General features: G+C 71.9%; 49 protein-coding genes and 1 tRNA gene (1 of these 50 cut by a window edge). 25 read left to right on the forward strand and 25 right to left on the reverse strand.

The window, feature by feature from the left end; all coding sequences use genetic code 11:
• Nucleotides 1-158: 158 nt before the first annotated feature.
• Nucleotides 159-1,394, reverse strand: a complete 1,236-nt coding sequence (locus tag AB0I82_RS19420; protein WP_363258527.1) for a S8 family peptidase — start codon at nt 1,392-1,394, stop codon at nt 159-161.
• Between the two features lie 302 nt (nt 1,395-1,696).
• Here AB0I82_RS19420 and AB0I82_RS19425 point away from each other — a divergent pair, with 302 nt between their 5' ends.
• Complete coding sequence (locus AB0I82_RS19425) at nt 1,697-2,503, forward strand: SGNH/GDSL hydrolase family protein (RefSeq protein WP_363258528.1); 807 nt, start codon at nt 1,697-1,699, stop codon at nt 2,501-2,503.
• 3 nt (nt 2,504-2,506) lie between these two features.
• On the opposite strand, the gene AB0I82_RS19430 is transcribed toward AB0I82_RS19425, so the two are convergent.
• On the reverse strand, nt 2,507-4,297 hold the full coding sequence (locus AB0I82_RS19430) for a serine/threonine-protein kinase (protein ID WP_363258529.1): 1,791 nt from the start codon (nt 4,295-4,297) through the stop codon (nt 2,507-2,509).
• A gap of 344 nt (nt 4,298-4,641) precedes the next feature.
• On the opposite strand from AB0I82_RS19430, the gene AB0I82_RS19435 reads away from it, so the two are divergent.
• A complete protein-coding gene (locus AB0I82_RS19435) occupies nt 4,642-4,902 on the forward strand; it encodes a hypothetical protein (RefSeq protein ID WP_030252229.1) in 261 nt (86 codons plus the stop codon).
• A gap of 358 nt (nt 4,903-5,260) precedes the next feature.
• Nucleotides 5,261-7,006, forward strand: a complete 1,746-nt coding sequence (locus AB0I82_RS19440; RefSeq protein ID WP_363258530.1) for an amidohydrolase — start codon at nt 5,261-5,263, stop codon at nt 7,004-7,006.
• Nucleotides 7,007-7,027: 21 nt separating this feature from the next.
• Here AB0I82_RS19440 and AB0I82_RS19445 read toward each other — a convergent pair whose 3' ends face one another.
• From AB0I82_RS19445 to hmgA, 3 genes are all read right to left on the reverse strand, one after another.
• Nucleotides 7,028-8,245 carry a type ISP restriction/modification enzyme gene (locus AB0I82_RS19445; RefSeq protein WP_363258531.1) on the reverse strand — a complete coding sequence of 406 codons (1,218 nt, stop codon included), beginning with the start codon at nt 8,243-8,245 and terminating at the stop codon, nt 7,028-7,030.
• Nucleotides 8,246-8,309: 64 nt separating this feature from the next.
• A complete protein-coding gene (locus tag AB0I82_RS19450) occupies nt 8,310-9,059 on the reverse strand; it encodes a GntR family transcriptional regulator (protein WP_363258532.1) in 750 nt (249 codons plus the stop codon).
• Between the two features lie 12 nt (nt 9,060-9,071).
• A complete protein-coding gene (gene hmgA / locus AB0I82_RS19455; RefSeq protein WP_363258533.1) occupies nt 9,072-10,397 on the reverse strand; it encodes a homogentisate 1,2-dioxygenase in 1,326 nt (441 codons plus the stop codon).
• A 120-nt stretch (nt 10,398-10,517) separates the two neighbouring features.
• Here hmgA and AB0I82_RS19460 point away from each other — a divergent pair, with 120 nt between their 5' ends.
• The 3 genes from AB0I82_RS19460 to AB0I82_RS19470 all read left to right on the forward strand — a co-directional run bounded on the left by AB0I82_RS19460 (nt 10,518) and on the right by AB0I82_RS19470 (nt 14,015).
• Entirely contained in the window at nt 10,518-11,132 is a 615-nt protein-coding gene (locus AB0I82_RS19460) for a TetR/AcrR family transcriptional regulator (RefSeq protein ID WP_363258535.1), read from the forward strand.
• Nucleotides 11,133-11,279: 147 nt separating this feature from the next.
• Nucleotides 11,280-12,722 (forward strand): citrate:proton symporter, encoded by a 1,443-nt coding sequence (locus AB0I82_RS19465; RefSeq protein WP_363258536.1) that lies wholly within the window; start codon nt 11,280-11,282, stop codon nt 12,720-12,722.
• A 3-nt stretch (nt 12,723-12,725) separates the two neighbouring features.
• Entirely contained in the window at nt 12,726-14,015 is a 1,290-nt protein-coding gene (locus AB0I82_RS19470) for an MFS transporter (protein ID WP_363258538.1), read from the forward strand.
• On the opposite strand, the gene AB0I82_RS19475 is transcribed toward AB0I82_RS19470, so the two are convergent.
• The gene (locus AB0I82_RS19475) at nt 13,954-16,305 is read right to left on the reverse strand and encodes a LuxR C-terminal-related transcriptional regulator (protein ID WP_363258539.1); all 2,352 of its coding nucleotides are present in this window, start codon (nt 16,303-16,305) and stop codon (nt 13,954-13,956) included. The two genes, AB0I82_RS19470 and AB0I82_RS19475, sit on opposite strands and share 62 nt — an antisense overlap.
• Before the next feature lie 267 nt (nt 16,306-16,572).
• On the opposite strand from AB0I82_RS19475, the gene AB0I82_RS19480 reads away from it, so the two are divergent.
• The 3 genes from AB0I82_RS19480 (at nt 16,573) to AB0I82_RS19490 (ending at nt 20,802) form a co-directional block, all read left to right on the forward strand.
• Nucleotides 16,573-17,991: an aldehyde dehydrogenase family protein gene (locus AB0I82_RS19480; protein WP_363258540.1), complete on the forward strand. Its 1,419-nt coding sequence runs from the start codon at nt 16,573-16,575 to the stop codon at nt 17,989-17,991.
• A gap of 86 nt (nt 17,992-18,077) precedes the next feature.
• Entirely contained in the window at nt 18,078-19,157 is a 1,080-nt protein-coding gene (locus AB0I82_RS19485; protein ID WP_363258541.1) for a zinc-binding dehydrogenase, read from the forward strand.
• A gap of 259 nt (nt 19,158-19,416) precedes the next feature.
• Nucleotides 19,417-20,802: an MFS transporter gene (locus AB0I82_RS19490; protein WP_363258542.1), complete on the forward strand. Its 1,386-nt coding sequence runs from the start codon at nt 19,417-19,419 to the stop codon at nt 20,800-20,802.
• Here AB0I82_RS19490 and AB0I82_RS19495 read toward each other — a convergent pair.
• Nucleotides 20,777-21,793 carry an urea transporter gene (locus AB0I82_RS19495; protein WP_363258543.1) on the reverse strand — a complete coding sequence of 339 codons (1,017 nt, stop codon included), beginning with the start codon at nt 21,791-21,793 and terminating at the stop codon, nt 20,777-20,779. The genes AB0I82_RS19490 and AB0I82_RS19495 overlap by 26 nt on opposite strands.
• 103 nt (nt 21,794-21,896) lie before the next feature.
• Nucleotides 21,897-22,529, reverse strand: a complete 633-nt coding sequence (locus AB0I82_RS19500) for a TetR/AcrR family transcriptional regulator C-terminal domain-containing protein (protein WP_363258544.1) — start codon at nt 22,527-22,529, stop codon at nt 21,897-21,899.
• A gap of 67 nt (nt 22,530-22,596) precedes the next feature.
• On the opposite strand from AB0I82_RS19500, the gene AB0I82_RS19505 reads away from it, so the two are divergent.
• A complete protein-coding gene (locus AB0I82_RS19505) occupies nt 22,597-23,748 on the forward strand; it encodes an acyl-CoA dehydrogenase family protein (RefSeq protein WP_363258545.1) in 1,152 nt (383 codons plus the stop codon).
• Nucleotides 23,749-23,885: 137 nt separating this feature from the next.
• A complete protein-coding gene (locus AB0I82_RS19510; protein WP_363258546.1) occupies nt 23,886-24,509 on the forward strand; it encodes a TetR/AcrR family transcriptional regulator in 624 nt (207 codons plus the stop codon).
• A 21-nt stretch (nt 24,510-24,530) separates the two neighbouring features.
• On the opposite strand, the gene AB0I82_RS19515 is transcribed toward AB0I82_RS19510, so the two are convergent.
• The gene (locus AB0I82_RS19515; RefSeq protein WP_363258547.1) at nt 24,531-24,992 is read right to left on the reverse strand and encodes a MaoC family dehydratase; all 462 of its coding nucleotides are present in this window, start codon (nt 24,990-24,992) and stop codon (nt 24,531-24,533) included.
• A gap of 108 nt (nt 24,993-25,100) precedes the next feature.
• Here AB0I82_RS19515 and soxR point away from each other — a divergent pair, with 108 nt between their 5' ends.
• On the forward strand, nt 25,101-25,571 hold the full coding sequence (soxR, locus tag AB0I82_RS19520; protein ID WP_363258548.1) for a redox-sensitive transcriptional activator SoxR: 471 nt from the start codon (nt 25,101-25,103) through the stop codon (nt 25,569-25,571).
• Nucleotides 25,572-25,687: 116 nt separating this feature from the next.
• On the opposite strand, the gene AB0I82_RS19525 is transcribed toward soxR, so the two are convergent.
• Nucleotides 25,688-27,046 (reverse strand): OFA family MFS transporter, encoded by a 1,359-nt coding sequence (locus AB0I82_RS19525; RefSeq protein ID WP_363258549.1) that lies wholly within the window; start codon nt 27,044-27,046, stop codon nt 25,688-25,690.
• A gap of 208 nt (nt 27,047-27,254) precedes the next feature.
• Nucleotides 27,255-27,866, reverse strand: a complete 612-nt coding sequence (locus AB0I82_RS19530) for a hypothetical protein (RefSeq protein ID WP_363258550.1) — start codon at nt 27,864-27,866, stop codon at nt 27,255-27,257.
• 222 nt (nt 27,867-28,088) lie between these two features.
• Here AB0I82_RS19530 and AB0I82_RS19535 point away from each other — a divergent pair, with 222 nt between their 5' ends.
• Nucleotides 28,089-30,911, forward strand: coding sequence for a penicillin acylase family protein (locus tag AB0I82_RS19535; protein ID WP_363258551.1), 2,823 nt, complete (start codon nt 28,089-28,091; stop codon nt 30,909-30,911).
• An 82-nt stretch (nt 30,912-30,993) separates the two neighbouring features.
• On the opposite strand, the gene AB0I82_RS19540 is transcribed toward AB0I82_RS19535, so the two are convergent.
• From AB0I82_RS19540 to AB0I82_RS19550, 3 genes are all read right to left on the reverse strand, one after another.
• Nucleotides 30,994-32,325 carry a serine-threonine protein kinase gene (locus AB0I82_RS19540; protein WP_363258552.1) on the reverse strand — a complete coding sequence of 444 codons (1,332 nt, stop codon included), beginning with the start codon at nt 32,323-32,325 and terminating at the stop codon, nt 30,994-30,996.
• Between the two features lie 98 nt (nt 32,326-32,423).
• Entirely contained in the window at nt 32,424-33,746 is a 1,323-nt protein-coding gene (locus AB0I82_RS19545; protein WP_363258553.1) for an MFS transporter, read from the reverse strand.
• Between the two features lie 78 nt (nt 33,747-33,824).
• A complete protein-coding gene (locus tag AB0I82_RS19550; RefSeq protein WP_363258554.1) occupies nt 33,825-35,090 on the reverse strand; it encodes a DUF1343 domain-containing protein in 1,266 nt (421 codons plus the stop codon).
• Nucleotides 35,091-35,274: 184 nt separating this feature from the next.
• On the opposite strand from AB0I82_RS19550, the gene AB0I82_RS19555 reads away from it, so the two are divergent.
• The 3 genes from AB0I82_RS19555 to AB0I82_RS19565 all read left to right on the forward strand — a co-directional run bounded on the left by AB0I82_RS19555 (nt 35,275) and on the right by AB0I82_RS19565 (nt 38,453).
• Entirely contained in the window at nt 35,275-36,048 is a 774-nt protein-coding gene (locus AB0I82_RS19555) for an SDR family oxidoreductase (protein ID WP_363258555.1), read from the forward strand.
• A gap of 102 nt (nt 36,049-36,150) precedes the next feature.
• Nucleotides 36,151-37,812 (forward strand): AMP-binding protein, encoded by a 1,662-nt coding sequence (locus tag AB0I82_RS19560; RefSeq protein ID WP_363258556.1) that lies wholly within the window; start codon nt 36,151-36,153, stop codon nt 37,810-37,812.
• A gap of 47 nt (nt 37,813-37,859) precedes the next feature.
• A complete protein-coding gene (locus AB0I82_RS19565; protein WP_363258557.1) occupies nt 37,860-38,453 on the forward strand; it encodes a TetR/AcrR family transcriptional regulator in 594 nt (197 codons plus the stop codon).
• 50 nt (nt 38,454-38,503) lie between these two features.
• On the opposite strand, the gene AB0I82_RS19570 is transcribed toward AB0I82_RS19565, so the two are convergent.
• The gene (locus tag AB0I82_RS19570) at nt 38,504-39,718 is read right to left on the reverse strand and encodes an acyl-CoA dehydrogenase family protein (protein ID WP_363258558.1); all 1,215 of its coding nucleotides are present in this window, start codon (nt 39,716-39,718) and stop codon (nt 38,504-38,506) included.
• Between the two features lie 8 nt (nt 39,719-39,726).
• Nucleotides 39,727-40,767: a phosphotransferase family protein gene (locus tag AB0I82_RS19575; RefSeq protein ID WP_363258559.1), complete on the reverse strand. Its 1,041-nt coding sequence runs from the start codon at nt 40,765-40,767 to the stop codon at nt 39,727-39,729.
• Between the two features lie 183 nt (nt 40,768-40,950).
• On the opposite strand from AB0I82_RS19575, the gene AB0I82_RS19580 reads away from it, so the two are divergent.
• Nucleotides 40,951-41,766: an alpha/beta hydrolase gene (locus AB0I82_RS19580; protein WP_363258560.1), complete on the forward strand. Its 816-nt coding sequence runs from the start codon at nt 40,951-40,953 to the stop codon at nt 41,764-41,766.
• 31 nt (nt 41,767-41,797) lie between these two features.
• Here the strand turns inward: AB0I82_RS19580 and AB0I82_RS19585 are convergent, their stop codons facing one another.
• The 5 genes from AB0I82_RS19585 to AB0I82_RS19605 all read right to left on the reverse strand — a co-directional run bounded on the left by AB0I82_RS19585 (nt 41,798) and on the right by AB0I82_RS19605 (nt 44,661).
• Entirely contained in the window at nt 41,798-42,139 is a 342-nt protein-coding gene (locus AB0I82_RS19585) for a DUF202 domain-containing protein (protein WP_363258561.1), read from the reverse strand.
• A 67-nt stretch (nt 42,140-42,206) separates the two neighbouring features.
• Nucleotides 42,207-42,617 carry a DUF202 domain-containing protein gene (locus AB0I82_RS19590; RefSeq protein WP_363258562.1) on the reverse strand — a complete coding sequence of 137 codons (411 nt, stop codon included), beginning with the start codon at nt 42,615-42,617 and terminating at the stop codon, nt 42,207-42,209.
• Nucleotides 42,618-42,627: 10 nt separating this feature from the next.
• On the reverse strand, nt 42,628-43,194 hold the full coding sequence (locus AB0I82_RS19595; protein ID WP_363258563.1) for an NUDIX domain-containing protein: 567 nt from the start codon (nt 43,192-43,194) through the stop codon (nt 42,628-42,630).
• Nucleotides 43,195-43,237: 43 nt separating this feature from the next.
• Nucleotides 43,238-44,002 carry a glucose 1-dehydrogenase gene (locus AB0I82_RS19600; RefSeq protein WP_363258564.1) on the reverse strand — a complete coding sequence of 255 codons (765 nt, stop codon included), beginning with the start codon at nt 44,000-44,002 and terminating at the stop codon, nt 43,238-43,240.
• Nucleotides 43,999-44,661 carry a TetR family transcriptional regulator gene (locus AB0I82_RS19605; RefSeq protein WP_363258565.1) on the reverse strand — a complete coding sequence of 221 codons (663 nt, stop codon included), beginning with the start codon at nt 44,659-44,661 and terminating at the stop codon, nt 43,999-44,001. The genes AB0I82_RS19600 and AB0I82_RS19605 overlap by 4 nt, the downstream gene beginning before the upstream one ends.
• Before the next feature lie 322 nt (nt 44,662-44,983).
• Between AB0I82_RS19605 and AB0I82_RS19610 the strand changes: the two genes are divergently transcribed.
• Both AB0I82_RS19610 and AB0I82_RS19615 read left to right on the forward strand, forming a co-directional pair.
• Complete coding sequence (locus AB0I82_RS19610) at nt 44,984-45,973, forward strand: hypothetical protein (protein ID WP_363258566.1); 990 nt, start codon at nt 44,984-44,986, stop codon at nt 45,971-45,973.
• Between the two features lie 30 nt (nt 45,974-46,003).
• Complete coding sequence (locus AB0I82_RS19615) at nt 46,004-47,584, forward strand: APC family permease (protein ID WP_363258567.1); 1,581 nt, start codon at nt 46,004-46,006, stop codon at nt 47,582-47,584.
• On the opposite strand, the gene AB0I82_RS19620 is transcribed toward AB0I82_RS19615, so the two are convergent.
• On the reverse strand, nt 47,562-47,963 hold the full coding sequence (locus AB0I82_RS19620; protein ID WP_031063603.1) for a hypothetical protein: 402 nt from the start codon (nt 47,961-47,963) through the stop codon (nt 47,562-47,564). The two genes, AB0I82_RS19615 and AB0I82_RS19620, sit on opposite strands and share 23 nt — an antisense overlap.
• 102 nt (nt 47,964-48,065) lie before the next feature.
• Here AB0I82_RS19620 and AB0I82_RS19625 point away from each other — a divergent pair, with 102 nt between their 5' ends.
• Both AB0I82_RS19625 and AB0I82_RS19630 read left to right on the forward strand, forming a co-directional pair.
• Nucleotides 48,066-49,466: a cytochrome P450 gene (locus AB0I82_RS19625; RefSeq protein ID WP_363258568.1), complete on the forward strand. Its 1,401-nt coding sequence runs from the start codon at nt 48,066-48,068 to the stop codon at nt 49,464-49,466.
• Between the two features lie 407 nt (nt 49,467-49,873).
• Nucleotides 49,874-51,514 carry an ABC-F family ATP-binding cassette domain-containing protein gene (locus AB0I82_RS19630; protein WP_363258569.1) on the forward strand — a complete coding sequence of 547 codons (1,641 nt, stop codon included), beginning with the start codon at nt 49,874-49,876 and terminating at the stop codon, nt 51,512-51,514.
• A gap of 71 nt (nt 51,515-51,585) precedes the next feature.
• On the opposite strand, the gene AB0I82_RS19635 is transcribed toward AB0I82_RS19630, so the two are convergent.
• Nucleotides 51,586-52,290, reverse strand: a complete 705-nt coding sequence (locus tag AB0I82_RS19635) for an HAD family hydrolase (RefSeq protein ID WP_363258570.1) — start codon at nt 52,288-52,290, stop codon at nt 51,586-51,588.
• A gap of 163 nt (nt 52,291-52,453) precedes the next feature.
• A tRNA-Leu gene (locus AB0I82_RS19640) sits at nt 52,454-52,538 on the reverse strand.
• Nucleotides 52,539-52,788: 250 nt separating this feature from the next.
• Here AB0I82_RS19640 and AB0I82_RS19645 point away from each other — a divergent pair.
• The 3 genes from AB0I82_RS19645 (at nt 52,789) to AB0I82_RS19655 (ending at nt 55,575) form a co-directional block, all read left to right on the forward strand.
• Nucleotides 52,789-54,135, forward strand: a complete 1,347-nt coding sequence (locus AB0I82_RS19645; protein WP_363258571.1) for a M20/M25/M40 family metallo-hydrolase — start codon at nt 52,789-52,791, stop codon at nt 54,133-54,135.
• A gap of 198 nt (nt 54,136-54,333) precedes the next feature.
• Nucleotides 54,334-54,567 carry a chaplin ChpH gene (gene chpH, locus AB0I82_RS19650; RefSeq protein ID WP_031063609.1) on the forward strand — a complete coding sequence of 78 codons (234 nt, stop codon included), beginning with the start codon at nt 54,334-54,336 and terminating at the stop codon, nt 54,565-54,567.
• A gap of 171 nt (nt 54,568-54,738) precedes the next feature.
• Nucleotides 54,739-55,575, forward strand: coding sequence for a chaplin (locus AB0I82_RS19655; RefSeq protein WP_363258572.1), 837 nt, complete (start codon nt 54,739-54,741; stop codon nt 55,573-55,575).
• A gap of 238 nt (nt 55,576-55,813) precedes the next feature.
• On the opposite strand, the gene AB0I82_RS19660 is transcribed toward AB0I82_RS19655, so the two are convergent.
• Nucleotides 55,814-56,002, reverse strand: coding sequence for a DUF5703 family protein (locus AB0I82_RS19660; protein WP_030252120.1), 189 nt, complete (start codon nt 56,000-56,002; stop codon nt 55,814-55,816).
• 47 nt (nt 56,003-56,049) lie between these two features.
• Between AB0I82_RS19660 and AB0I82_RS19665 the strand changes: the two genes are divergently transcribed.
• Nucleotides 56,050-56,619, forward strand: partial view of a hypothetical protein gene (locus AB0I82_RS19665; protein WP_363258573.1) — the 5' portion only. Its footprint extends 300 nt past the window's final position; only the first 570 of its 870 coding nucleotides appear in the window; the start codon lies at nt 56,050-56,052; its stop codon lies beyond the right edge, outside the window.

A 56,619-nucleotide genomic window follows, 5' to 3' on the forward strand; every position in this document is an offset into this window, starting at 1 on the left:
TGCTCGTCAAGGTGCGAAGGAGACGTGAACGAGCCACGTCCGCCGCACTGGACGCGGTGGACGTGGCTCGCCTGCAAACTGTGGTACGAGCTATGGAACGGTTGGTTCCGGTCGTGTCCGAAACGTGGTGGGAACCGGCGTGCGCGGGCGCCCGGAGGCTACGGAACGATCTTCAGGAGCTTGTTCGGCGAACCGCTGCCCGGGCTGGTCACGACGCCGGACGTGGCCCCGGCGACCAGGGCGCTCGACACCGCGGCGGGCGAGGCCGACGGGTGCCCGGCGAGGTAGACGGCGGCCGCACCGGCTACGTGCGGGGTGGCCATGGACGTACCGGAGATGGTGTTGGTGGCGGTGTCGGAGGTCCGCCAGGCGCTGGTGATGCTGCTGCCGGGCGCGAACAGGTCGAGGCGGGAGCCGTAGTTGGAGTAGCTGGCACGGGCATCGGTGCTGGTGGTGGCGCCGACGGTGATCGCTTCGGGGACACGGGCCGGCGAGGAGGTGTTCGCGTCCGCGTTGGAATTACCGGCCGCGATCGCATACGTCACGCCGCTCGCGATGGAGTTCTTCACGGCGGTGTCCAGCGCGGTGCTCACCCCGCCACCCAGCGACATGTTCGCCACTGAGGGGCCGCTGTGGTTCTTGGTGACCCAGTCGATGCCCGCGACGACCTGGGCGGTGGTGCCGGAACCGGAGTTGTTGAGCACCCGCACGGCGACGACCTTGGCCTTCTTGGCGACGCCGTAGCTGGTGCCGGCCGCGGTGGCCGCGACATGGGTGCCGTGGCCGTTGCCGTCCTCTGCGACGTTGTCGTTGCTCACCGCGTCGTAGCCGTTCACGGCGCGGCCGCCGAAGTCCTGGTGGCTGATCCGGACACCGGTGTCGATGACGTACACGGTGGTACCGCTTCCGGCGCTGTCCGGATACGTGTAACTCCGGTCCAGCGGGAGGTTCGTCTGGTCGATGCGGTCCAGGCCCCAGGACGGCGGGTTGGTCTGGGTGCCGGTGGCGTGCACCGTCGTGTCCTGGATCACCTGGTCCACGGCCGGGTCGGCGGCCAGGCGTCTCGCCTCGGCCGCGGAGAGGTGGGCCGCGTAGCCGTTGAGGGCTGCGGTGTACGTCCGCTGCACGGTGCCGCCGTGCTCGGATATCACGCGTCTGCCGTCGGCGGACGCGGCCTTGAGGCCCGCGGCCTTCTTCAGGGTCACGATGTAGCTGCCCTGGACGGCGTTCTCGGCGCCCGCGCCGATGACCGTGCCCTCGGCGGGCGCGGCCTGGGCCGGGAGCGCGGTGACGCCGAGGGTGACGGCGGCCGACGCGGCGGTGATCGCGGTGGCGATCCGGAGCCTGGCCGGAATCCGGCCGGAAACCTTGGTGGTGGTACGCATCACTGCCATGCGAGGGGGTCCTCCTCGTGAGGTGCGCGTGGTGCGTGCGCATGGGGGGTGGCGCACGGATTCGTGCGCTACGAGCGGCTGTTGAGGGTGCGACAGTCCGTTCGGACGAAAGATTCGCGAGAGTCGGCGGAATATTCAAGAGGGCCTGCCTTGATCGTCATATGCGCGACATAGTGCGGCAATCCACCGGGGCACATGGCCCGTAATCCTCTACGCGGGTAGCAAAGTTGGCATGAACACTTCCGTGGCGCGTGTCGTACTGCTACCACGGTTGCGGCAGAGATCCTGCTATTGGAGGTTCCATGAGAGTTTCCAGATGTGCGGGCTTCTTGTCCGCCTTCCTCGTCGCCTCGTCCCTGGCACTCTTCGGTACCGCTCCCGCTTCCGCCGCCCAACTCGACGGCGCCGCACGGTATGTGGCGCTCGGCGATTCCTACTCCTCCGGCCTCGGAGCCGGCAGCTACGACAGTGGCAGCGGCTCCTGCAAGCGCAGCAGCAAGGCGTACCCCGCCCTCTGGGCCGCCGCGAACTCACCCGCCGCCTTCACCTTTGCGGCCTGCTCGGGGGCCCGTACGGGTGATGTCATCAACAGTCAATTGACGTCGGTGAACGGTGAGACGACCCTCGTCTCCCTGACCGTCGGCGGCAACGACGCCGGCTTCGCCGACACCATGACCACCTGCGTGTTCAACTCCGAGAGCGCCTGCCTGTCCCGGGTCGAGCAGGCGCGCACGTACATCAACAACACCCTCCCCGGGAAGCTGGACCAGGTGTACAGCGCCATCTCCGGCAAGGCGCCCAACGCCCATGTGGCCGTCCTGGGCTACCCCCGCTTCTACAAGCTGAGCGGCACCTGCATCGCCGGCCTCACGGAGAAGGAGCGCGCCGCCATAAACGCCGCCGCGGACGACCTCAACGCCGTCACCGCCAAGCGTGCCGCCGACCACGGCTTCGCCTTCGGTGACGCCAACACCACCTTCGCCGGCCACGAGATCTGCTCGGGCAGCTCCTGGCTGCACAGCGTCCGCTATCCCGTCGAGGAGTCCTACCACCCGACCGCCACCGGCCAGTCCAGCGGCTACCTTCCGGTGTTCCGCGCCGCCATGTGATCCCTACCAGGACGAACTCTCGTCATACGAAGGCGAGCCCTCGCCCCCCGAAGGCGTGCTCTCGCCCTCTGAAGGTGAGCTCTCGTCTCCCGTGGGCGAGCTCCCGCCGTCCGTAGGGGAGGCCCCTGTGTCCGTAGGCGACGCTCCTGTGTCCGTAGGGGACGTCTCCGCGGGCGGCGGTTCCGGAGGTGTGTCCGTGTCTGTGGGGGACGCCTCCGGGTAGGAAGGAGCAGGGGAGGCCCCGCCGCCCGGGGCCTCCCTCTCGCACGTCAGGGAGAAGGCGGCGCGGTTCGAGGCGACCGCCTCCGGGCTCCGCACCTTCAGCCCCGCCCGGCCCGTCAGCGTGCCGCCCGGCTCGTACGTCGTCACCGTGAGCCCCACCGTCACCCGCTGCGCTCCGCCGCCCGGGAAGCGGACCGTCCGCCACGGCCCGTCGGGGGAACCGCCGCCGTCGACGTCCCAGCGGTAGACCACCTCGGCCGGACCGCGGCTGACCGTGATGACCCCGGAGAACGCCGGGGCCGTGGCGGCCGGCGGCGGACAGCGGCCCCGATAGGCGCCGCGCACGGTCGAGACGGCGACCGTGACGGCGACCTCGGGCCCCGAAGCACGCGCCCCGCCCTCGGGTCCGCCGCCCCGGTCCGTGTCCGCTCCGGAGGACGCCCCCGGTCGCGTGCTCGCGGGCGCCGTGTGGTCGGCCGGCTCCGGGGTGCCGTCGCCGCCCAGCAGCGCCCAGGCAGCGCCGCCCGCCGCCAGCACGACGGCCAGGGCGGTCGCGACCAGGCGGCGGACCGGGGGCCGCCGGCGGCCCGGCGCGGCGGGCGAGCCGTGCGTGACGTACGGCTCCGGGGGAGGCGGCGGGACGCCCAGCCCGGAGGCCGGGCCGTCGCCCGGTGGCGGGCCCGGTGCCGCGATCGTCGGGGAGTACGGGGGCGGCGGCGCGGCGGCCGTCACCGTGGCCGGCTGCCCGCCGCTGGCGACCGCCGCCAGCATCCCCGCGGCCTCGTCCGCCGGCAGCCGCTCGCGCGGGTCCTTGCGCAGCAGCCCCGCCAGTACGGGCGCCAGCGGGCCCGCCCGGCGCGGCCGCGGCAGCTCCTCGTCGACCAGCGCGCGCATCGTGCCCAGCGGCGTCTCCTCATGGAAGGGCGGCGCGCCCTCTACTGCCGTGTACAGCGTCACGCCCAGCGACCACAGGTCCGACTCCGGGCCGGCCGTCCGCCCGAGCGCCCGCTCCGGCGCGAGGAATTCGGGCGAGCCGATCAGCTCGCCGGTCAGGGTCAGCGCGGAGGACCCCTCGACCGTCGCGATCCCGAAGTCGGTGAGCACCACCCGGCCGTCGTTCGCGAGCAGGACGTTGCCCGGCTTGACGTCGCGGTGCAGTACGCCCGCCGCGTGCGCCACTTGCAGCGCGGCCAGTACCTCGACGCCGATGCGGGCGGCGCGCACGGGGGAGAGCGGCCCGTCGGCCGCCAGCGTCTCGGCGAGCGAGAGGCCGCGGACCAGCTCCATCACGACCCACGGGCGGCCGCCCTCGGTGACCACGTCGAAGACGGTCACGACGTTGCGGTGCGCGATCCGGGCCGCGGCCCGGCCCTCCCGCTCCAGCCGCGCGTACATCAACCGTTCCTCGTGCGCGGGCAGTTCGCGCGGCGCCCGCACCTCCTTGACGGCCACCTCGCGGCCCAGCAGCTCGTCCCGGGCCCGCCACACCGCGCCCATGCCGCCGCGGCCCAGCTCGGCCAGCAGGCGGTAGCGGCCCGCCAGTACCCGTTCGTTCCCCGCACCTGTGTCCATGGCACGAGCCCCCTCGACTCCGCAAAAGGAGCGATGTGGGGAAAACGTACCTCCGTACGCCGCCGTTGCCGCCCCCTCGGGGGCAATCCGGAGCGGGACAAGGAGGGGCGCACGGCACCCAGTGGTGACGCTCCGTCATGGGGGGCGCACGCTCGGGGCCACCGTGTGCCTCCGTACGCCGTCAACTCGGTCTGGAGTAGGTGCGGTAGGCGCACGTTCCGTATGGTGTTGGTCAACGCCCTTGCGGGGCAGGTGAATACTGATACCGGGCTGCGCGAAGAGCGTGCGGGAGAGATAGGGTTACCCTGCCCGGGCCGGGTGCCCTCGTACGGGTGGGGAGTGTCATGGAACAGATTGCAGTACGCAGCAGGCCGCGAGTGCCTGCCATCACATGCGGCGGCGCGTCCAGTGCGCGTCTGGACCGCCATCTCGCGGTGCTCGGCGGACCGGCGATACCGCAGCGGGAGACCGAGGGCGCCACGTCGCTGATGCAGGAGATCACCAAGCGTGATCACGCACGGACGCGGAAGAGCCGCGGGGCGCGAGTGTCGCTCTTCGCGCCGCTGCGCCGGCTGCGCCGGTCGCTCTTCGGCGGCCACGGCTGAGCGGGGCCGCGCCGAGCGGTGCTCCGGTGCGCCCCGAGTGCGCCCCGGCAGCTCCCCGCCGCTGATCCGGCCCCGTTCGCGGGCCCCCGGAGACCGCCCGGCCCCGGCCACGCAGCCCAGTTCACGGTCGTACGCGTCCGTCCTTCTCCCGGCAGTCCGGGGGCGGGACGGGCGCGTTCGGCGTTTCCGGCGGCGGGCCGGTGAGTGGTAGCGGTACGCCGGATCGCCTGCTGACTCGTACCGGATCACCGCCTCACTCGTAACGGTGATCTCTCGCCGGGCTGTTGACGTGACGATCATTCCGCGCCAGGGTGCAGTCGCTTGCCCCGTACAACCATCTTTGCCGCGGGAGGCGCCGGTGTGTGATCTGCACGACGACCACGAGCACAAGCACGGGCACGACGCGGGGGCGGCCCCCGGCGGGCTCAGCAGACGCAGAATCGTTCAACTGCTGGGCGCCGCGGGGGTGAGCACGGCGGCGATGAGCGCGGCCGCCGACCCCGCGATGGCCGCGGCGTCCGACGCGGCCGCCGCCGACCCCGACGGATACCGGGCGCCCAAGGGGCTGGCCGAGGACTCCCCGGCCAAGGCCGCCGCGCTGTCGTGGATCGACGACCAGCGCGCGAAGATCACCGGCCTCGACGACGAGATCTGGGCGAACGCCGAACTCTCGCTGCGCGAATGGAAGTCCTCGCTCGCCGAGGCGGACTTCCTCAAGGCCGCCGGCTTCGACGTGGAGTTCGGCACGGCCGGCTTCCCGACCGCCTTCACCGCCACCTTCCGGCACGGCAAGGGCGGCCCGGTGCTCGGCTTCAGCGGCGAGTACGACGCACTGCCGGGGCTGTCGCAGCGCAAGGGCGTGGGCCACCACGACCCGCTGGAGTACGTCCACGACCCGTTCGCGCCCGGCTACGGGCCCGGCCACGGCTGCGGGCACTGCGCCCTCGGTACGGCAGCCGCGGCGGCCGCGGCGGCGGTCGCCAAGGCGGCACAGGCGCACGGCCTCGACGTCACGGTCAAGTTCTTCGGCTCCACCGCCGAGGAGCAGCTGATCGGCAAGACGTACGCGGTCAGCAAGGGCGTGTACGACGGGCTGGACGCCTTCCTGGACTGGCACCCGTCCACGTCCAACGCGACCGGCTGGGGCTCGTCCACCGCGATGACCGCGGTCACCTTCACCTTCCTCGGTGTCGCGGGCCACGGCGGCACACCGCTGGGCAACAAGAGCGCGCTGGACGCCGCGGTGATGATGGCGACGATGTCGGAGTTCCTGCGCGAGGAGAACCTCGCGCCGTCCGGCCGGCTGCACTGGGTGATCAACAACGGCGGGGACATCCCGAACGTCACCCCGGAGATATCCGAGATCTCGTACTACGTGCGCGAGGGCAGCCCGGAGCGGGTGCAGGTGCTGCTCGACAAGGTCATCGAGGTGTCCGAGGCGGCCGCCAAGGCCAGCCGGACCACCGTCCGGCACCGGATCACCTCCGCCTGCTGGAACCAGCTGCCGTCCCGGTCCTTCGCCGAGCTGATGCACGACAACATGCGAAAGATCGGCCCGCCGGAGTTCAGCGACGAGGCGCAGCGGCTGGCCAAGGAGCTGCAGAAGTCGCTCGGCCTGCCCGAGAAGGGGCTGCACGACAAGATCGGCGAGCTGACGCCGCCCAACCCGGTCTTCATGGGCGGCGGTTCCACCGATGTCGCCGACATCAGCTGGAACGTGCCCACCGTCTCCATGGGTGCAGCGCTCGCCCCCATCGGCACGAAGATGCACACCTGGTCGACGGCCGCCTGCGCCGCGGCGGCGCCCGGCCACGCGGCCCTCCTCGCGGCGGCGAAGTACCTCGCGGCGACCGCCGTGGACCTGATCACCCAGCCCGCGCGGCTGAAGGCGATCAAGGACGAGTTCGCCGAGCGGACCAAGGGGGTGCGCTGGAAGACCGCCCTCCCGGACGGCTACGAGCCGCCCATGTACGAGCCGCCGCAGTGGTTCCTGCAGCGCACCGGCCAGTCCTGGCCGCCGCCGAACATCACCTGGCCCCCGAAGCGCGTGGTGAGCAACGAGAAGTTCAGCTCGCTGGGACCGGAGCTCGCGCCGCAGAAGTGACCCTGCGGGCCGCGGGCTCCGTCAGAGCAGCGCGAACTGGCCGTCCGGGCCCTCCTCCTGGTGATCCAGGACGGAGGCCGGGCGGCGCGCCGCCGCGGGGACCGGGAGGACGCCAGCGGCGGCCAGCTCCGCGGCGCCGACGGGCGTGGACGCGGCGAGCGCGGTCGTCAAACGGTCCTGCTCGGGGGTGAGTTCGCCGAGCAGCGCCAGTACGGTGATCAGCTCCAGGAGGTCGGTGGTCCACTCCTGGGGCCAGGCGGCGGGGCGCACCGCCTCCAGGGTGCCCGGCTCGACGGCGCCCGTACGCCGCTCCAGCCACGCCTCCAGTACGCGGACGCCGCCCGCGTGCGCGTCCCAGGCGGCGGCCGGTACGGGAGAGATCCGGCCCTCCCCGAGGAGCAGCGCCTCCTCCTCGGGGTCGTACGTGAACTCCGTGGGCAGCCCCCTGGAGGGCAGCGCGGCGCGGACGTACGGGCGGCGCCCGCCGGGCAGCCGGGGGCGCTCGCCGGTGCCCGCGCCCCGGGTGTGCAGCCGGATCAGCTCGCGCCCCAGCGCCATCCCGCGCGCCCACAGGTCCGGGTCAGCGGTGAGCGGGACGGCGATGCCGCCGCCGTCGTGCCGGGCGGTGGCGGCGAGGTAGGCGAAGGTGTCCTCGGCGGTGACCGGGTGTCCGAGGCGGTCGCCGAGGTGGCCGAGGAGGCCGGGCGCGAGGTTCGGTTCGGTGCCGGCGGGGCGGCGGTACAGGGGGCGGACGCGGCCCTGGCGGCCGACGGGCAGCACGGCCGAGAGGGCGAGCGCGGGACCGGCGTCCTGCGGGACGCGCGGCTGCTCGACGGCGAAGAGCTGGGCGGCGTCCGCGACCCGCCACAGCTCGGGTCGGGCCGCGTCGATCAGCCGGTGGTCGGGCAGCAGCCACAGCTGGTCGTACGTGCCGTGCGCGACCCGCAGCGGCTCGGCGCAGGGCGCGTCGCCCGCGACCAGCCGGGCCAGCCGACCGGTTGCGATCTCCTGACCGGGGAGCTGGCCGACCGCGGTGTGCAGGGTGCGGGCCCGGGACGGGCGGAAGAGCCGCTCGCGGTCAGCGAGCCCGTCGGCCCGCAGCAGCGCGTCCCAGCGGGCGCGCAGCGAGGCGGCGTCGGCCGCCATGACCCAGCCCCGGCCCGGCCGCGGCGCGGGCACGGACCACGGCATCAGATCGGACAGCAGGGGCACGTCCCCCTCGTCCCGCTTCGCCGTCACGCGGCAACCCTCCCGGACGCTTCCGATGACCCGGGCATGGTAACCACGCCCCCGGTGGACGGACTCAGTGCGCGTCCAGCGTCACCGTGAACGAGAAACGGTCGCCCCGGTAATGGATGCGCGCCACATCCACCACCTGCCCCGCCTCGTCGTACGTGATGCCCGTGTAGTGCAGGATCGGGCTGAGCAGCGGGACGTCCAGCAGCCGTGCGGTCTCCGGGTCCGCCAGCCGCGCCTCGACGGTGTCGGTGATCCGCCCGATCCGTACCCCCACCGAGTCCCGCAGCACCTTCGTCATCGGGTGACGCTCCAGCTCGGCCGGGTCGATGCGCGCGGCGACGTCCGGACGCACGTGGTTGACGGCGTGGTTGGTCGGCTCGCCGGTCCGCTCGTCGCTGCGCAGCCGCCGGTACACGGCGACGTCCGGCAGCCCGGGGAAGTGCTCGGCCAGCTCCGGCGGCACCGGGCCCGTGCCGTGCTCCAGCAGCTCGCTCACCATGCCGGACTGCTGGGCCACGATCGCGTCCACCGAGCCCAGCAGCCGTACCGGGGCGCCGCGCCGCGCGGCCGGCTCGATGAACGTGCCCCGCCGCCGGTGCCGGCTGATCAGCCCCTCGGTCTCCAGCTCCTTCAGGGCCTGCCGCATGGTCAGCACGCTCACCCCGTAGTGCGCGGCGAGCGTCTCCTCGGTGGGCAGCCGCAGCGGCGCCTCGGGGTGGCGGCCCAGTATCGAGGCCCGCAGCGACTGCGAGACCTGGTACCACAGCGGCAGCTTGCGGTTCAGGGCGAGCGAGTCGGGCGCGAAGGTCGTCACGGACACCAGCCTCTAGAGACGGAAGTGGCGTTCCAGACCCTGCCACACGTCGTCGTAGCCGCTCTGCAGGTGGTCGGCGGTACGGGCCTGCTCGGTGAGCAGCACCGGCCAGCGCGTCTCGAACATGAACGCCAGCCCGTCGTCGACCTTCTGCGGCTTCAGCTCGGCGGCGCTCGCCTTCTCGTACGTCGTGCGGTCCGGGCCGTGCGCGGACATCATGTTGTGCAGCGATCCGCCGCCGGGCACGAAGCCCTCCGCCTTCGCGTCGTACGCGCCCGCGATGAGGCCCATGTACTCGCTCATCACATTGCGGTGGAAATAGGGCGGCCGGAAGGTGTTCTCGCCGACCAGCCAGCGCGGCGCGAAGACCACGAAGTCCACGCCCGCCAAACCCGGGGTGTCGCTCGGCGAGGTCAGCACCGTGAAGATCGACGGGTCCGGGTGGTCGTAGGAGATCGAGCCGATGACGTTGAAACGGCGCAGGTCGTAGACGTACGGCACGTGGTTGCCGTGCCAGGCGACGACGTCCAGCGGGGAGTGGTCGTAGGTCGCGGACCACAGGTTGCCGCAGTACTTGTTGACCACCTCCACCGGCCCCTCCACGTCTTCGTACGCGGCGACCGGCGCGAGGAAGTCCCGGGCGTTCGCCAGCCCGTTGGCGCCGATCGGGCCGAGGTCGGGGAGCTGGAAGGGGCGGCCGTAGTTCTCGCAGACGTACCCGCGTGCACTCGCCTCCAGTAGCTCGACGCGGAAGCGGACGCCGCGCGGGATCAGCGCGACGTGCCCCGGCTCGGCGGCGAGCAGCCCGAACTCCGTGTGCAGCAGAAGGCCGCCGCGCTCGGGGACGATCAGGAACTCGCCGTCCGCGCTGCTGAACACGCGCCGTTCCATGGGGGCGTTGGCGTGGTACAGGTGCACGGCCATGCCGCTGCGCTGCGTCACGTCGCCGTTGCCGCCGAGCGTCCACAGCCCGGCGACGAAGTCCGTGCCGGGCGCGGGCTCGGGGAGCGGGTTCCAGCGCAGCCGGTTCGGGTCGGGCTCGGTGGCGGTGAAGGGGGCCGCGCGTACGCCGCCGTTGTCCGTCCGGCGGAACGGCGGGTGGGCGGCCGAGGGGCGGATGCGGTACAGCCAGGAGCGGCGGTTCTGCGCGCGCGGCTCGGTGAACGCGGTGCCGCTCAGCTGCTCGGCGTACAGGCCGAGCGGGGCCCGCTGGGGGGAGTTGCGGCCCACCGGCAGCGCGCCCGGCACGGCCTCGGAGCAGTGTTCGTTGCCGAAGCCGGGGGAGTACGTGAGTCCCTGCGCCGTCTTCCTCGCCTGCTCGCCGACCGTGCCTGTCATCGCGCGCTCCCGCCGCTCAAGGAATCCTGTGCATGACCCTAGGATTGGTGCCCTGGCCCGTCAACGGAATCGCCGGGGACGCTCCCGCGGGCGGTGGGAACCGGCCGGAGTGCGTGCAGGATGGAGTACGTGGATACCCCGTCACTCCGCCGCGCCCCCGTCCAACGACGCAGCGCCGAGCGCCTCAGCCGCATCCTCGACGCCTGTGCCGAAGTCCTCGACGAGCAGGGGTACGAGGAGCTGAGCACGCGCGCGGTGGCCGCGCGGGCCGAGGTGCCCATCGGGTCGGTCTACCGCTTCTTTCCCAACAAGCGGGCGATGGCCGAGGCGCTGGCGCTGCGCAATCTCGACGGGTACGCGGAGCGGGTCACCGCCGGGCTCGCGGCGGCCGGTGACCGGCTGGACTGGCGGTACGCCATGGACGTGGTGGTCGAGGAGTACCTCGTCATGAAGCGGTCCGTGCCGGGTTTCGCGCTGGTGGAGTTCACCGTGCCCGCGCCGCAGGGCACCCGGGAGGCCAACCACCGCGTCGCCGACCGGCTGCTGGCGCTGCTGGCCGGGCCGCTCGGCCTGGACCCCGCGGAGGAGCGGCTGCGGACCGCGTTCCTGGTGGGCGTGGAGGCGGCCGATGCGCTCGTGCAGCTGGCCTTCCGGGTCGCGCCCGAGGGCGATCCGGGGATCGTCGCGGAGACCAAGGAGCTGCTGCGGGCGTACCTGGGGCGGGTGCTGGACTGAGCGCGCTCCGCCGCTGCCCTATTGACCTGGGGTTTTGCTCGTATTGCTCGCGCGTCAAGGTCTTGTTAACAAAAGTTCGCCGCCCCTAACGTCACCACGACCGCCACCCCCTGGCAGGTGTTCAAGGGCGAACGTGAGGTACCCCCAATGCTGACAATCCTCGGGTTTGTCATGATTGCCACCTTCTTGGTGCTGATCATGATGAAGAAGATGTCGCCGATGGCGGCACTTGTGCTCATTCCAGCGCTGTTCTGTGTCCTGGTCGGGCAGGGCGCGAACCTCGGTGACTACGTCATCGACGGCATCGCCGACCTGGCGCCGACCGCCGCGATGCTGATGTTCGCGATCATCTACTTCGGAGTGATGATCGACGTCGGCCTCTTCGACCCGATCGTCCGCGGCATCCTCAAGTTCTGCAAGGCCGACCCGGTCCGCGTGGTCGTGGGCACGGCCCTGCTCGCCGCGATCGTCTCGCTCGACGGCGACGGCTCCACCACCTTCATGATCACCGTCTCGGCGCTGTATCCGCTCTACAAGCGGCTGAAGATGAGCCTCGTGGTGATGACCGGCGTCGCCGCCACCGCCAACGGCGTGATGAACACGCTCCCCTGGGGCGGCCCCACCGCCCGTGCCGCGACCGCGCTGAAGCTGGACGCCGGCGACATCTTCATCCCCATGATCCCCGCGCTGGCCACCGGCCTGGCCGCCGTCTTCGTCCTCGCCTACGTGCTGGGCCGCCGCGAGCGCAAGCGCCTCGGCCTCCTCACCCTGGACGAGCCCGGCACCGCGCGGGCCGTGGAGACCGAGGAGGTCACGGAGAAGGAGACGGTCCTCGTCGGAGCGGGCGCGGGCGCCGGAGCCAAGGATGGTGCCACCGGCCGTACGCTGCCCACCGGAGGGTCCGCCGGGACCGGCGGCACGGACGACGGCCAGGAACCCGAGGAGGAGTTCCAGGCGCTGGACCCGCAGCGCGCCACCCTGCGCCCCAAGCTGTACTGGTTCAACGCCGCCCTCACCATCGCGCTGCTCACCCTGCTGATCATGCAGGTGATGGACATCCCGGTGCTGTTCCTGCTCGGCGCGGCCATCGCGCTCACCGTCAACTTCCCGCACATGAAGGACCAGAAGGCGCGCATCGCCGCGCACTCCGAGAACGTCCTGAACGTCTCCGGCATGGTCTTCGCCGCCGCCGTCTTCACCGGCGTGCTCACCGGCACCGGCATGGTCGAGCACATGGCCCGCTGGCTGGTCGGCAACGTGCCCGACGCGATGGGCCCGCACATGGGCCTGGTCACGGGCCTGCTCAGCATCCCGCTGACGTACTTCATGTCCAACGACGGCTTCTACTTCGGCATCGTCCCGATCCTCGCCGAGGCCGGTGCGGCGCACGGTGTGGGCGCCCTGGAGATCGCCCGCGCCTCCCTCGTCGGCCAGGCCCTGCACATGTCCAGCCCGCTCGTCCCCGCCGTCTACGTCCTGGTCGGCATGGCCAAGGTCGAGTTCGCCGACCACACCAAATTCACCGTGAAATGGGCCGCGCTCACGTCCCTGGTGGTGCTCGGCGCCGGACTCCTGTACGGAATCATCTGACCCATGAAGACCGCGTCGACGCCCGGTAGGGGCTGGCTGCTGCGCCTCGTACTCACCTTCTCCTTCGCCCAGGCGGCGGTGAGCATGGCACGGCCCGCCGTCTCCTACCGGGCGCTCGCGCTGGGCGCCGACGAGACCGCGATCGGCGTCATCACCGGCGTGTACGCGCTGCTGCCGCTGCTGGTCGCGGTCCCGCTGGGCCGCCGCACCGATCACGGCCGCTGCACGCCCCTGCTGGCCGTCGGCGTCGCGCTGATCACCGGCGGCTGCGCGCTCAGCGGCGTGGTGGCCTCGCTGCCCGCGATGGCCGCCTGGAGCGGCGTCATGGGCCTCGGCCACCTCTGCTTCGTGATCGGCGCCCAGTCCATCGTCGCCCGGCGCAGCGCCCCCGAGGAGCGCGACCGGAACTTCGGCCACTTCACCATCGGCGCCTCGCTCGGCCAGCTCATCGGCCCGGCGGGCGCCGGTCTGCTGATCTCCGAGCACGACGGCGCGATGGCCCGTACCAGCGCGACCGCCCTGCTGGTCTCCGCGGCCGCCGCGGCCTGCGCCTGTACTGCCCTGTGGCGGCTGGAGCAGCGGGGTGCCGCTCTCCCGGCGGCGCGTACTGATGCCCGCCGCGTGCCCGTACTCGGCATCCTGCGCACCCGAGGAGTCGGCGCCGGCATCTTCATCAGCCTCTCGGTGCTCTCCGCCACCGACATCCTCACCGCCTACCTCCCGGTCGTCGGCGAGGCCCACCACATCGCGCCCGCCACGATCGGCCTGCTGCTGAGCCTGCGCGCCGCGGCGACCATCGCCTGCCGGCTCGTGATGACCCCGATGCTGCGGCTCCTCGGCCGTACGGTCCTGCTGACCACGACCTGCGCGGCGGCGGCCCTCCTGTGCGCGGCCATCGCCGTGCCGCTGCCGGTCTGGGCGCTGGCCCTCGTCCTGGCCGCGCTCGGCTTCTGCCTGGGCGTCGGCCAGCCGCTGTCCATGACCACCGTCGTGCAGGCGGCCCCCGACGACGCCCGCTCCACCGCCCTCGCCCTGCGCCTCACCGGTAACCGTCTCGGCCAGGTCGCGGCGCCCGCCGGCGCGGGGCTCGCCGCCGGCATCGCGGGCGCCGCCGCGCCCTTCGTCCTGCTCGGCGTCCTGCTGCTGGGCTCGGCCGCGGTCGCCCTGCGGTCACCGCGGGAGGCGGGCAGGGCGCCGCGCGGCCCCGGCGCGCCCCGCAAGAAGCAGCCTCCTAGGGCTGCGGAGGCGCGGCCCTGCTGTCCTGAAGGGCGGCGATCTGGGCGCGGGAGCTGAAGCCGAGCTTGGCGAGGATGTGCTCGATGTGCGAGTCGACGGTCCGCTTGGAGACGACGAGCTTCTCGGCGATCTCCCGGTTGGTGAGGCCCTCGGCGACCAGCGCCGCGACCTGACGCTCGCGGGGAGTGAGTTCGTCGGCCGTACCGCTCGGCCGGGCCGGCAGCTCCGGCATCTTCGTGAGGCCGTCGTCCAGCGCCAGTTCCACGGCCTCGGCGGGCGCCAGTGAGCTGCCCTCGGCGAACGCCCGGTGGAACGCGTCCGCGCCCAGTGCCCGGCGGGCCAGCTCGGCCGCCTTGCCGTGCAGCTCGTGCAGTACGGGGATGCCGAACCGGGCCTCCTTGGCGGCCTTGCGCCACAGCACGTCGGCAGCGCCCTGCAGGGTGCCCACCCGCTCGAAGTGGCCCTGCTCCGCCGCGTACCAGGCGAAGCCCTCCAGGAAGTGCGCCATGCCCATCGTGTCGCGCAGGGCGGCCTTGAAACGGATGCCCTCGCGGCAGCACTCGATACTCTGCCCGTACTCGCCCTTCAGCCACAGGCCGACGCTCTTGACCCACAGGGCCCAGCTCCGCGACCAGTGTTCCTGCGGATGGGCGGCGTTGCGGCGCAGCGATTCGTCGCACAGGGCGATGCCCTCGCCGATGCCTCCGGTGACGAAGTGGGCGAAGGCGAGTTGGAAGGCGGTGATCAACAGGGCCACTTCGTCGCCTGCTTCGGCCATCCGCCGGCGGGCGTCGTCGTATCCCTCGGCGACGCCGTCGACGGTGCCGCGGAAATAGCGGGCGTGCTGCCGGAAGGCGAGCGTCCAGGCGAGGCCGCGGGCATCGCCGGCGCGGGCGGCGATCTCCTCGGCTTCGTCGAGCAGCGCCCAGTTGTCGCCCCGTTCACCCTGGATGTCCAGGTACCAGCTGGTGAGCCAGAGCGCCTTGACGCGTTCCGGGGTCGGTTCACGGCTGCTTTCGAGGGCGCGGCGCAGCCAGTAGCGGCCCTCGGTGTACAGACCGGTGCACTGCCAGTAGCCCCACAGCCGGGTCGCGAGGCACAGGCCGTCGTACGCCAGGCCCGGGATGCTGATGCAAGCCTCCAGCGCGGCCCGCAGATTGGCCTGGTCACAGCGGAGTCTGCGGATCCAGGGGAGCTGGCTGTCGCCGGTCCATTCGGCGTCGAACTGCCCGGCCCGGTCGAGGAAGTACGCCGCGTGGCGCTTCCGCAGGTCCGTCTCCTCCGCTCCCGCGGCGAGCTGTTCCCGGCCGAACTCGCGGATCGTGTCGAGCATCCGGTAATGGGTGCCCACGTCGGTCTCCACGCGCAGTACGACGGACTTCTCGACCAGCCCGAAGAGCGCGTCGAGGATGTCCTCGGCCGGGAGGGCGCTGTCGTCGGCGCAGATCCCTTCCGCCGCCGCCAGGCTGAACTCCCCGGCGAAGACGGAGAGCCGGGCCCACAGCATCCGCTCCTGGGGGGTGGACAGCTCGTGACTCCAGCCGATGGTGGTCCGCAGCGTCTGATGACGGGGAACGGTGGTGCGGCGGCCGCCGGTGAGCAGCAGGAAGCGGCGGTCGAGCCGGCCGAGGATCTCCTCCAGGGACAGCGCGCGCAGCCGGGACACGGCCAGCTCGATGGCGAGGGGGATGCCGTCCAGGCGGCGGCACAGGGACGTGGCGTCGGCGAGGTTGTCGTCGGTGAGGGCGAATCCGGGTACGGCCGCGGCAGTGCGGTCCGCGAAGAGCTGCAGGGCATCGGAGCGTACGCAGGGCCGGCCGCACCGGTCCGCCGCGGCGCCGTCCGCCACGGACAGCGGGGGAATGGGCAGGACGTGCTCGCCCGCGATGTCCAGCGGCTGCCGGCTGGTCGCGATCAACCGCACGTTCCGTGCACTGCGCAGGAGTTCGTCGGCGAGCAGCGCGCACGCGTCGATCAGATGCTCGCAGGTGTCGAGGATGATCAGGGTTTTCTTGTCCTCCAGGTAGCCGGTGAGGACTTCCATGGCGGGCCGGGCGGTCTGCTCGGGCAGATCGAGCGCGGCCGCCACGGTGTGCGGCAGCAGCTCGGCTTCGGTGAGCGCGGAGAGCGGTACGAGGTGGACCCCGTCCGGGAAGCGGTTGCGCAGTTGATGCGCCGCGCGCACCGCCGTGCGGGTCTTGCCGACCCCGCCGGGGCCGGTGAGGGTGACCAGGCGGGAGCGGTCGAGTACCTCCGCGACCTGGGCGAGCTCCCGCTTCCTGCCGATGAAACTGGTCGTCTCGGCGGGCAGCTCGCCGCTGCGCCGGTGCCCGGTGTCCTCGGCCATGCGCGTCGCCACCCCGTACGTCGGAACTCGTGAAGTGATGCCGGATGGCGCGCACGGTAGCGGGGGAGCGGGGGACGTGCGTCCCTTCCGCCGACTGTCACCCGCCCGAGAGGCGGGAGTGGGATACTGCGCCGCCCGTCACCCGTATCCGCCGAGATCGGACCCTCGACAGGGTGGCGCCCCGCAAACTAGCGGCGATAGTTTGTACGCGCGGCGTATGAGCACCCGCTTAGCGCACCTGACGACCACCCTCGGGAGGACGCCGAGATGAAGGCACACGACGGCATGTACATCGACGGAGCCTGGCGGGACGCGGCGGGGGGCGACACCATCGAGGTGCGCAACCCCGCCGACGAGCAGGTGATCGCCACCGTTCCGGCCGGTACCGCGGCCGACATCGACGCCGCCGTACGGGCGGCGCGTGCCGCGCTCCCCGGCTGGCGCGCCACCGCGCCCGCCGAGCGCGCCGCCAAGCTCACCGCGCTGGTCGAGCAGCTCAAGGCGCACGCCGACGAGATCGCCGAGACCATCACCGCCGAGCTGGGCTCGCCCAAGTCCTTCGCCGCGAATGTGCAGACCGGCATGCCGATCGCGGTGACCGCCTCGTACGCCCAGCTCGCCGCCGAGCACTCCTTCGAGGAGCAGCTCGGCACCTCCACCGTGCTGCACGAGCCGGTCGGCGTGGTCGGCGCGATCACGCCCTGGAACTATCCGCTGCACCAGATCACCAACAAGGTCGCCCCGGCGCTCGCCGCGGGCTGCACCGTCGTCCTCAAGCCCGCCGAGGACACCCCGCTCACCGCCCAGCTCTTCGCCGAGTGCGTGGATGCGGCGGGCATCCCGGCGGGCGTCTTCAACCTGGTCACCGGGCTCGGCACGGTCGCGGGCCAGGCGCTCGCCGAGCACGAGGGCGTGGACCTGGTCTCCTTCACCGGCTCCACCGCGGTCGGCAAGAAGATCGGCGCCATCGCCGGCGGCGCCGTCAAGCGCGTCGCGCTGGAGCTGGGCGGCAAGTCCGCCAACGTCATCCTGCCCGGCGCCGACCTCGCCAAGGCCGTGAAGGTCAACGTCGCCGACGTGATCCGCAACTCCGGCCAGTCCTGCAACGCGCTGACCCGCATGCTCGTCCACGAGGACCAGTACGACGAGGCCGTCCGGCTCGCCGCCGACATCGTCGCCAAGTACGTGCCCGGCGACCCGAACGACGAGGCCAGCCGTCTCGGCCCGGTCGTCAACGCCAAGCAGCGCGACCGCGTCCGCGACTTCATCGTCAAGGGCCAGGAGGAGGGCGCGCGCCTTGTCATCGGTGGCGCGGAGGCCCCCGAGGGCCTGCCGTCCGGCTACTACGTCCGCCCCACTGTCTTCGCCGACGTGACCCCCGGCATGACCATCGCCCAGGAGGAGATCTTCGGGCCGGTCATCTCGATCATGAAGTACCGGGACGAGGACGAGGCCGTGCAGATCGCCAACGGCACGGTCTACGGGCTCGCGGGCGCCGTCTGGGCCGCGGACAAGGAGACCGCGGTGGCCTTCGCGCGCAAGCTGGACACCGGCCAGGTCGACATCAACGGCGGCCGCTTCAACCTCCTCGCGCCCTTCGGCGGGTACAAGCAGTCCGGCGTCGGCCGCGAGCTGGGCCCGCACGGCCTGACCGAGTACCTCCAGACCAAGTCGCTCCAGCTCTGAGCGGCCCGGGGCGCCGGCCCTGCCCGGCGCCCCGCCACCCGCAGTTCCCGCCCGTACTCCGCACTCCCCACCGAGGAGACCGCACCGTGGTCCGCGCTGCCGTACTGCCCGCCGTCAACGCCCCGCTGGAGATCGCCGAGATCCAGCTGCCCGATCCCGGACCCGGTCAGATCCGGGTCAAGCTCGCCGCCGCCGGGGTCTGCCACTCCGACCTCTCGCTGTCCAACGGCACGCTCAAGCAGCCCGTCCCCGCGGTCCTCGGCCACGAGGGCGCGGGCACCGTCACCGCCGTCGGCGAGGGCGTCACCGGCCTCGCGCCCGGCGACCCGGTCGTCCTCAACTGGGCGCCGTCCTGCGGCGACTGCCACTTCTGCGGGCTGGGCGAGGTGTGGCTGTGCGCCAACTCGGCCGCGGCCGCGGCGAAGCCGTACGCCACCCGGGCGGACGGCGCCGAGCTGTACCCGGGCCTGGGCACGGCCGTGTTCGCCGAGGAGACGGTCGTCGCCGCGCACGCCGCGCTGCCGCTGCCCGCGGGCGTGCCGCTCACCGAGGCTGCTCTGCTCGGCTGCGCGGTCCTCACCGGCTGGGGCGCGGTCCACAACTCCGCGCAGGTCCGCGAGGGCGAGTCGGTCGTCGTCTTCGGCGTCGGCGGCGTCGGCCTGGCCACGCTCCAGGCCGCGCGGATCGCGGGCGCGGGCCCGATCATCGCCGTCGACGTCTCCCCGGCGAAGGAGGAGCTGGCGCGGGCGGCCGGCGCCACGGACTTCCTGGTGGCCGCCGAGGACACTGCCAAGAGCATCCGCAAGCTCACCGGCGGCGTCGGCGCCGATGTCGCCCTCGAATGCGTCGGGCGCGCCGACACGATCCGTACCGCCTGGTCCTCGACCCGCCGTGGCGGCCGCACGACGGTCGTCGGCGTCGGCGGCCAGGACCAGCAGGTCACCTTCTCCGCGCTGGAGCTCTTCTACTTCGGCCGTACCCTCTCCGGCTGCGTCTACGGGAACAGCGACCCGGCCAAGGACCTCCCGGTCATCGCCGAGCACGTCCGCAGCGGCGCGCTGGACCTGTCCGGGCTGGTCACCGAGCGGATCGGCCTGGAGGGCATCCCGGCCGCCTTCGACGCCATGCTCGCGGGCAAGGGAGGCCGCGCGCTGATCGTCTTCTGACGCGCCGCCCTTTCGAGCGAACCTCCCACCCACCGGGCACTCATCCCCCACCCCATCCGTCGGACGGGGTGGGGGCCACCCGCGCTGCACCTCTATGCGCGCGATCCGGAATGATGCGCTCCGCCGGGCAAAGCCCCGCCCAACCCGCCGTAAAAACTCCTGCTGTGCAGTCCGTTGACGCCCGTACCAGCCGGTCGGTACGGTCACCCGCAATCACGGCGCCGCCCCCCGTTCCCCAGCACCCTCGGAGCGTGCACGCATGGACACGGCCTCCCCCGCGACACCGAGCCCCACCCCGGCCCCCACCGCCCGGCACCGCCGCAAGGTGGCCACCGCGGCCGCGCTGGCGTCCGCCGTCGAGTGGTACGACTACTTCGTCTTCGGCATCGCCGCGGCCCTCGTACTGGGCCACTCCTTCTTCCCCTCGGGGAGCCAGGTCGCCGGCGTGCTCGCCGCGTTCGCGACCTTCGCGGTCGGCTTCCTCGCCAGACCCATCGGCGGCGTCATCGCCGGCCAGCTCGGCGACAAGCGCGGCCGCAAGCCCATGCTCGTCCTGGCGCTGACCCTGATGGGCCTGGCCACGACCGGCATCGGCCTGCTCCCCACGTACGAGACGATCGGCATCGCCGCGCCGATCCTCCTGGTGCTGCTGCGCATCGTGCAGGGCATCGCGGTCGGCGCCCAGTGGGGCGGCGCGATGCTGATGGCCACCGAGTACGCCCCCGAGGGCAAGCGCGGGCTGTACGGCTCGCTGGTCCAGCTCGGCGTGCCGATCGGCGTGGTCACCGCCAACTCCGTCTTCCTGCTGGCCGGCGCGGTCGTCAGCGAGGCGGCCTTCGCCGCCTGGGCCTGGCGCCTGCCCTTCTTCGTCGGCGTCCTCGTGCTGATCCTGGCCTGGTACATCCACACCCGGGTCGAGGAGACGCCCGAATTCCGCGCCGCGGAACGCCAGCTCTCCGCCGCCGAGAAGCAGGCGGACGCCCAGCGCTCACCGCTGCGGTCGATCCTCCGCCACCACCTCGGCACGGTCCTGCTGGCCGGCGGCAGCTTCACGGTGAACACCGCGACGTTCTACATCCTGATCACCGGCGTACTGGACTACGCCACCCGCGAGCTGGCCATGCAGCGCACGGCCGTGCTGACCGTCTCCCTCCTGGTCAGCCTCACCCAGCTCGCCCTGATCCCGGCCGCGGCGGCGCTCTCGGACCGGGTCGGCCGGCTGCGCGTCTACACGCTCGGCGCGGTCGGGCTGCTGGTCTGGGCGATACCGATGTTCCTGCTGATCGACAGCGCCTCGCTGGTGTGGCTGGCCGTCGGCACGTTCATCGCCAGCTGCTTCCTGAGCATCATGTACGGGCCGCAGGCCGCGCTGTTCGCCGAGCTGTTCTCGGCGGAGATGCGCTACACGGGGGCCTCGCTCGGCTACCAGATCAGCGCCGTCCTGGGCGGCGGTCTGGCGCCGTTCCTGATGGTCCTGCTGCTGGAGGCGAGCGGCACCTCGATGGCGGTCTCCGGCTACATCATGGTGCTCGCGGTGATCGCCCTGGGCTCCATCGCGGTACTCGCCAAGCGCGCCAAGCGGGCGGCCGCCGAGGCGGCGGAGCCCGCCGCTGCCCCGGCTACGCAGCCGCGGCCGGCGGAGTAGCGGGGCCCGTCGGGATCTCGGACGCCGTGGGCTCGCCGGCCTTCCGCAGCCGCGGGAAGGCCGGCACCGCGACCAGGAACGCCAGCGTGGTCAGCACGAACGGCCAGGTGAAGGTGTGCCCGCCGGACGGCGCGAAGAGCGCGGCGGTCGCCGAGGTCAGGATGGTCGCCGCGGTCGCGCCGGTCACCGCGTACGCCAGCGACCAGCCGTCGGTGGCCAGGAAGACGCCGCCCAGCGCCATCGTGACGAGCACCGCGTTGTATCCCATCCCGCCGTCGGCGATCTGCCCGGCGGGCGCGCCCAGCAGCCAGGCCGCCGCAATGCCCACCACGCTGCCGAGGCAGGCCAGCGCGCCCAGCCGGCGGTCGGCGATGAAGATGCCGAGCAGGAAGAGCGCGCCGACGTACCACTGCGGCATGAAGAAGATCTGCGCGATGTTCGAGAAGAAGGCGTGCCAGAGGTCGGGCCAGGTGAGCGCGGTGGGGCCGGACGCCGGGCGGGTGAGCGTGGCGAGGCCCGGGCCCTGGTGCCAGACGCGGACGAAGCCGGGCGCCGCGATGGTCATGGCGCTGGCGGTGACGCAGTACGGCAGGGTCAGCGTGGGCAGGTTCCACGGCCGCAGCAGCGTGCCGACGGCTCCGGTGAGCACGGTGACGACAATGCAGCCGCCTGCCGCCAGCAGCGCGGTGGAGAGGTGCCCGGCGCCCAGGAACGCGGCGAAACCCACCGCCACCAGGCAGGAGTTGAAGCCCTCCAGGCCCGCGGTGACCCGGTCGCGGGCCACCCCGAGCGCCTGCGCCGTGGCCGTGCCGAGCGCGGTGCCGCACAGCCCGTAGATGCCGTACTGCCAGCCCGCGGCGCACAGCGCGACGGTGAAGACGAGGCCGGCGAGCGCGCTGGACAGGAAGTCGACCTGCGCCTGGCCGCGCAGTACCCGCAGCAGGAAGGCGAAGCACCGGCGGTCCGGTATCAGCTGTATCAGCTGCTGCACGTGGGTTCTCCTGTCGCGCGCGAAACGTCACGGCCGGAGCGGATATTACATGGGTGTTACATGTACGTAACAGGGGAGGGGTGCGGTAACGGGGCGCGTGGGGTCAGGAGACCGGCTGGTACTGCAGCGCCAGCCCGTCGACCAGGGCGCGCAGCCCGGACTCGAAGGCGCCCTCGTCGACCTGCTCCTGGTGTTCGGCGAGCAGATGGGCCTGGCCGAGGTGGGGGTAGTCGGCGGGGTCGTAGGCGGCCGCGTCGTCGACGAAACCGCGCGCGAAGGAGCCGAGCGCCGAGCCCGCCACGAAGTAGCGGACCATCGCGCAGACCTTGGTGGCCTGCGCGGGCGGCCAGCCGGCCTCGACCATGCCGCCGAACGCCGCGTCGGCCATCTTCAGACCCGCCGGGCGGCGGCCGGGCCCCTGGGCGAGGAACGGCACGAAGTTCGGGTGCGCGGCGAGCGCCGCGCGGTAGGAGCGGGCCCACTCCAGCAGCCCGCGCCGCCAGTCCCCGTCGGGGCCGAAGCCGGAGACGTCGACCTTGGCGATCACCATGTCCGCCGCGGCGTCCAGGATCTCGTCCTTGGTCGTGAAGTGGTTGTACAGCGAGGGGCCGCTCACCCCGAGCTCGGCGGCGAGCCGCCGGGTGGAGAGCGCCTGCAGTCCTTCCTCGTCGATGAGCGCGAGGGCCGCCGTGACGATGCGCTCACGGCTCAGCAGGGGCTTGCGGGGTCGGGCCATGACGCACATAGTAGAGGCTGCCGCCGAAAAACTAGCAGTGATAATTAAGGCCAGGGGAAGACGCATCATGAACCTCGAACTCAATGCGGAGCAGGCCGCCGTCCGGCAGCTCGCCAAGGACTTCGTCGACCGCGAGGTCGCCCCGCACGTCACGGAGTGGGACCGCGCCGAGCAGGTTGACCGCGGCATCGTGAAGACCCTGGGCGACCTGGGCTTCCTCGGCCTGACGATCCCCGAGGAGTACGGCGGCTCCGGCGGCGACCACTTCGCGTACGCGCTGGTCACCGAGGAACTGGGGCGCGGCGACTCCTCCGTGCGCGGCATCGTCTCCGTCTCGCTCGGCCTGGTCGCCAAGTCCATCGCCGCCTGGGGGAACGAGGAACAGAAGCAGCAGTGGCTGCCCCGGCTCACCTCCGGCGAGGCGCTGGGCTGCTTCGGCCTCACCGAGCCCGGTACCGGCTCCGACGCGGGCAACCTCACGACCAAGGCCGTCCGTGACGGAGGGGACTGGGTCATCAACGGCACGAAGATGTTCATCACCAACGGCACCTGGGCCGACGTGGTGCTGCTCTTCGCCCGTACCGGCGCGGAGCCCGGCCACAAGGGCGTCAGCGCCTTCCTGGTCCCCACCGACACCCCCGGCCTGTCCCGCCGCGAGATCCACGGCAAGCTGGGCCTGCGCGGCCAGGCCACCGCCGAGCTGGTCCTCGAAGACGTACGGGTGCCGGCGTCCGCGATGATCGCCCCCGAGGGCAAGGGCTTCTCCGTCGCCATGTCCGCGCTCGCCAAGGGCCGGATGTCGGTCGCGGCCGGCTGTGTGGGCATCGCGCAGGCGGCGCTGGACGCGGCGGTGGGGTACGCCGGTGAGCGCGACCAGTTCGGCAAGTCCATCGCGCACCATCAGCTCGTGCAGGAGCTGCTCGCCGACATCGCGCTGGACGTGGACGCGGCCCGGCTGCTGACCTGGCGGGTCGCCGACCTCATCGACCGCGGCAAGCCCTTCGTCACCGAGGCGTCCAAGGCGAAGCTGTTCGCCTCCGAGGCGGCGGTACGCTGTGCCAACAACGCCCTGCAGGTCTTCGGTGGGTACGGCTACATCGACGAGTACCCGGTCGGCAAGCTCGTCCGGGACGCCCGCGTGATGACACTCTACGAAGGCACCAGCCAGATCCAGAAGCTGCTCATCGGACGGGCGCTGACGGGAGTCTCCGCGTTCTGACCGGAGTCCCGCGTTCCGGCCGGAACGCGCCTCCCGAGGACGTCGCTCCTAAGCGCTTGCTCAGTTCTGGAGTATGGTGTTCGATCTGATGGCCCGCCGCGGACGGACCGCGGCGGACCGCAGGATCGGAGTGCGCGATGGGAGCGGAGCGGGCGGACGAGGCCGCAGGGGAATGGGCCGAGGTGGCTCCGGACGCGGCCCAGCGGCTGGTCGGGGCCGCCGTCGAGGCGTTCGCGGAGCGCGGCTACCACGCCACGACCACCCGTGACATCGCCGGGCGGGCCGGCATGAGCCCGGCCGCGCTCTACATCCACTACAAGACCAAGGAAGAGCTGCTCTACCGCATCAGCGTCACTGGTCACGAGCGGGCGCTGAAGATCATGTCGGCCGCGGCCGGTGCCGAGGGCACGGCTGCGGACCGGCTGCGCTGCGCGGTGCGCGCCTTCGCCAGCTGGCACGCCGAGCGGCACACGACCGCGCGCATCATCCAGTACGAGCTGAAGGCGCTGAGCGAGGAGCACTACGCCGAGATCGCCGGGCTGCGGCGGCAGACGGACCGGCTGCTGCGGGAGATCATCCAGGACGGTGCGGACGCCGGGGAGTTCACCGTGCGGGACGTGCCCGGCACGACCCTGGCGGTGCTCTCGCTCTGCGTGGACGTCGCCCGCTGGTTCACCGCGGACGGCAAGCGCACGCCCGACCAGGTCGGCGAGCTCTACGCCGACCTGGTCCTGGGCATGGTGGGCGTCCGGCGCCCGTAAGACCCGTAAGAGCCGACTGGCTTACAGGTAGAAGCGGCTGACCGACTCCGCGACGCAGACCGGCTTGTCGCCGCCCTCGCGCTCCACGGTCACCGTCGTCGTCAGCTGCACGCCGCCCGCCACCTCGGTCACCTCGGCGATCTTCGCGGTGGCGCGCACCCGCGAGCCGACCGGCACGGGGGAGGGGAAACGCACCTTGTTCGTGCCGTAGTTGATGCCCATCTTGACGTTGTCGACGCGCATCAGCTGCGGTACGAGTGCGGGCAGCAGCGACAGTGTGAGGTAGCCGTGCGCGATGGTCGTGCCGAACGGCCCGGCCTTGGCCTTCTCCTGGTCGACATGGATCCACTGGTGGTCGCCGGTGGCGTCGGCGAACAGGTCGATCCGCTTCTGGTCGACCTCCAGCCAGTCGCTCGGGCCGAGCTCCTCGCCGACGGCTCCACGCAGTTCTTCCAGCGAACCGAACACTCGGGGGTCTGCCATGTCCGTATGCCTCCTCATCGACTAAGCGCTTGCTCAGCTTGCTGTGCGGATCCTCCGCTGTCAACGGCTCTTCCGCTGTCAACGGCTGGTCCGATTAGGCTTGCGGGCGTGCCCCAGCTTTCCCGTAAGGTCCACGAGCTCACCGTCGGCCAGCTCTCGGCGCGCAGCGGCGCCGCCGTCTCCGCCCTGCACTTCTACGAGTCCAAGGGGCTGATCAGCAGCACCAGGACCGCGGGCAACCAGCGCCGGTTCACCCGTGACACGCTGCGCCGCGTCGCGTTCGTCCGGGCGGCGCAGCGCGTCGGCATCCCGCTCGCGGTGATCCGTGACGCGCTCGCCGAGCTGCCGGAGGAGCGCACGCCCAACCGCGAGGACTGGGCGCGGCTCTCCGAAGCCTGGCGCGCCGAGCTGGACGAGCGCATCGGCCAGCTCCAGGACCTGCGCGACCGGCTGACCGACTGCATCGGCTGCGGCTGCCTCTCCCTGGAGCGGTGCGCGCTCTCCAACCCGTTCGACGAGCTCGGTGAGCAGGGGGCGGGCGCGCGACGGCTGCGCGGGGACCGGCGGCGCGACGGCTAGCGGCCGCTAGCCCGTGAACAGTTGCTTCAGCTTCAGCCCCAGTTCGTACAGGCCGTAGCCGAACGGCAGCCCGACCCACAGCCAGACGAGGACGAGCAGGGGAGTGCGGCGCGCGGTCATCGGTCGGCCCCTTCGGCGGCGGTGGCGGGTGCGGCGGCCGGTTCGTGGTGGCGCGGGTGCACCGGCCGGACCAGCTCGTTGGCGACGAAGCCGATCACCAGCAGGCCGATCATGACGAAGAACGAGGTCCGGTACAGGGCCGGCCCGGTGTGCCCGGCGGCCTGCCCGGCGTCGGCGACGGCGTTGACGATGAGCGGACCCAGGACGCCCGCCGTGGACCAGGCGGTGAGCAGCCGCCCGTGGATCGCGCCGACCTGGTACGTGCCGAAGAGGTCCTTCAAGTACGCGGGGGCCGTGGCGAAACCGCCGCCGTAGAAGGACAGGATGACGGCCGCGCAGGCCACGAAGAGCGGCTTGGAGGCGTCGCCCGTGAGCGCCAGTACGAGGTAGAGCAGCGCGCCGACGCCCAGGTAGAGGCGGTAGATGTTCTTCCGGCCCACCAGGTCGGAGGTGGTGGACCAGGCGAACCGGCCGAGCATGTTGGCGAGCGAGAGCATGCCGACGAAGCCGGCCGCCGCTGCCGCGCTCACGGGGGTCGCGGTGTCCGCGAAGAAGTCCGCGATCATCGGAGCGGCCTTCTCCAGGATGCCGATGCCGGCCGTGACGTTCATGCAGAGGACGACCCACAGGCACCAGAACTGCGGGGTGCGCAGCGCGTTGCGGGCGGAGACCTGGGCGGTGGTGATCAGGGCGCGCGGCGCGGCGGTGGCGGGCGCGGCGCCCGGGGGCCGCCAGTCGTCCGGGGGTACCCGGACCAGCAGTACGCCCAGCGACATGAAGACCGCGTACACCAGGCCCATCACGAGGAACGTCCGCGCGATGCCCGCGGAGTCGGCGCCCAGCGCGTCGAGCAGCCCGCTGGACCAGGGCGAGGCGATCAGCGCGCCGCCGCCGAAGCCCATGATGGCGATGCCGGTGGCCATGCCGGGGCGGTCCGGGAACCACTTGATCAGCGTGGAGACCGGGGAGATGTAGCCGATGCCCAGGCCGATCCCGCCGATGAAGCCGTAGCCGAGCACGACCAGCCAGTACTGGCGGGTGGCGGCGCCGAGCGCGGCGACCAGGAAGCCGGAGCAGAAGCAGAGGGTGGAGACGAGCATGGCCCAGCGCGGGCCGCGCCGTTCGACGAGCGTGCCGCCGAAGGCCGCCGACAGGCCGAGCATCACGATGGCGAGCTGGAAGGGGAGCGCGGAGGCGGTGCCGGAGAGCCCGAGCGAGGACTCCAGTGGGGGCTTGAACACGCTCCAGGCGTAGGCCTGGCCGATGGCGAGGTGGATGGCGAGCGCGGCGGGCGGGACGAGCCAGCGGCTCCAGCCCGGCGGGGCGACGGTGGCGGAACGGGCGAGCGCGAGCATGCACGCGAACGTACAAGCTTCATGCACCTGCGGGAAGAGGACATCAAGTCCTCGATCACCGCTGCCCGTTGGCGGTCCGTGACAGGCGCGGCGCGGGTCCCCCGTACCGGCGCATCCGGTCCCACGTCCGCCTGTTGCGGCAGCTGCGCGCCCGGCGCCCTGCCGTTTCCCCCTGTGCTGCCCCGTGTTGCCGCGTGCCGTCCGTGGCTCAGGCCGCGGCGAAGGCCCGGTCGGCGTTGGCGCGCCGGGCGGCGGAGAGCGTGGCGGTGGTCAGGACCGCCGACGGGGTGACAACTCCGCATTCCTGGCAGACCGGCCCGTTCATCGAGTGTGCCCCGTCCGTGTGCCAGACGAAGCGGTGGCCCCCGCACACCGGGCAGTCCTCGCGCTGCCGGCCCGACTCCATGGCCGCGATCACCCGGCGCAGCACCTCGGCCAGGCGTGCGGTCGGATGCCGGTGCGGTGACTCGCAGGGCACGATGTCGCACCCGCCCCAGGTGCGCAGGTGCCATTCGTGCAGGGCGCCCGGCTGCCGGATGCCCTCGTGCTTCTCACGCCGCCTCCGGGCGGCGAAGTCCTCTTCGTAAGCGAGCCAGAGGTTGCGTGCCTCCTCCAGTTCCGCCAGGGCGGCCATGAGCCTGCCCGGGTCAGGGTTGCGGTCCTGCGTCCCGATGCCTGCACGGGTGCACAAGTGATGCCAGGTCGCCCGGTGCCCGTAAGGGGCGAACCGTTCGAGGCACTTGCGCAGCGCCGTCCGCCGCTGGGTCGCGACGAGCCCGGGGTTGCGGACCTGCTCGGCGAGAGCTCTGAAACCGGCCAATTCATCCCACCTCCGTGGGGAGGAACCCGACTGGACATGGATGGGACGTAACGGAACGGCAACTGGATCCATCGAACTTCCGTGCGAAAACGGGCTGTTACCTGGGTTGCAGAGGTGATGCGTGGGGGAAGTGAGGGTTGAGCGAAAGTTGACTGTTGTTCATCTTCCGCCGAGGTTTTACCGGCGGTAACGTCCAGCGCATCCGCCTCCCAAGGAGCAGGAATGCGACGACGTACCGGAGGGCGCGCCGCTGCCGCCGTGGCAGCGGTGTGCGCCCTGGGGGCCAGCGCCCTGGCACCCCTCCCCGCCGCGGCGGCCACCGCGGACCCGCCATCCGTCACCGACCACTGCCGGGGCCAGTGCGCCGACATCCTGCCGCCCGGCGAGAACGGCAACGCCACCCTCGCCGAGATCCTCGGCAACAAGCTCTTCGGCACCCGCCCCGCGCACGCCTCCGACCAACTCGGCCCGTACGACGACCTCAACGGCGGCCACCAGTCGCTCACCGACGACACCTTGAAGAACTTCTTCAACGACGCCTCCTTCGGCGTCCCCGAGGACCAGGTCGGCAAGGTCACCCAGCCGCGCGACGACGTGACGATCACCCGCGACAAGAAGACGGGCGTGCCGCACATCAAGGGCACCACCCGCTACGGCACCGAGTACGGCGCGGGCTACGCCGCCGCCCAGGACCGGCTCTGGCTGATGGACCTCTTCCGGCACATCGGCCGCGGCGAGCTGACCTCCTTCGCCGGTGGCGCGCTCGCCAACCAGGGTCTGGAGCAGGAGTTCTGGCCGAAGGCCCCGTACACCGAGCAGGACCTGAAGGACCAGGTCGAGGCGATCCGCAAGGACAACGGGCCGCGCGGCGAGCAGGCCATGGCGGACGCCCAGGCGTACGTCGACGGCATCAACGCCTACCGCGAGAAGTCCAAGAAGGGCCGCTACTTCCCCGGCGAGTACGTGCTGACCGGGCACGTGAACGCGGTCACCAACGCCGGGGAGATCAAGCCCTTCCGGCTCACCGACCTGATCGCCCTCGCGTCCGTCGTCGGCGGGCTGTTCGGCAACGGGGGTGGTGGTGAAGTACCGCAGGCCCTCGCGCTGTTGCAGGCGCAGCAGAAGTACGGCGTCGAGAAGGGCACCGAGGTCTGGGAGTCCTTCCGCGAGCGCAACGACCCCGAGGCCGCGCTGACGCTCCACGACGGCCAGTCCTTCCCGTACGCGGTCAAGCCGAAGCACGCCAAGGGCACGGCCCTGCCCGACCGCGGCTCGGTCACGCCCGAACCCCTCGTGTACGACCGGACGGGCGCGGCCACCGCCAAGAGCGACCCGCCGCAGGCCGACGTGAAGACCCCGAAGAAGCTCAAGCCCCTCGAAGGCGTCTTCAAGGACGGCGTGCTCCCGAAGGGCAGCTTCGACACCACCCAGCACCGCGGCATGTCCAACGCCCTGCTGGTCTCCGGGAAACACACCGAGAGCGGAAACCCGGTCGCCGTCTTCGGCCCGCAGACCGGCTACTTCGCCCCGCAGCTGCTGATGCTCCAGGAGATCCAGGGGCCGGGCATCAGCGCCCGCGGCGCCTCCTTCGCGGGCGTCGGCATGTACGTCCAGCTCGGCCGCGGCCAGGACTACGCGTGGAGCGCCACCTCCGCGAACCAGGACATCACCGACACCTACGCCGTCGAGCTGTGCAACACCGACGGCTCGGCGCCCACCAAGGACTCCACGGGCTACCGGAAGGGCGACCGCTGCCTCCCCATGGAGAAGCTGGAGCGCACCAACTCCTGGAAGCCGACGGTCGCCGACCCCACGGCCGCAGGCTCGTACCGGATGCAGGTGTACCGCACCGATTACGGCGTAGTGACCCACCGCGCGACCCTCAAGGGCAAGCCCGTCGCCTACACCGCGCAGCGCTCCACCTACCGCCACGAGGCCGACTCCATCATCGGCTTCCAGATGTTCAACGATCCGTCCTACGTCAAGGACGCCAAGTCCTTCCAACGGGCCGCGCAGCACATCGGGTACGCCTTCAACTGGTTCTACGCCGACTCCAAGGACATCGCCTACTACAACAGCGGCCTGAACCCCGTCCGCAACCCGGACGTCGATCCGTCCCTCCCGGTCCGCGCGGAGAAGGCGTACGAGTGGCAGGAGTGGGACCCGAAGGCCAACACCTCCGCGTACACGCCGCCCTCCCAGCACCCGCAGTCGGTCGGCCAGGACTACTACATCTCCTGGAACAACAAGCAGGCCAGGGACTACGACTCGGCCGGCTTCGGCAACGGCTCCGTGCACCGCGGCGACCTGCTCGACGACCGGGTGCGGGAGCTGGTCGCGGACGGGGGCGTCACCCGCGCCTCGCTGACCCGCGCGATGAGTGAGGCCGCCGTCACCGACCTGCGCGGCGAGGACGTACTGCCGGAGCTGCTCAAGGTGCTGCGCTCGGCGCCGGTCGACGACGCGAAGGTCAGGACCGCCGTGCAGCAGCTGGATGCCTGGCGCAAGGACGGCGCGCAGCGCCGCGAGACCAGCCCGGGGTCGAAGACGTACGCCCACTCCGACGCGGTACGGCTCATGGACGCCTGGTGGCCCCTGATGATCGAGAAGGTGTTCAAGCCGGGCCTCGGGGACGGCCTGTACGACGCGATCAAGGCCAATATCGCCGTCGACGAGGCGCCCTCGGCCGGGCACGGGCCGACCGGCAGCCACGCCGGCTCCGCCTTCCAGTACGGCTGGTGGTCCTACGCCGACAAGGATCTGCGGGCTGTCCTCGGCGAGAAGGTACGCGGCGGCCTGGCCGGGCAGTACTGCGGCAAGGGCGACCTGGACGCGTGCCGCGACACGCTCGTCAGCACGCTGCGCGAGGCGGCCGCGAAGACCGCCGAGCAGGTCTATCCGGGCGATGACGCCTGCAAGGCCGGTGACCAGTGGTGCGCGGACGCGATCATCCAGCGCGCGGTCGGCGGCATCACGCACGACCCGATCAGCTGGCAGAACCGGCCCACTTACCAGCAGGTGGTGGAGTTCCCGAGCCACCGGTAGCCGGGTTGGGCAGCCGGGTCCATGGATGTGCGGTGCGCGGAGCTGTGGGGGCTTCGCGCACCGCGCGCGTTTCAGCCGCCCGTCAGGCGCGCCCGATCCGGCCCGCCTCCAGGATCACCCGGGCCAGCTCCGGGTGGCAGATGTCGCTGTGTGCGCCGGCCGGCGGCGCGCCGCGCCGGACCACGGCAGAGGCGTCCACGTTCACGCACCCCGGAGACGTCGGCAGCTCCTCGCCCAGCCGGATCCGCCGGGTCCCGTCCACGCCCTGGATGCCGTCGAACCCGTTCGCGCCCCACCGGTCGAACAGGCCGAGGAAGCTCGAGGAGTCCCCGGCCATCTTGGACGCCAGCGGGTAGAACGTGCGCAGCGCGTCGTCGTGCTTCGAGTAACAGCACACCAGCGGGCCGTCGATCCGCTCCTGCATGCCGTCCAGCGTCCCCGCGCGCGCCCGCTCGTGCGGCAGCTCCGCGCAGAACGCGTAGTGCGAGAAGGCCCCTTGGAGCAGCGTCACCGACTTCACGTGCCGTGCGTCGTGCGGCATCCCGCGCAGCGCGTACGAGACCAGCCGGGCGCCGAAGGAGTGCCCGGCCAGGTGCACCCGCAGCCCGGGCGCCTCGTCCGCCAGCCGGCCGAGCACCGGGCCCAGCCCCATCTGCCCCACCGTGCCGGAGCGCCGCTTCATGCCGTAGTAGACGCCCTGCCGGAGCAGTTCGCGGGCGCCGCTCCACATCCGGGTCAGCCCGCCGCCGAACAGCGGCCGCCGCTCGGCGTCCACGGTCTCGCCCGGCCACACCGTCATGCCCGCCGACCGCAGCGCCGCCGTGAGGACCTCGCAGACCTCCAGCGGATCGTCGGCCAGCATGCCCGGCGTGCCCTCCCCGCCGTCCGCGCCGAACCGCACGTCGGGGCTGTCCTCCGGTACCGAGATCAACTCCCGTACCAGCCGCGCGAACTCGTCGAACGCCGAGCGCGCGTCGGGCCGCTCCGACAGCAGCTGAGCGAGCCGCTCCAGCACCATTTCCCGGCCCGGGAACGCCTGCGTCAACTGGTGCCGCAGGGCGTCCTCCAGTACCGGTTCGCCGGCGGCCGCGGCGCGCGCCGCGGCCCGGCCCGGCGGCGCGGGGTCGAAGTCGGGGATCGGCTCGTCGGTGAAGCGCATGGCCGGCCAGATCACGCCCGCGTACCCCACCCGGGCCCGGCTGCCCGCCAGCAGCTCCGGGAAGGGTTCGAAGAAGCGGGTGTACAGCCGGGTGGCCATCGACCGGTCGTTGTTCCACCCGTGCGCGAACACCACGAGATCGGTCAGCCGCTCGCGCGCCGCCCCGGCGAGCAGGGCGTCGCGCTGCCGCCGGTCGACGTCCCCATCGGCGTCAAACGTCAGTTCCCAGTACGGCCGCACCCCGACACCCGCCATGACGAACCCCCTCGCTGCCGCTCGTGCAGCGCATCGTCCTGCGCATCGGCCGTTACCGCCATACGCAGCGCTACGGCGAACGCCGGAGGCCCCCGGGATCAGGCCAGCTCGCGCTCCTTGGTCTCCGGCAGCACCAGGACGCACAGCAGGGAGACCACGGCCATCGCGGAGACGTACCAGCCGACGGAGGAGGAGCCGAAGGCGGACTGCAGGCGGGTGGCGATCAGCGGGGCGACCGCGCCGCCGAGGACGCCACCGAGGTTGTAGGCGAGCGAGGCGCCGGAGTAACGGACCTTCGTACCGAACAGCTCGGGGAGGTACGCGCCCATCGGCCCGTACACCACGCCCATGCAGAACAGCGCGCCACCGAGGGCGACGGCCATCAGTACCGGCGACTCGGTGTCCAGCAGCGGGAAGAGGACCAGGCCCCAGACGACCGCGAGGCCGCAGCCGGCCAGGATGAGCTTGCGGCGGCCCGCGCCGTCGGAGCGGGTGGCGGCGAGCCAGGTACCCGCGGCGAGGAAGAGGCAGGCGACCAGGGACAGGGCCAGCATGGTGTTGCGGGAGACGCCGAGGGTGCCGGTGGCGTAGGCGAGGCAGTACGTCGTGGCCGTGTAGAAGAGCCCGTACGCGATGATCATGCCGCCCGAGCCGAGCAGCAGCTCGCGCCAGTGGCCGCGGATCACATCCAGCGTGGGGACCTTGCTGGCCTCCTGTGCGTCCATCACCTTCGCGAAGACCGGTGTCTCACTGATCTTCAGCCGGACGAACAGGCCGACCGCGACCAGTAGGAAGGAGAGCAGGAACGGGATCCGCCAGCCCCAGGACCGGAAGTCCCCGTCGTCCAGCGAGGCGGACAGCAGCCAGAAGATGCCGGTCGCGGCGAAGAAGCCGACGGACGGGCCCAGTTGCGGGAACGCGGCGTACAGGCCGCGCCGTTTCTTCGGGGCGTGCTCGACGGCGAGCAGCGCCGCGCCGCCCCATTCGCCACCCAGCCCGATGCCCTGGACGAAGCGGAGCAGGATCAGCAGCAGCGGGGCCCAGATGCCCAGCGTGGCGTAGCCGGGCAGCAGCCCGACGAAGGCCGTGGACAGGCCCATCAGCAGCAGCGAGACGACCAGTACGGACTTGCGGCCCACCCGGTCGCCGAAGTGCCCGAAGACGATCGAGCCGAGCGGACGGGCCGCGAACGCCACCGCGTAGGTGGAGAAGGAGGCGAGGGTGGCGTTGACCGGGTCCAGGGTCGGGAAGAACGCCTGGTTCAGTACGAGCGCGGCCGCGGTTCCGTAGATGTAGAAGTCGTAGAACTCGATGGCCGTCCCGATGAACGAGGCCACGGCCACCCGCCGCAGGCTCTCCGGGCTGCCCTCGTCGCCGGCGGGTCCGGCCGTGGTCTCTTCTGCTGTCGCTTTGCTGTGCACGAGCCGCATGCTCACGGTCGTTGTAGTGGGCAGTCAATAGGTGGGATGTGTGGTCTCATTCCGTGAGACTGCGGACAGCTACGGATAACGCAGGTAACGCGCCCGTACGGCACGGAAGTCGGCCAGTTCCGCCCGCCAGGCCCCCACCACTTCCTCCGTACCGGCCCCCGCGTCGATCATCTTCCGTACGCGGTCGGAGCCCGCCAGCCGGTCGATCCCGTTGTCCGGGCGCCAGGCGAACCCCTGCCACACCTTCTTCGCGGTCACCAGCAGCGCGATGCCCGTACGTACCGGGTCGAACGCCGCCCGGTCGTGCACGTGCAACTGCACCCCGCCGATCGTCTTCCCCTGGAACTTGGAGAACGTCGGCGCGAAGTACGCCTCACGGAAGCGGACCCCCGGCAGCCGCTCGGCGTTGACCGCCTCGGCCCACTTCCGGTCGATGCCTTCCGCGCCGAGCAGCTCGAACGGCCGCGTCGTGCCCCGCCCTTCGGAGAGATTGGTGCCCTCGAAGAGACAGGTGCCGGAGTAGACCAGCGCGGTGTCCGGGGTGGGCATGTTCGGGCTGGGCGGCACCCACGGCAGCCCGGTCGCGTCGAAGAAATCGGTCCGCCGCCAGCCCTTCATCAGGACCGTGTCCAGCCGTACCGCCTTGCCGGCCGCCGCGGGCACGAACCGCTCGTTGAACAGCAGCGCCAGCTCCGCCACCGTCATCCCGTGCGCCTGCGCGATCGGCTCCCGGCCCACGAACGAGGCGTACTTCTTGTCCAGCACCGGACCGGTCGCCGAACGGCCCGTCACCGGATTCGGCCGGTCCAGCACCACGAAGCGCTTGCCCGCCATGGCCGCCGCCACCATGCAGTCGTACAGCGTCCAGATGTACGTGTAGAAGCGCGCGCCCACGTCCTGGATGTCGAAGACGACCGTGTCGACCCCGGACTCGGTGAAGATGTCCGCCAGCGCCCGGCCGCTCTTCTGGTACGTGTCGTACACCGGCAGTCCGGTCGCCGGGTCGGTGGACTTCCCCTCCGAACCGCCCGCCTGCGCCGTGCCCCGGAAGCCGTGCTCGGGCCCGAAGACGGCGGTCAGCCGCACGCCCTTGTCCGCGTGCATCACGTCCACGAGGTGCTGCGCGTCCTGGGTGATGCCGGTCGGGTTGGTGACGACGCCGACCCGCTGCCCGGAGAGCAGCGCGTACCCGTCGGCGGACAGCCGGTCGAAGCCGGTCCGCACCGGGCGGCCGCCGGACGGTGGGGGAGCCGCCGAGGCCGTGCCCGGGGCACCGGCGAGCACGCCGGTCATCGCGCCGGTGACCGTCAGCAGGCTCCGTCTGGACAAGGCCATGCGCACACCTCCGTGATCGGGGTTCGTGTGCTGTGACGCTAACGCGCGCGAGGCCGCACGGGAACGCACCGCGCAGGGTGCGTCGGGCCCTTCCCTTCGTGCCTGTCGGGCCCTTCCCTTCGCACATACCGACTGGTTAGTCTGCCGCTTGATCGTGGTGCCGGTCGAGCCGAGGGAGACACACGTGGAAGCCGTGCGGGACAAGACCGTGGTGGTCACCGGGGCGGGCGGCGGCATCGGTGCCGCGCTCGCGGCCCGCTTCACCGCCGAGGGCGCCCGGGTCGTCGTCAACGACCTGGACAAGGAGAAGGCCGAGCGCACCGCCGCCGAGCTGGGCGCGATCGCGATCCCCGGCGACGCCTCGGCGATCGTCCCGGCCGCGCGCGAGGCCCTCGGCGGCCGCATCGACATCTTCTGCGCCAACGCGGGCGTGGGCACCGGCGGCGGCCCCGAGGCCCCCGACAGCGACTGGGACTTCGCCTGGGACGTCAACGTCATGGCCCACGTACGGGCCGCGCGCGAGCTGATACCGGAGTGGCTGGAGCGTGGCGGCGGCCGCTTCGTCGCCACCGTCTCGGCCGCAGGGCTGCTCACCATGATCGGCTCCGCTCCGTACAGCGTGACCAAGCACGCCGCGTACGCCTTCGCCGAATGGCTCTCCGCCACCTACCGGCACCGCGGCATCGACGTGCACGCCATCTGCCCCCAGGGCGTACGGACCGACATGCTCGCGGGCAGCGGCTCCGCCGGCGACCTCGTGCTCACCTCCGGCGCCATCGAGCCCGCCGCCGTCGCCGACGCGCTCTTCGACGCGATCACCGAGAACCGCTTCCTGGTCCTGCCGCACCCGGAGGTCGCCGGTTACTACGCGGCCCGCGCCGCCGACCCCGACCGCTGGCTCGGCGGCATGAACCACCTCCAGCGCAAGCTCGACGCCGCCACGGACGCCGGCGCCTGAGCAGCGCGAGTACAGCTCCGTAGGGCGCGGCGGGGACGACCGCGCCGTACGGGATCAGGGATCAGTACTACTGGGACGAGAAGAGAGAAGGGCCGCACGCCGATGACGTCGTACCAGGACAAGCCGTGGCTGTCGCAGCTGAACGAGGCACAGCGCGCCCCCGTGCACCCGCACCCCTCCACCCTGCACGCCTTCAAGGAAGCGGTCCGCCGGGTCCCCGAGCGGACCGCGCTGGCCTACTTCGACGGCCGGCTGTCCTACGCCGAGACCGACGCGCTCTCCGACGGCATCGCCGCGTACCTGGGCGACCGGGGTTTCCGGCCCGGCGACCGCGCCGCGATCATGCTGCAGAACACCCCGCACTTCGTGCTCGCGCTGTTCGGCGTCTGGAAGGCGGGCGGCGTCGTCGTCCCCGTCAACCCCATGTACAAGTCCGGCGAGATGACCCACGTCCTCACCGACGCCGAGGTCACCGCCGTGATCTGCGCCGACCACACCTGGGACGCCTTCCTGCGCGACACCGCGGCCGCCGCCCCCTCCGTACGCATCGCCCTGACCGCCTGCGAACGGGATCTGCAGACCAGAGACGACGCCCGCGTACTGCGCGGCGAGCGCCTCGGCCCGCGCGAGGGCGCCGACGACCTGCTGGCCACCGCCCGCGCGCACGAGGGGCGCGGCCCCGCCGCCGACGTCCCCGAACTCACCGCCGACGACATCGCCCTGATCAGCTACACCTCGGGCACCAGCGGCACGCCCAAGGGCGCCACCAACACCCACGGCAACATCTCCTACAACGCCGAACGCCAGCGCACCGGCCTCGGACTCCCCGACGGCGCCGCCTACTTCGCGCTCGCGCCGCTCTTCCACATCACCGGCATGGTCTGCGAGCTGGCCTCCTGCATCACCGGCGGCGGCACCCTGGCGCTCGCGTACCGCTTCGAGGCCGGCGTCGTCCTGGACGCCTTCCTGGAGCACCGCCCGGCCTTCACCGTCGGCCCGTCCACCGCCTACATGGCCCTGATGGCCCACCCCGACGTCTCCCGCGACCACTTCGCCTCCTTCACCACCATCTCCTCCGGCGGCGCGCCGCTGCCGCCCGCCCTGGTCGAGAAGTTCCGTACGGAATTCGGCCCCTACATCCGCAACGGGTACGGCCTCACCGAGTGCACGGCCCCCTGTGCCAGCGTGCCGCCGCAGCTGGAGGCGCCCGTCGACAAGGCCTCCGGCACCCTCGCGGTCGGCGTACCGGGCCCCGACACGATCGTCCGGATCATCGACGACCAGGGCCGGGACGTGCCCTTCGGCGAACACGGCGAGATAGCCGTCCGCGGGCCGCAGGTCGTCCCCGGCTACTGGCGCCGCCCCGACGCCACCGCCGAGTCGATCCCCGACGGCGAGCTGCGCACCGGCGACATCGGCTTCATGGACGCCGACGGCTGGCTGTACGTCGTCGACCGCAAGAAGGACATGATCAACGCGTCCGGCTTCAAGGTCTGGCCGCGCGAGGTCGAGGACGTGCTCTACAGCCACCCCGCCGTGCGCGAGGCCGCCGTCGTCGGCGTGCCGGACGACTACCGCGGCGAGAGCGTCAAGGCGTACGTCAGCCTGCGCTCCGGCGCGGCCCCGGACCCCGCCGAGCTGGCCGCCTACTGCAAGGAACGGCTGGCCGCGTACAAATATCCCCGGGAGGTGGAGGTCCTGCCCGAACTGCCGAAGACGACGAGTGGGAAGATCCTCCGACGGGAGCTGCGCAACCGCGGCTAGCCTCCGGTGAACGAGTATGTGAGTACGGAGAAGGACAGGTGAGGGCGATGGCCGGCACGACGGACGGGAGCACGAAGCCCGTGGCACAGCGGCTGCTGGCCACCGCCACCCGGCTCTTCGCCGAGCAGGGGTACGACCGGACCTCGGTCCAGGAGATCGTCGAGGCGGCGGGCGTCACCAAGGGCGCGCTCTACCACTACTTCGGTTCCAAGGACGATCTGCTGCACGAGGTCTACGGGCGGGTGCTCCGCCTCCAGCAGGAGCGCCTGGACCGTTTCGCGGGGGCCGACGCGCCGGTCGAGCAGCGCCTGCGGGACGCCGCGGCGGACGTGGTCGTCACGACCATCGAAAACCTCGACGACACAAAGATCTTCTTCCGCTCCATGCACCAGCTCTCCCCGGAGAAGGACAAGCAGGTACGCGCCGAGCGCCGCCGCTACCACGAGCGCTTCCGCGCACTGATCGAAGAGGGCCAGCACGCCGGCGTCTTCACCACCGAAGTCCCCGCCGACCTGATCGTCGACTACCACTTCGGCTCGGTCCACCACCTCGGCACGTGGTACCGCGAGGGCGGGCCCTTGACGCCGCAGGAGGTCGCGGATCACCTGGCGGACCTGCTGCTGCGGGCGTTGCGGCCGTAGGCCACGCGGAAGCGCCCCCACGAGCTCGTGGGGGCGCTTCCGCGTGCGGCTTACAGGTACTTCTTGATCTCCCGGCGGGCCAGGGAGCGCTGGTGGACCTCGTCCGGGCCGTCCGCCAGGCGGAGGGTGCGGGCGCCGGCCCACAGTTCGGCGAGGGGGAAGTCCTGGCTGACGCCGCCCGCGCCGTGCAGCTGGACCGCCTGGTCGATGATGTCGACGACCGTGCGCGGCGTGGCGATCTTGATGGACTGGATCTCCGTGTGCGCGCCCTTGTTGCCGACCGTGTCCATCAGCCACGCGGTCTTCAGGACGAGCAGCCGGAGCTGCTCGACGGCGACCCGCGCGTCCGCGATCCACTCCTGGACGACGCCCTGCTGGGCGAGCGGCTTGCCGAAGGCGGTACGTGCCACAGCGCGCTTGCACATCAGCTCGATCGCCCGCTCGGCCATGCCGATCAGCCGCATGCAGTGGTGGATCCGGCCGGGCCCGAGGCGCGCCTGGGCGATGCCGAAGCCGCCGCCCTCCTCACCGACGAGGTTCGCGGCCGGGACCCGTACGTTCTCGAAGAGCACCTCCGCGTGGCCGCCGTGGGAGTGGTCCTCGTACCCGTAGACCTGCATGGCGCGCTTGACCGTCAGGCCCGGCGTGTCGCGCGGCACCAGGATCATCGACTGCTGGCGGCGGATGTCCTCGCCGCCCGGGTCGGTCTTGCCCATCACGATGAAGATCTGGCACAGCGGGTTCATCGCGCCGGAGATGTACCACTTGCGGCCGTTGATGACGTACTCGTCGCCGTCCCGCTCGATGTGCGTCTCGATGTTCGTCGCGTCGGACGAGGCCACGTCCGGCTCGGTCATCGCGAACGCGGAACGGATCTCGCCCGCCAGCAGCGGCTCCAGCCACTGCTTCTTCTGCTGCTCGTTGCCGAACTGGGCGAGTACTTCCATGTTGCCGGTGTCCGGCGCCGCACAGTTCAGCGCGGTCGACGCGAGCTGCGGGGAGCGGCCGGTGATCTCGGCGAGGGGCGCGTACTGGAGGTTGGTGAGCCCGGCACCGTACTCGGAGTCCGGCAGGAACAGATTCCACAGGCCGCGCTTACGGGCCTCCGCCTTCAGCTCCTCCACGATCGCGGGCGTGTCCCAGGGCGAGGCGAGCGCGGCCCGCTGCTCGCGCGCGACCGGCTCGGCGGGGTAGACGTGCTCGTCCATGAACGCGAGCAGTTTCTCGCGCAGCTCCTGCGTGCGGGCGTCGAATGCGAAGTCCATGAGCGTGCTCAGCCTTCCTTCACGGGGGACAGGGTGGAAAGAGTGCGGCGGCCGTTCTCGATGAAGCGCGGCACGACCTCGCCGATCCGGTCGAAGCCGGCACCGACGGTCTGCCCGAGCGTGTAGCGGTAGTGGATGCCCTCCAGGATCACCGCGAGTTTGAAATACGCGAACGCGGTGTACCAGGCGACCTGCGAGACATCGCGCCCGGACCCGGCCGCGTACCGCTCGATCAGCTCGCCCGGTTCGGGGTGGCCCGGGGCGCTGCGGGTCGTGGTGACGGGCGAGTCGGGGGACTCCTCCTGCTCGCTGTACATGGCCAGCAGGCCCAGGTCGGTGAGCGGGTCGCCGAGCGTGGACATCTCCCAGTCCAGTACCGCGGCGATCCGGTCGTCCGCGCCGACCAGGACGTTGTCCAGGCGGTAGTCGCCGTGCACGATCGCGGGCGCGGGGGAGTCGGGCAGCTTCCTGCCGAGCGCCTCGTGGAGTTCGTCGATACCGGGCAGATCGCGGTTGCGGGACGCGGCGAGCTGCTTGCCCCAGCGGCGCAGCTGCCGCTCCAGGAAGCCGTCGGGCCGCCCGAAGTCGCCCAGGCCCACCGAATCCGGGTCGACGGCGTGCAGGTCGACGAGGGTGTCGACGAGGCGGAGGACGATGTCGCGGGTGCGCTCGGGGCCGAGCGGCCGCAGCTGCTCGGCCGTACGGTACGGAGTGCCGTCCACGAGCTCCATCACATAGAACGGCGCCCCGATGACCTCCTCGTCCTGGCAGAGCGCGAGCGTTTCCGGCACTGGTACCCGGGTATCGTGCAGCGCGCTGATGACACGGTGTTCGCGGGCCATGTCGTGCGCGGTGGCCAGGACATGGCCGAGCGGCGGGCGGCGGACGACCCAGCGCCCTGTGCCGTCGGTGACGCGGTAGGTGAGGTTGGACCGGCCGCCCTGGACCAGCTCGGCGCTCAGCGGGCCCGCCACCAGGCCCGGGCACTCCCGGTCCAGATGGGCGCGGAGCCGCCCCAGGTCGAGGCCGGGCGGATTGTCCTTGCTCATCGTGCGCCTCCATGTGCAGACCGGTGGAGTGGGACCGTCCACGATCATGCCGACTAGTCGGTATGGCGTCCAGAGGGCGGAGAGAACGGGTTACGGAGGAGGGGTGTTCCGCGCGTCACACGGGGGCTGCGGCCCGGCGGAAAATGGGGTGCGGTGACGGACCGTGACAAGGATCATCGGGCCATGACCGAACTGCGCGCGCTCGCCCCGGACGGCGTCCCGATCTCCGCTCTCGACGACGGGGGTGACGGACCCACGGTGCTCGTCGTCCACCCGGGCGGCCGGGGCCCCTCCTCCTGGGACGAGGTCGCCGGCCTCCTCACCGACCACTTCCGGGTCGTCCGCATCCGGCGCCGGATCTACGAGCCCGGCGTGCGCATCGGCCGTACGCACTCGATGGCGGTCGAGGCGGCCGACGTACTGGCGGTCGCCGGGCTGCTCCAGGAGGACGGGCCGGTGCTGCTCGTCGGCCACTCATCGGGCGCCGTCGTGGCGCTGGAGACCGCGCTGCGCGAACCGGCCCCGTTCGCGGGCGTGTTCGCGTACGACCCGCCGATACCCACCCGCGCGCTCCTCGTGGGCGAGGCCGGCCCGCGCGCCCGCGCCGCGCTGGACGCCGGCGACCCGACCGACGCGATACGCATCCACTCCCGCGCGATCACGGGCCTGCCCGACGACGCGATCGAGCAGATGCTGACGGACCCCCGCGTGCAGGCGCTCATCGCCACGCACGCGGAGGCGCAGATCGTCGAGGACGAGATCATCGACGCGCTCGGCCTCGGGGTGGACCGCTACCGCGCCCTCACCCTGCCGGTGACCCTCGTCCAGGGCGAGCTCAGCTTCCCGCATCTGCACGAACGGGTGGCCGACCTGGCGGCCGTCCTGCCGGACTCCCGCGTGGTGACGCTCGCGGGCCAGGGCCACGGCGCGAACTCCGCCGCGCCGGAGGTACTGGTCGCGGCGATCCGCGAGACGGCGAAGAGGGTTTTCGGGTTCTGAGGGGACGCGCCGCGGCCGCCCGGGGCCGGGTCTACAGCACGATTGCTGTGCCCAGCCCCACCAGTACCAGCGTGCAGGCCGTCGCCAGTAGGGCCGTGCGGGCGTTCATCGTGCGCGGCGGGCCCGCCGACGGGGGTGCGGCCAGGGTGTGCATGCGGCTGTGTGCTGCGGTGAGGAAGGCGAGGCCGGCGAGGACCAGGAGGGCGACGAGGACGACCTCCGTTCCGGTGGGCTGGGTGAGCAGGACCTGGCGCCAGGCCAGTACCACGGCCACCGCGCAGGCCAGCGTCGTGCGCCGCCACGCCATCCGGGTCCGCTCGGGCTGCAGCCCGGGGTCCCGGACGGGGGGCGCGCCCTCTTCCGTACTGGACACCGTCAGCCTCCCGTACCGGCCGTCAGCGGCTCCGTACCGGCCGTCATGAGGCCCGTACCGGTCGGCATCAGCGTGTCCAGCCCAGGAGTACGACCACCGCGATGGCCACCGCCAGGAGGCCGACGCCCGCGCCCAGCAGGGAGGGGAAGCGGGAGGTCGGCAGGTCCTCGCCGCGGCGCATGGCCCGCTCGCAGCGCACCCAGTGGCTGACCGAGCGCACGGCGCACAGCGCGCCGCCCGCGAGCAGCGCCACGGTGAAGACCGTGCGCACCGTCTCGTGCAGCGACGGCAGGAACTGGTCGACCGCGAAGCCGCCGCCGATCAGCGCGAACGCCGTGCGCAGCCAGGCCAGGAACGTGCGCTCGTTGGCGAGCGAGAAGCGGTAGTCGGGGGTGGAGCCCTCGTTGCGGATCCGCGCGGGCGCGAACCACAGGCGCAGGTCGCCGCCGAGCGCCCGCATCCGGTCCGTGAAGATCATGTTTCGCACCTTATCCGGCGGCCGGCCGCCCCGCGGCTTCCCAGTCCCGCAGCCGCCGGAACGCCTCCAGGCCGTCCGGCACCCACTCCCACTCCGGCAGCCGACGCTCCAGTTCCTCGTCCGTGAGGAACGTGTGCCATGCGACCTCCTCCACCTGCGGGTTCACCGGCAGCGTGCAGCGCACCTCGTAGAGCGCCGACCACCACGTGTGCTCGGGCGCCTCGTAGAGGAACTTGAACAGCGGTACGGGGCGGGGCAGCCCGGAGACGCCGAGCTCCTCCTCGGCCTCGCGCAGCGCCGCCTCGTCGTACGACTCACCCGCGCCGACCACGCCGCCGACCCACATGTCGTAGTGCGAGGGGAAGATGAGCTTCTGTGCGGTGCGGCGGTGCACGAAGATCCGGTCCTGGTCGTCGCGGACCAGGATGAAGGTGGAGCGGTGCCGCAGCCGGCGGGCGTACGCCTCGCCGCGTGGCGCCTGCCCCACGACCTGATCGTTCTCGTCCACGATGTCGAGGATCTCGTCCGCGCTGAGCGGCTGCGGAGAAGCCGGCTGCTCCGGCTGCTGATCGGTCATGGGGTCATGCAATCAGACGGCCTGCCTCGCCCTCACGCACAGGTCACTGCCCCATGACGTACTTCACCGTCGGCCCGGTGGTCCAGCCGCCGTCCACCGCCAGCTCCGCGCCGGTCACATAGGAGGCCGCGTCGGAGAGCAGGTACACCACCGCGCTCGCGATCTCGTGCGGCTCGCCGACCCGGCCCATCGGGGTGTTGGGGTAGTTGCCCTCGCCCTTCTGGATGCCGACGCCTGCCGTCATCGGGGTGTAGGTCATGCCCGGGTGCACGGAGTTGACGCGGATGCGGTCCGTACCCAGCTCCACGGCGGCCACCTTCGAGAGGCCGCGCACGCCCCACTTGGAGGCGCCGTAGCCGCCGGTCATGGCCAGGCCCATCAGGCCGGCCGCCGAGGAGATGTTCACGATGGAGCCCGCGCCGCGCTGCCGCATCAGCGGAATGACCGTCTTCATGCCGATGAAGACACCGGTGAGATTGACGTCGAGCACCTTGCGGAAGAAGTCGACCGACAGGGTCTCCAGCGGCTGGCCGGTGGCTATGCCCGCGTTGTTGACCAGCCCGTCGAGCCCGCCGAACTCGGCGACCGCGAAGTCCGCCACGCGCTGCCAGTCCGCCTCGGACGTCACGTCGTGGGGCTGGAAGCGGGCCCGGTCGCCCAACGCCGCTGCCGTCGCCTCGCCGTCCTCCGCCAGGACATCGGTGAGTACGACGTTCGCGCCGGCCTCCACGGCCTGCTTCGCCGCCTCGCCGCCCAGCCCGCGCGCGCCACCGGTGACGAGAATGGTCTTACCGGTCAGATCGGTCATCGTGCACTCCTGTGTCGGGGAGCGGGGCGTCCCCGCTCCGGTGCGGGGGCGCGCAGCAGCGCCACCGTTGTCGTGACGAGGTCGGCGAGGAAGACGGCCTCCGTGGTGAGCGGGCGTGCGCCGTCGAGGTACTGCCGGGCCCGGTCCGAGAGCGCCGCGCCGATCAGCGTCAGTGCGAGGTCCGTGCGCTCCAGCCGGATCGCCTCGGGCAGCCCGTCGGCCGTAAGAGAGCGCTCGATCTGTTCGATCAGCTGCCAGTAGGCGGTGCCCGCGAGCGTCGGGTGCGGCGTCCGCGTACGGATGCCGCTCTCGTGGCTGAGCTGTGCGGAGATCCGCAGGCAGCGCAGCCCCCGTATGTCGGTCAGCTGCGTCGCCTCGGCCGTGACGAGCGCGTCGATCAGCTCTTCGAGGGACGGCTCGGGCAGCGCCTCCAGGAGGGGCGCGAGCGCCGCCTCCGTACGCGCCAGCCGGCCGGCCATCACCGCGTCCAGCAGGCCCGCGCGGGAGCCGAAGTGGTACTGCACCGCCGAAGGGTTTCCTTGGCCGGCCAGCCGCACGATGTCGCGGGTCTGGGCGCCGTCGACGCCCTGCGCCGCGAAGATCTCCTCCGCGGCGCGGATCAGTTTCTCCCGGGTCTCCGACCCTGAGGTCCTCGCCATGACGCCATGTTAATGCTGGCCATTATTAAAAAGCCATGCCTCTTCGTGGCGGATGCGCCGCCTCTGTATCGCGGACGCGTCGTCTCTCCGTGGCGAAGGGGCCGTCGGTCCTACGAGGGGCGTCGGTCTTACGCGATCTTCCGAACGGCCCGTGCTGGTCAGGGCGTTGGCGGCACCCCGGTCCACCGAACGGGGTTGACGGGAACCACCGCTGCCGCTTTGCTGTCTGTGATCACCCCGTGTCGATCCGTTCATCGAACCTGCACATGCCTGCCCCTGGGCGGGGCGCCGGAGGGAAGAGCGCCGTGGAGAGACCCCTGGTATGACTCCACCGCCCCCACCCCCACCTCTGGGGCGCGCCCGCCGCAAGGCCCCCTCCGGAGTCCGTCCCGCGCTCGACGACGCCGAGCTCGCCGCGAGCCTCGACGCGCTCGCACAGGGCCGCTGGACCGCCGCCCGGGACCTGCTCGCCGCGACCGGCACCGACTGGGACCGCCGCGGCCACCGTCTGCTCGTCCTCGGCGCCGCCAGGACAGGCGCCGTCTGGGCCCGCGAATGGCAGCTCGCCGAGCCCGACAGCCCCGACGCCGCCGCCTTCGTCGCGGCCGCCGCGGTCCACCGCGTACTGCGCGGCAAGGAGGCCGCCGAGGCCGCCCGCGAGCGCTGCCTGGCCGCCGCCGGGATGGCGCCCGCCGACCCCACCCCCTGGCTCGCGATGCTCCTCCTGGCGCGCACCACCGGCACCCCCGATGCGCGCGAGCACGCCTTCGACCAGGTGCGCGCCCGGCATCCGGGCCACCACCACGCCCACCACCTCATGGCCGCCTGCCTCGCCGAACACCAGTCTGGCGACGCCGACGACCCGCTGCACCAGGTCTACGACTTCGCCGCCTGGGCCGCCGAGCAGGCCCCCGCCGACTCCCCGCTCGCAGTCCTGCCCGTCGTCGCCCACGCCGAGCGCTACCGCGTCCTGGCCGCCGCGGGGCTGGAGCCCGCCGACCCCGCCGCGTCCGGTCACTGGGCCACCCGCCGCGCCCGCCAGGCCATGAAGGCCGCCTTCGACTGGTGGCTGGAGTGGGAGGGCGCCAACGTGGGCGCCCATGAGGGCGGGGGCGCCACCGGCCACCCGCGCGGCATGGTCGACCTGAACTTCCTCGCCCACGCCAAGTACTGCGAAGGGCGGCTCGCCGAGGCCGCCGCCCTCTTCCACCGCATCGGCCCGCACGTCACCGCAGAGCCCTGGGGCTATCCCGACCGCGACCCGGCGCGCGCCTTCCGGGCCGCCCGCGACCTGGCCCTGCGCGCCACCTGATCCCGCCGTCCCCGAAAGGACCGTTCCGCCATGCCCACCGGCAGTACGCACGAGATCAGCACCTTCAAGGGGCAGGAACGCGCCCTGCGCGCCGGCCGCATCGGCACCCCCGGCCTCCTGCTGTCCGTACTGGCCGCCAGCGCCCCGCTGATGGCCGTGGCCGGCGTCATGGTGACCACGTACCAGGTCATGGGCATCGTCGGGCAGCCGCTGCTGTTCGTCATCCTCGGCGTGGTGATGGCGCTGTTCAGCGTCGGATACGCCGAGATGAGCCGGCACGTGCACAATGCCGGTGCCTTCTACGCGTACATCGCCAGGGGCCTGGGCGGCACCGCGGGCACCGCCGCGTCCTTCGTGGCGCTCGCCGCCTACAGCGCCCTCCAGGTCGGCATCTACGGCATCTTCGGCTTCGAATTCGCCGCCCTACTGGGCGCGTTCTTCGGCATCACCGTCGTGTGGTGGGTCCCTGCAGTACTGGCCGTCCTGCTCGTCGGCGCCCTCGGTGCCCTGAAGATCGACCTCAACGCGAAGGTGCTGGGCGTCCTGCTTCTCATAGAGGTCGCCCTCATCGTGGTCTTCGACCTCGCCTTCGCCGCGCAGCCCGGACCGCAGGGCCTGTCCCTGCACGCCTTCGACCCCACGACCCTCGGGGGCGCGGGCCTCGGTACGGCCCTGTGCTTCGCCGTCGCCGGCTTCCTCGGCTTCGAACAGGCCCCGGTGTACGCGGAGGAGACCAGCCGGCCGGGGACCGTCGTGGCCCGCGTGATGTTCCTCGCCGTCGGCTTCTCCGCGGTCTTCTTCGCCCTCAGCTCCTGGCTGATCGGCGTGGCCACCGGCCCCGCCAACGTCGTGGCCACCGCGGGCAAGGAGGGCCCCGGCCTGATCTTCGCGCTCGCCGAGCCCCGCCTCGGCGGCCTCTTCACCGACGTCCTGCACGTCTTCTTCGTGACCGGCATCTTCGCCTCGATGCTCAGCTTCCACAACGTCGTGGCCCGCTACGCCTTCGCCATGGGCCGCGAGGGTCTGCTGCCCGCAGCGCTCGGCCGTACTTCGAAGGCCAGCGGCGCGCCGGCCCTCGGGTCGTTCCTGCAGACCGTCGTCTCGCTGCTCGTCGTCGTGGCGTTCGCCGTCGCCGATCGCGCCCCTACGGGCGACCCCACCACCCCGGTACTGAAGCTCTTCACCTGGGGCGGCAACCTCGGCGCCCTCGGGGTCATCGCTCTGATGGCCACCGCATGCGCCGCGGTCATCGCCTTCTTCGTACGCCGCGGCGCCGGCCGCGCCCAGGCCGGGCGGCTCACCGCCGCCGCCGTCGCCGGGCTCGCCCTGCTGGTCGTCCTGGTCTACGCGGTCAAGGACTTCGGCGTCCTGGTCGGCGCCGGTACGGGCTCGGCGCTGAGCTGGCTGCTGCCGGCTCTCATCGGCCTCGCGGCGGTCGTGGGGCTCGTGTACGGGCGCGTGCTGCGCGCCACCCGCCCCGGAGTGCATGCCCGGATCGGCCTGGGCAACGAGGCGTTCCAGCTGGAGAAGGCGGCCGCCGACGGGGCGCCGGACGCGGAGCCGGGACGCGGGCCGGGGAGCGGCCTCCTCAGCCCTCCAGGGACGCGCTGACGCGGCGGGAGACCTTGATGGCGTAGAGGTCCAGGATGCCGGGCGGCTCGGCGATACCCGGGCCGCCCGCCCGGATCCACGCGGCGATGTCCGCCAGCGCGTCGTCGTCGTTGACCAGCCCCAGCCATACGGGACGGCCACCCGCCGCGCGCCCCTCGGGCGACGGCTGGACCACGACCACGTTCGCCTGGTCGCAGACGTCCAGGCACTCCGAAGCGCGCACGGGGGCCGCGCCGTCCAGGGCCGCGCGCAGCCGCGGGATCTGGCCCGCGTGGTCGACACCGGGAATCTTGCCCGCGTCACCGCAGCAGCAGCCGCGGCACACCGTGACACGGCAGGAGGCGGCCTGGGCGGCGGGGCGGCGGGAACGCTTATTGATCACCCGTCCATCGTACGGGGGTGCCTGCGCCGCTCCGGAGGGCGCACGGGTGTGGCCATCAACTCGCGGTGACACGGGGGCCTTTGGGGTAGGACCGCTGGCATGACTGACATTGATACGCACACCGGCTCCGGCGCTGCGTCCTCTGGTGCGGCGACGCGCATACCCGGACCCAAGGGGCTGCCGCTGCTCGGGTCGATGTTCGAACTGCAGCAGGACTCCCTGGGGGCGTTCCTGCGGGCCCGCCGCGACCACGGTGACGTGGTGCGGGTGTCGGCGGGGCCGCCCGGCCTGCGCACGGTCCTGCACGGCGTCTTCTCCGCCGAGGGCGCGCAGCAAGTACTCGCCACGGAGTCGGCGAACTTCCGCAAGGACAACCCGTTCTACGAAGAGGTCCGGGCCGCCTTCGGCAACGGCCTGCTGACCAGCCAGGACGCCGACTACCTGCGGCAGCGCAGGCTGGTGCAGCCGCTCTTCACCAAGCGCAGGGTGGACGGGTACGCCGACGCGATCGCGCAGGAGGCCGGCGCGGTCGTTGAACGATGGGACGGTCGGGGGACCGTCGACCTCGTCGCCGAGATGAGCCGGCTCGCACTGCGCACGGTGGCGCGCATCCTCTTCGGCGCCGATGTCGAGGCCGCCGTGGAGGTCATCCACCGCTCCTTCCCCGTGATCAACTCCTACGCCCTGAGTCGCGCGTACGCCCCGGTCAACGTGCCGCGCGAGTGGCCGACCCCCGGTAACCGCCGCGCGATGGCCGCGATCGCGGAGGTGTACGCGGTCTGCGACCGGATCATCGCCGAACGCCGCGCGGCCCCCGAGGGCCCGGTCGGCGACGACCTGCTCACTCTTCTCGCGCAGGCCGGCAGCGAGGAGGGCGACAGCCTGGACGCGACCGAGATCCGCGACCAGGTACTGGTCTTCCTCCTCGCGGGGCACGAGACCACCGCCACCTCGATGGCCTTCACGCTGCACCTGCTGTCGCGCCACCCGGAAGAGCAGGCGCGCGCCCGGCAGGAGGCCGACGAGGTACTGGGCGACCGCGCGCCCACCGCCGCGGACCTGGAGCGACTGCCGTATCTGACGCGGGTGCTCAAGGAGGGCATGCGGCTCTACCCGGCCGCCCCGGTGGTCGGCCGCCGGGCCGTCGCGGACACGGAGATCGGCGGCTACCGCATCCGGGCGGGCTCGGACGTCGTGGTCGCCCCCTGGGTGACGCACCGCAACCCGGACCTGTGGGAGGACCCGGAGCGCTTCGACCCCGAGCGGTTCACACCGGAGCGGGTGGCCGCGCGGCACCGGTACGCGTGGTTCCCGTTCGGCGGCGGGCCGCGGGCCTGCATCGGCCAGCACTTCTCGATGCTGGAGTCGGTGCTGGCGCTGGCGACGCTGCTGCGTGGATACGAGCTGGAGGCGGCGGACGATGCCGAGGTGCCGGTCGCCGCGGGCATCACCCTGCAGGCCAAGGGCCCGGCGCGGGTCCGACTGCGGCCACGTGCGTAGCGGCTGTCAGCGGCTGTCAGCGGCCGGCTGCGGCCGCGGCTGCCGTCGGTCCGCAGCCCCGCCGGGCGCGCGGAAACCGTTCCGCGTAAACGCGACGAAAATAGCGTTTGCTTTTTCGTCGCGCTCGGCGTAGCGTCTTTCCCGGCCCCATTGCCGTCGATTGGAGAAGGCCGTTGCTCGTCTGAGGTCCTGAGACACCGCGCTGGTCCAGCGCAGCGTGACCCGACCTCGGCGTGCCATCGTGCCCACGACGGCCGTCCGGCCGCCCGCGTACACCTCGGTGTACGCGGATGCGTACGGCAGTTCCGTACGCATCCCCGGCGGCCGGCACCTTCACGGTCCCCCGCTCCAGCGGTGTCTCCCAGTGCTGCTCCAACAGCCCACCCCCTTGCCTCCAGGAGACCCGTATGTCCATGTCCTCTCGCTCCGGCCCCGCCACGTCCGTCGTCTGCACCGGCCTGACCTTCGCCTGGCCCGACGGCACGACCGTCCTGGACGACTTCCAGCTCACCATCGGCCCCGGCCGCACAGGCCTCATCGGCCTCAACGGAGCAGGAAAATCAACGCTGTTGAAGCTCATCGCCGGTGAGCTGACGCCGACCGCCGGCAGCGTCAAGGCCACCGGCGACATCGGCTACCTCCCGCAGAACCTCACCCTGGACACCACCCTCCCGGTCGACGAAGTACTGGGCATCGCCCGCACCCGTGCCGCGCTGCACGCCATCGAGGGCGGCGACGCGAGCGAGGCCCACTTCACCGCCGTCGGCGACGACTGGGACGTCGAGGAGCGCGCCCGCGCCACCCTCGACCAGCTCGGCCTGCACGGCATCGAGCTGGACCGCACCCTGGGCGAGGTGTCCGGCGGCGAGTCCGTTCTGCTGCGGCTGGCAGCGCTGCTGCTGCGCCGCCCGGACGTGCTCCTCCTGGACGAGCCGACGAACAACCTCGACCGCCGGGCCCGCGCTCAGCTGTACGAAGCGGTCGAGCGCTGGTCCGGCGTGCTGATCGTGGTCAGCCACGACCGGGAGCTGCTGGAGCTGGTCGACCAGATCGCCGACTTCCGGGCCGGGGAAGTCCACTGGTACGGCGGCAACTTCAGCGCGTACGAAGCGGCCCTCGCCGTCGAGCAGGAGGCGGCCGAGCGCATGGTGCGGGTCGCCGAGGCGGACGTGCAGCGCCAGCGCCGCGAGCTGTCCGACGCCCACGTCAAACTGGCCCGCCGGGTCCGCTACGGCAACAAGATGGCCGCCAACAAGCGCGAGCCGAAGATCATCATGAACGAGCGCAAGCGCCGGGCCCAGGTCTCGGCGGGCAAGCACCGGATCATGCACACCGAGAAGCTCAAGGAGGCCAAGGAACGGCTCAGCGAAGCGGCCGAGGCGGTCCGCGACGACGACGCGATCCGCATCGACCTGCCGTACACCGCCGTGCCGCCGGGCCGCGGCGTGCTCACGCTCCAGGGCCTCACGACCCGCTGCGGCACCCGCGTCGACCTGGAGCTGCGCGGCCCCGAGCGGCTCGCCCTCACGGGACCCAACGGCTCCGGCAAGACGACCCTGCTCCGTACGATCACCGGGGAGCTCGCCCCGGAGGCGGGCGAGGCGACGGTCCGCGTACCGCACCGCTTCCTGCCCCAGCGGCTGGACGTGCTCGACGACGGGCTGACCGTCGTGGAGAACGTCGCCCGCTTCGCCCCGCAGGCCACCCCCAACCGCGTACGGGCCCGGCTGGCCCGCTTCCTGTTCAAGGGCGCCCGCGCCGACCAGCCGGCCGCCACCCTCTCCGGCGGGGAGCGCTTCCGCGCGACCCTCGCCGCCCTCATGCTCGCCGAGCCGGCACCGCAGCTCCTGCTCCTCGACGAGCCCACCAACAACCTCGACCTGGCGTCCGTGCGCCAGCTGGTCACCGCCCTCGACGCATACGAAGGAGCCCTGATCGTGGTGAGTCACGACGAACGATTCCTGGCAGAGGCAGGCATCACCCGCACGCTGGACCTGGGCAGCCCGCCCCAGGACCCCGCCCCGGAGCCGGGCATACCGACGGAGTAGCGCCCCCGGACGGACCCGCTCGCGGGCGCCGCTGACGGGTGTCGCCTACTGGCGCCGCTGACGGGCGGCGCTCAGAAGTGGTGCAGCAGCTCCGTGAAGGCGGAGAGCCGCAGCACCCTCCTGTCCGCCGGGTCCAGCTCGCTGTGCTCCAGTACCCACGTGTTGTCGTTCGGGATGAACACCGCGTTCATCCCGGCGGCACGCGCGGGGAGGATGTCCGACTTGGGGGAGTTGCCGATCATCCAGGCCGACTCCGGGGTCAGCGCGTACTCCCGCGCCAGATTCCGGTAGGTGCCGACGTCCTTCTCCGCGACGATGTGCACCCCGCGGAAGTGGTGCGCCAGCGCGGAGTTGTCCACCTTCCGCCGCTGCTCCTCCGCGTCGCCCTTGGTCAGCAGCAGCAACTCGTGCCGCCCCGCCAGCTCGGCGAGGGTGGCGGCGACCCCGGGGATCAGCTCCACGGAGCCGCCGTCGAACGACGCAGCCCAGGCCGCGATCCGCGCCAGTTCCTCCACCGTGGCGTCCCGGCCGTGCAACTGCGCCAGGCACTCACCCAGGCTGCGCAGAAACACCTTGCTGCCGTACCCGTGCACCTCGGCATTGGCCGCCTCGACGGCGTCCAGCGCCGCACGCACACCCTCCCGCCCGAGCCGCAGCCCGATCTCGGGGTCCGTCATCCAGTCCAGGAACTCCTCGATGACCCGCTCGAAGATGACGTTGTTCTCCCAGAGCGTGTCATCCGCATCAAAGATCAGAACCTTCCCCGTGCCACCCAACACCGTTCCTCCCGCACCCGAGCCGTCCGTCGTCCATCCAGCCCGCGCAGGCTAGTGACCGGACCCACCCCGGCGCACGGGGTTATCGACGGCGCAGCCTCCGCCGCCGCACATGACGAAGGGCCGGCCGAGTATCTACCCGACCGGCCCTCGCCGCACTGTGTGTCCGAGGGGGGACTTGAACCCCCACGCCCGATAAAGGGCACTAGCACCTCAAGCTAGCGCGTCTGCCATTCCGCCACCCGGACAAGGTGTCTGTCGGGCGGGCCGCCTGGGCCGTTCCGACGTGGAAAACCATAGCAAACATTTGGGGGTGGTCGATCACGCGCTCGGCCGGGGGGTTCTCCGGGCCGCGTCGGCGCGGGCCTGTGACCAGCGTGTGTCGGGGGTATTGCGGCCTTGGGCGCGGGCCGGGGGAGAGGGAGGATGGCAGCAGACCCCGCCGCGGTGACCGCGCGTACCGGTGCGAGCCGCGGCCGTGAAGCATGAGGAGGCAGCGTGAGCGAGTCGAAGCCCGCACCGGACACGACGAGGCCGGTACCGGCCGTCACCGGCGAGGACGAGGTCGTCGATCTGTGCCGCGATCTGATCCGGATGGACACGAGCAACTACGGCGACCACTCGGGCCCGGGGGAGCGCGTGGCCGCCGAGTACGTCGCGGAGAAGCTCGCCGAGGTCGGGCTGGAGCCGCAGATCTTCGAGTCGCACAAGGGGCGGGCCTCCACCGTGGCCCGCATCCAGGGCGAGGACCCCTCGCGGCCCGCGCTGCTGATCCACGGGCACACGGACGTCGTACCGGCCAATGCCGTGGACTGGACGCACCACCCCTTCTCGGGCGAGATCGTGGACGGGTGCGTGTGGGGCCGCGGCGCCGTCGACATGAAGGACATGGACGCGATGACGCTGGCGGTCGTCCGCGACCGGCTGCGTACGGGCCGTAAGCCCCCGAGGGACATCGTGCTGGCGTTCCTCGCGGACGAGGAGGCCGGTGGTGTGTACGGAGCGGGCCACCTCGTCCGCGAGCACCCGGAGCTGTTCGACGGCGTCACGGAGGCGATCAGCGAGGTCGGCGGGTTCTCGTTCACCGTCAACGAGAACCTGCGGCTCTACCTCGTCGAGACGGCCCAGAAGGGCATGGACTGGATGAAGCTGACCGTGGACGGCACGGCCGGCCACGGTTCGATGATCCACAAGGACAACGCGATCACCGAGCTGTCCGAGGCGGTCGCACGGCTGGGGCGGTACGAGTTCCCGGTGCGGGTGACCAAGACGCTGCGGCACTTCCTCGACGAGCTCGGGGACGCGCTGGGCACCGAGCTCGACCCGGAGAACATGGACGAGACGCTCGCCAAGCTCGGCGGCATCGCCAAGCTCATCGGCGCCTCGCTGCGGAACACCGCCAACCCGACGCAGCTGGGCGCCGGGTACAAGGTCAACGTGATCCCTGGGCAGGCCACCGCGCACGTCGACGGGCGCTTCCTGCCGGGGTTCGAGGAGGAGTTCCACGCCGACCTGGACCGGATTCTCGGGCCGCGGGTCAAGCGCGAGCCCATCCACGCGGACAAGGCGCTGGAGACCACCTTCGACGGCGCCCTCGTCGATGCCATGCAGACCGCGCTGCGGGCCGAGGACCCGATCGCGAAGGCCGTGCCGTACATGCTCTCCGCCGGTACGGACGCGAAGCACTTCGACAACCTCGGCATCCGCGGCTTCGGGTTCGCGCCGCTGAAGCTGCCGCCGGAGCTGGACTTCGCGGGGATGTTCCACGGCGTGGACGAGCGGGTGCCGGTGGATGCCCTGAAGTTCGGTACGCGGGTGCTCGACCGGTTCATCGAGCTGAGCTGAGCTGATGCCGCGCGGCGACCAGGGGGGAGGCCGCGCAGGGCAGTGCCGTCGACCCCACGCGTCAACTCGGGTCAGCCTTTCGTGAGCACTTAACTGAAAAGAGTGAATGAAACCATAGGCTCGTAGCTTCAATACATCTTCCTCGTTTCATGGAGTGCGGCCCGAAGTTTGCGGCCGCATTGCCTACAAGGAGGAACAATGATCAAGAAGGTCGTCGCTGCTGCGGCTGCTGCTGGTGGTCTGATGCTCGCGGGTGCGGGCCTGGCCGTCGCCGACTCGGGTGCGCAGGGTGCTGCCCTCAACTCGCCCGGTGTCCTTTCCGGCAACACCGTTCAGGTGCCGGTGCACGTTCCGGTGAACGCCTGCGGCAACACGGTCTCTGTGATCGGGCTGCTGAACCCCGCCTTCGGCAACACCTGCGTCAACGACTGACGTTGAGCATCACCCCCATGAGGGCGTGATCCCGCTCGGCCCCGCAGCGCGTGCCATGCGCTCCGGGGCCGACGGGCTTTCGACGGACGGACACCCACGACCGTTCGTCCCGGCGGACGGGACCCACGCTTCGTCCGCCCTTCGGAAAGCAAAAAGGGGAAGGGACGACCTATGCGTAAGGTCGCGAGAAAAAGCCTGATCACCGTGGTGGCCGCGAGTGGTGCGCTCGCCGTTTCCGGCGGTTACGCGCACGCGGATTCGGGCACGAGCGGCGCGGCCGCTCATTCACCGGGGGCGTTGTCGGGAAATTCGGTCCAGGTCCCGGTCCATGTCCCGGTCAATGCGTGCGGGAACACGGTAAATGTCGTCGGCCTGCTCAACCCGGCTTCGGGGAACAGCTGCGGGAACGGCTCCGGTGGCGGATCGCACGGCTCCGGCCCGAGCGCCGGGGCGAAGGGCGGCACCCACGATTCCCCGGGCGTCGGCTCGGGGAACAGCGTGCAGGTGTCCGTGGACATCCCGATCAACGCCTGTGGGAACAGCGCGAGCGTCGTGGGCGCGCTCAACTCCGCCACGGGCGCCGAATGTGGCGACGCGCCGTCCCGTCCTGGCGAGCCGGAGTCCCCGGGCGGTCCGGGGTCGCCGGGCGGTCCGGGGTCGCCGGGCGAGCCGGAATCTCCGGGCGGCCCGGAGTCGCCGAGCCCGTCCCAGCCGCCGGGGGGCGACGACACGAGGCCTCCGTCGCACGAGCCGGGTGGTTCGGGTGGACCGGGGTCGACGCCGCCGGGTAGCGACGAGGGCTCGGATCTGCACCCGCAGACCCCGCCGCGCGGGCACGAGGAGATCGCCACCACGCCCGCGGCCGACGCCCCGCCCGCCGCGGACGAACAGCTGGCGCAGACGGGCACGGGCCCGGTGGGTGTGCTCCTCCCGGCCGGCGCGGCCCTGCTCGGCGCGGGCGTCCTCGTGTACCGCAAGGCCCGTACGGCGGGAGGGGCGCGGGGCTAGCCGGGAGGGGTGTCGCCGAGGGGCGATTATCGGCCGCCGCGCGTGAGGATTCGGCCGTTCTGCAAGGGACGGCAGGTAGCTGGTTCCCGGATCGGGTAATTCCGCGAAGCGGCACAAAACCGGAGGAAAGTCTGCGCTTTACGATGCTGCCCCGCCCACGGTCTTCCGGGGCGGGGCGCCTTTCACGCCCCGTCCGACCCGGCGGTCGGGGCGTCATCGACCCACGTACGGGCCCGTGTCACCAGGTCGCGCGAATCTGGCGGATGATCCGGCGGCGTAGCCGCACCTTGCGGCTGCCGTCCGGGTTCAGGCGGAGGCGGTCCAACTCCCAGTGTCCGTACTCGGCGTGGTCTGTCAGCAGGCGTGTGGCGGCCTTGCGGGAGACCCCCCGCGGCACATACACATCGCAGAATTCATATTCCGGCATCGCATCTATTGTGCGGGACCGGCCCGGGTACGGATAGCGTCTGCACTATGTCTGATGCTGCGCAGCCCTCCGCTGCCGAGGTACGTGCCGCCGCCGAGGCGGTCAAAGCCGCGCTGGACCGTCACCTCGACGCGGTGGAACGCCGCTCGGGCGAGGACGATGCCGCCGTTTACGCCGCGTTCGACGAGCTGGCCGCGGCGGCCGAGGCGTACGACGAGCTGCTCTACGACACCTACGACGAGGTCACGCCGTTCGAGATCCCCGGCAGCGACGGGCTGCCCGCGTACGCGGGGCCCGAGGAGCCGAGCGCGCTCAGCGTGCTGATCCGCCGGGACTACACCGTCGTGGAGCCGCAGCGGCTGCTGTCGCAGGCGCAGCGCATTGCCGATCTCGACCCCGGCTCGGCCACGGAACCGGGCGCCGCGCAGAGCCCGTCCAGGCCCGGCGGGAACGCGGCGGCCGCCGTGGTCGGCAGCAGCGTGCACGCGGCGCTCGGCGTGCTCTTCGGGGAGTACGAGCCGGACGAGATCGCCTCCCGGCACAAGGAGTTCGGCCTGGAGGAGGGCGACTCCACGCTGTGGGTGGCGGCCGCGGAGGAACCGCCGGAGCCGGGCGAA

It is taken from the genome of Streptomyces sp. NPDC050315, assembly GCF_040655775.1.
In the GTDB taxonomy this organism is placed as follows: Bacteria; Actinomycetota; Actinomycetes; order Streptomycetales; family Streptomycetaceae; genus Streptomyces.

Bases quoted from the DNA above. Each gene is read 5' to 3' on its own strand.
- AB0I82_RS19420 (WP_363258527.1), bottom strand. From the start codon at position 1,394: ATGGCAGTGATGCGTACCACCACCAAGGTTTCCGGCCGGATTCCGGCC.
- AB0I82_RS19425 (WP_363258528.1), top strand. From the start codon at position 1,697: ATGAGAGTTTCCAGATGTGCGGGCTTCTTGTCCGCCTTCCTCGTCGCC.
- AB0I82_RS19430 (WP_363258529.1), bottom strand. From the start codon at position 4,297: ATGGACACAGGTGCGGGGAACGAACGGGTACTGGCGGGCCGCTACCGC.
- AB0I82_RS19435 (WP_030252229.1), top strand. From the start codon at position 4,642: ATGGAACAGATTGCAGTACGCAGCAGGCCGCGAGTGCCTGCCATCACA.
- hmgA (WP_363258533.1), bottom strand. From the start codon at position 10,397: ATGACAGGCACGGTCGGCGAGCAGGCGAGGAAGACGGCGCAGGGACTC.
- AB0I82_RS19460 (WP_363258535.1), top strand. From the start codon at position 10,518: ATGGAGTACGTGGATACCCCGTCACTCCGCCGCGCCCCCGTCCAACGA.
- AB0I82_RS19465 (WP_363258536.1), top strand. From the start codon at position 11,280: ATGCTGACAATCCTCGGGTTTGTCATGATTGCCACCTTCTTGGTGCTG.
- AB0I82_RS19470 (WP_363258538.1), top strand. From the start codon at position 12,726: ATGAAGACCGCGTCGACGCCCGGTAGGGGCTGGCTGCTGCGCCTCGTA.
- AB0I82_RS19475 (WP_363258539.1), bottom strand. From the start codon at position 16,305: ATGGCCGAGGACACCGGGCACCGGCGCAGCGGCGAGCTGCCCGCCGAG.
- AB0I82_RS19480 (WP_363258540.1), top strand. From the start codon at position 16,573: ATGAAGGCACACGACGGCATGTACATCGACGGAGCCTGGCGGGACGCG.
- AB0I82_RS19490 (WP_363258542.1), top strand. From the start codon at position 19,417: ATGGACACGGCCTCCCCCGCGACACCGAGCCCCACCCCGGCCCCCACC.
- AB0I82_RS19500 (WP_363258544.1), bottom strand. From the start codon at position 22,529: ATGGCCCGACCCCGCAAGCCCCTGCTGAGCCGTGAGCGCATCGTCACG.
- AB0I82_RS19505 (WP_363258545.1), top strand. From the start codon at position 22,597: ATGAACCTCGAACTCAATGCGGAGCAGGCCGCCGTCCGGCAGCTCGCC.
- AB0I82_RS19510 (WP_363258546.1), top strand. From the start codon at position 23,886: ATGGGAGCGGAGCGGGCGGACGAGGCCGCAGGGGAATGGGCCGAGGTG.
- AB0I82_RS19515 (WP_363258547.1), bottom strand. From the start codon at position 24,992: ATGGCAGACCCCCGAGTGTTCGGTTCGCTGGAAGAACTGCGTGGAGCC.
- AB0I82_RS19525 (WP_363258549.1), bottom strand. From the start codon at position 27,046: ATGCTCGCGCTCGCCCGTTCCGCCACCGTCGCCCCGCCGGGCTGGAGC.
- AB0I82_RS19535 (WP_363258551.1), top strand. From the start codon at position 28,089: ATGCGACGACGTACCGGAGGGCGCGCCGCTGCCGCCGTGGCAGCGGTG.
- AB0I82_RS19540 (WP_363258552.1), bottom strand. From the start codon at position 32,325: ATGGCGGGTGTCGGGGTGCGGCCGTACTGGGAACTGACGTTTGACGCC.
- AB0I82_RS19550 (WP_363258554.1), bottom strand. From the start codon at position 35,090: ATGGCCTTGTCCAGACGGAGCCTGCTGACGGTCACCGGCGCGATGACC.
- AB0I82_RS19560 (WP_363258556.1), top strand. From the start codon at position 36,151: ATGACGTCGTACCAGGACAAGCCGTGGCTGTCGCAGCTGAACGAGGCA.
- AB0I82_RS19565 (WP_363258557.1), top strand. From the start codon at position 37,860: ATGGCCGGCACGACGGACGGGAGCACGAAGCCCGTGGCACAGCGGCTG.
- AB0I82_RS19570 (WP_363258558.1), bottom strand. From the start codon at position 39,718: ATGGACTTCGCATTCGACGCCCGCACGCAGGAGCTGCGCGAGAAACTG.
- AB0I82_RS19575 (WP_363258559.1), bottom strand. From the start codon at position 40,767: ATGAGCAAGGACAATCCGCCCGGCCTCGACCTGGGGCGGCTCCGCGCC.
- AB0I82_RS19580 (WP_363258560.1), top strand. From the start codon at position 40,951: ATGACCGAACTGCGCGCGCTCGCCCCGGACGGCGTCCCGATCTCCGCT.
- AB0I82_RS19590 (WP_363258562.1), bottom strand. From the start codon at position 42,617: ATGATCTTCACGGACCGGATGCGGGCGCTCGGCGGCGACCTGCGCCTG.
- AB0I82_RS19595 (WP_363258563.1), bottom strand. From the start codon at position 43,194: ATGACCGATCAGCAGCCGGAGCAGCCGGCTTCTCCGCAGCCGCTCAGC.
- AB0I82_RS19600 (WP_363258564.1), bottom strand. From the start codon at position 44,002: ATGACCGATCTGACCGGTAAGACCATTCTCGTCACCGGTGGCGCGCGC.
- AB0I82_RS19605 (WP_363258565.1), bottom strand. From the start codon at position 44,661: ATGGCGAGGACCTCAGGGTCGGAGACCCGGGAGAAACTGATCCGCGCC.
- AB0I82_RS19610 (WP_363258566.1), top strand. From the start codon at position 44,984: ATGACTCCACCGCCCCCACCCCCACCTCTGGGGCGCGCCCGCCGCAAG.
- AB0I82_RS19615 (WP_363258567.1), top strand. From the start codon at position 46,004: ATGCCCACCGGCAGTACGCACGAGATCAGCACCTTCAAGGGGCAGGAA.
- AB0I82_RS19625 (WP_363258568.1), top strand. From the start codon at position 48,066: ATGACTGACATTGATACGCACACCGGCTCCGGCGCTGCGTCCTCTGGT.
- AB0I82_RS19630 (WP_363258569.1), top strand. From the start codon at position 49,874: ATGTCCATGTCCTCTCGCTCCGGCCCCGCCACGTCCGTCGTCTGCACC.
- chpH (WP_031063609.1), top strand. From the start codon at position 54,334: ATGATCAAGAAGGTCGTCGCTGCTGCGGCTGCTGCTGGTGGTCTGATG.
- AB0I82_RS19655 (WP_363258572.1), top strand. From the start codon at position 54,739: ATGCGTAAGGTCGCGAGAAAAAGCCTGATCACCGTGGTGGCCGCGAGT.
- AB0I82_RS19660 (WP_030252120.1), bottom strand. From the start codon at position 56,002: ATGCCGGAATATGAATTCTGCGATGTGTATGTGCCGCGGGGGGTCTCC.